Origin of the sequence: Vibrio sp. LB10LO1 (assembly GCF_010092875.1) — a bacterium.
In the GTDB taxonomy this organism is placed as follows: domain Bacteria; phylum Pseudomonadota; class Gammaproteobacteria; order Enterobacterales; family Vibrionaceae; genus Vibrio; species Vibrio campbellii.
The window spans coordinates 1-57,671 of sequence record NZ_JAADJW010000032.1 but is presented as its reverse complement, the minus strand read 5'-3'; the positions used below and the strand labels follow the sequence as shown (position 1 = coordinate 57,671).

Below are 57,671 nucleotides of genomic sequence, written 5' to 3'. Positions count from 1 at the left end.
GACTGGCCTTGCTCTACTGAACTTCGCAGTCGATGAAATTGCCAACCCGCAGCTTCGTTCTCACAAAGGCATGAAGCGCTGGAAGAAAATGGCAGCACAAGACAAGAAAGAACGTGAGCCAGAATTGGCACCACAAAATGCACTATGGAGCGGAGATAAATAATCATGACTGCACCACTAATTTCTATCCGTAACCTATGCGTGGACTACATTACAGATGCGGGCGATGTCCGCGCCTGTAACAACGTCAGCTTCGACATTGCACCAGGCGAAGTATTTGGCCTAGCTGGTGAATCTGGCTGTGGTAAATCAACCGTTGCATTCTCGCTAATGCGCCTTCATAAGCCGCCAGCGTTTATCACAGGTGGTGAGGTTATTTTCAACGGCGAAGATATCCTTCAATACAGCGATGAGCGTATGCAGTCGTTCCGCTGGAGCGAAATGTCGATGGTATTCCAGAGTGCGATGAACGCTTTGAACCCAGTACTAACGATGGAAGAGCAGTTCTGTGACGTAATCATGCGTCATACCAACATGACTCGCGCTCAAGCCAAAGTTCGTGCAGAAGGTCTATTGGAAATCGTTGATATCCACCCTAGCCGACTAAGCGATTACCCACACCAATTCTCTGGCGGTATGCGCCAGCGTCTGGTTATTGCTATCGCTTTGGCTCTGAACCCGAAAATGATCATCATGGATGAACCTACAACGGCACTAGACGTGGTAGTTCAACGTGAGATTCTGCAAAAAATCTATGCACTTAAAGAAGAATTTGGCTTCTCGATTCTGTTCATCACTCATGACTTGTCACTGATGGTCGAGTTCTCTGACCGCATCGGCATCATGTACTCGGGTGAACTGATTGAGGTAGCCCCTTCTAAACAAATTCTGGAAAGTCCTTACCACCCTTACACAAAAGGTTTGGGTAGCTCTTTCCCTCCACTAACTGGTCCTAAGACCAAATTGACTGGTATTCCAGGCAACCCTTTGAACCTATTAGAAGTTCCTCAAGGTTGTCGATTCCAAGCTCGTTGTGACCGTGTCCATGAAGCTTGTACGCGAGTACCAACTCAGCTGCGTCAAATTGAACCTGGTCGTCTCTCAAACTGCCACTTGTATGGCGACACGATTGCTCAAGCTAAGGTTTAACAACAAAAAATAACGCTAGCTAAGAAGAAAATTACACTGGAGAGAATTATGAGCAAACAATTCGGCGAATTGCTGATTGAAGGTAAAAATGTCGTTAAGGACTTCCCTTTAAACAGTAACTCAATCAAGCAATCTAAGATGCGTGCAATCAACGACGTATCTTTCAAAATGTACAAAAGCCGCGGTTTGTCAGTAGTAGGTGAATCTGGTTCAGGTAAATCTACTACCGCAAAAATGATTGCGAAAATGTACGCACCAACGGATGGCATCATCGAGTACAAAGGTCGTGATATCCAAGACATCACCTCTCGTCACGATTTGATGACTTACCGCGAAGGCGTGCAAATGGTATGGCAAGACCCGTTTGGCTCGCTAAACCCAACACACAATATCTTCCACCATATTGCTCGCCCACTGTTGATCCACAAGAAGGTTTCACCGGGCAACAAGAAGGAACTGGAAGAGCGAGTGTACGACCTACTAGAACAAGTTGGTCTGATTCCGCCAAAAGAGACCGCGCAAAAGTTCCCACACCAGCTTTCTGGTGGTCAGCGCCAACGTGTGAACTTGGCTCGTAACATTGCGGTCGGCGCAGAAGTGGTACTGGCTGACGAACCAACGTCAATGCTCGACGTTTCAATTCGTGCCGGTGTTCTTAACCTGATGGAAGAGATGAAGTTTGAGAAGCAAATGTCTCTGCTTTATATCACTCACGACATCGCAACAGCGCGCTACATCGCTGAAGATCTCGCAGTTATGTACGTGGGCCACATGGTTGAATGGGGTGATACAGAGGAAATCATTCATGATCCTCAACACCCGTACACGCAGCTACTGGTTTCAGCTGTGCCAGATCCATCGAAGTCAATCCACGAGAAACTGAAAGGCAACAAAGGTGAGATCCCACTGTGGACACCAGAATCCGTGGGCTGTCCATTCGCTGGGCGCTGTGTTCATGCCACAGAAAAATGTCGCGAGCGACTGCCTGGTGTGACGCAACTGTCCGATAACCACTTTGTTCGTTGTTACTTATTCGAAGATTAATCATAACGAGGGTCAGGCATCAACCTGACCCCTTTTTCCCTTTATATTTTATTGTTTCCCGGAGAAATTGAATGCTGCTACTGACTAACCATATTGGTTATGAGCGTCTGGGCCCTAAAAAAGCGATCATCCAGACGAGCCGATCACGCCTGTCTTCTTATACGGCTTTATTGGTTTGCGCCAATAGTCATCAGACGGTTGCCACCCTAACCGTAGAGAAGCAAGGCAAAGTAGCGAACTGGCATCAAGGTCATTTCTACCTGATCGACTTTTCTTCATTTAATACTCCAGGTCACTACTATCTTCGTTTCGATCATTTACGCTCATCTCACTTTGAGATCGGCGAACACATTCTTCTCGATCACACTCTATCCGATGTGATCCACTATTTTAAATCGCAACGCTGTGGCGGTATTTTCGATCAACAAGATCGTCAAGCACCACTACTTAACTCTAACGAGACGGCGGATGTTCATGGCGGTTGGTATGACGCATCAGGTGACGTCAGCAAATACCTAAGCCACTTGTCCTATGCCAATTACCTCAACCCTCAACAAACCCCTATGGTGGTTTGGAATATGTTGAAAGGTTTGTCTCTGCTCCAAGGCAACGAGAAACTGGCTAAATTCACAGCAACTCGCCTCATTGAAGAAGCACTATTCGGCGCTGATTTCCTTGTCCGTATGCAAAACGAAAAAGGCTTTTTCTACATGACGGTGTTCGACAAGTGGAGTAAGGACACAGCTCAACGTGAAATCTGCGCCTACGAAACTCAACTTGGTCATAAGTTTGATGACTACCAAGCTGGTTACCGACAAGGAGCCGGCGTTAGCATTGCGGCATTAGCCTCAGCAGCACGCCTAGACTTTCACGGTGAGTTCGACCAACAAAAATATCGCAATGCGGCAGAAAATGGCTATTGGCATCTAAAAGAACACAACACCCAATATCTAAACGATGATGAAGAGAACATCATCGATGAATACTGCGCACTGCTTGCCGCTGTCGAGCTATTCAAAACAACAAAAGAAGCACGCTACCTAGAAGAAAGCCGCTTATGGGCAAAACGTCTTTCAGCTCGTCAAACAAGTGATGAACACATTCAACACTTCTGGGCTGCGAACCAAGATGGCAGTCGACCGTACTTCCATGCAGCCGAAGCGGGGCTTCCTGTTATCGCACTATGTGAGTACTTGTCGATTGAAGACGACTCTGAGCGCGCATCATCAATAAAACAAACCATCAATAACGCTTGTGAGTTTGAAGTTTCTATCACCAACAAAGTGAAGAACCCATTTGGCTACCCTCGCCAATACGTAAAAGGTGTAGATGAAGCCAAACGTGACGCATTTTTCGTGGCGCACAACAACGAGTCCGGTTATTGGTGGCAAGGTGAGAATGCCCGCTTGGGTTCACTGGCAACCATGGCTTATGGGGCACTCCCTTTCATTGAGTCAAAAGCACTAAAACAGCAGCTTTCTAAACTCGCACAAGATTCTATTAACTGGATTGTGGGGCTGAACCCATACGACATGTGTATGTTGGATGGTCATGGTCGTAACAATCCGGACTATCTTCCTCAATACGGTTTCTTCAATGCAAAAGGTGGCGTGTGTAATGGCATTACCGGCGGTTTCGAAGATGAGGAAGACATTGCATTTAATCCACCAGCACAAAAAGACGACATGCTTCAAAACTGGCGCTGGGGAGAACAATGGATCCCACATGGTGCTTGGTACCTACTCGCCGTAATGAGTCAGGCTCAGCACATCTCAACTTTAGCAACTAATCAAGCATTGAAGGAGCAATAAACATGGGGATGTATTTTGTAGGTATTGATGGCGGCGGCACCTCATGTCGCGCTCGTATCAAAGACGCACAAGGCAACTTCATCGGCGAAGCAAAAAGTGGCAGTGCCAACATTATGTTGGGAGCAGAAGTCGCAATGGCATCGATTCTAGAATCTATTGCTTCAGCAGCACAGCAAGGCGGCCTAACTCAACAAGACTTTGCCTCAATGCACGTAGGTTTAGCGCTTGCGGGGGCTGAACATAAAACTTCTTGGCAAGCATTCATGGCTTTAGAACATCCTTTTGCCAGTATGACACTCAACACTGACGCATACGGTGCTTGTATCGGCGCACACAATGGTGAAGATGGCGCAATCATGATTGCAGGAACCGGTTCTTGCGGCATTTTCCTTAAAGGCCTTGAGCAACATGTCGTCGGTGGGCGTGAATTCCCAATCTCAGATCAAGGTGGCGGTGCAGTCATGGGGCTGCGTCTGATCCAACAAGTATTACTAGCAGAAGATGGCATCCGTGAAAAAACACCTCTAGCCGCACACGTCATGAATCATTTTGAAAATGACGTCGACAACGTAGTTGCGTGGTCTAAACAGGCTTTGCCTCGCGATTACGGTCAATTTTCTCCTGCTATTTTCCAACATGCAGAACAAGGTGACGTGTTGGCAATAGAAATGCTTAAACAAACCGCAGCGGATATTGAGATGTTTTTAGTGGCTTTGAATAAGCGCGGTGCAACTCGTATTTGTTTGATGGGCAGCATTGCCGAGCGAATCTTGCATTGGTTATCTCCACCAGTCCAACAATGGGTGGTAGAGCCTCAGTTTGATGCGATTGAAGGAGCCATTATGTTTGCTGGCAAACCAGAGCATAACCTTTACTCAGTGAGTGTCGAGTAGGAGTGAAGATGGAATACCGTGTTGATTTAGTGGTCCTTTCTGAGCAAAAACAAAACTGCCGCTTCGGACTCACCTTTCATAACTTGAGTGACCAAGACCTAAACAGCTGGAGCTTAACTTTTGCTTTTGATCGCTACATCCTTCCTGATAGCGTTTCAAATGGCCACCTGACTCAAGTTGGTAGCTTTTGTACGCTCAAGCCTGAGGGCATGGTACTGGCAGCCAACCACCATTATTACTGTGAATTTAGTATTGGCTCCAACCCATTCCGTTATTACTCGGATGGCTTTAACGAAGCGATGATCGACTTTGTGGTTGATGGAACTCCTCAACGTGCACAAGTGGACGTCACTCCTATCGTTCTCGCTTCACCGTATCGTGAACGCAGTGAGATTCCTGCAAGCTTGACACATGCTCAACCTTTACTGCCTAAGCCAAATCATATTGAAGTCAGCGATCACTCTTTTACCTTTGATGAGCAAGCTGGTGTCGCGATTTATACCGACTTAGCCACTTCTGCAAAGTCGTGGTTACAGGATGAGTTGAAGCGAATCTATCAATTTGAACTACCTTCTTCAAACAGTGGAAAAATCCTGTTCAAAAGTAATCCAACCTTGGATGAAGGCACCTACAAGCTAAAAGTCTCTGAAGAGTCGATCAAGATCGAAGCTGGCTCTTCGTCAGGTTTTACTCATGCTTGCGCGACCTTATTGCAACTACTAAAACGAGACGAGAATACCAACACCATGGAAGTGGTGTGCTGCTCTATCAAAGACAGCCCTCGTTTTCGATACCGCGGCATGATGCTGGATTGCGCTCGCCATTTCCATTCCGTAGAGCAAGTAAAACGCCTGATCAACTTATTGGCACACTACAAGTTCAACACGTTCCATTGGCACCTCACTGACGATGAAGGCTGGCGTGTCGAGATCAAGTCTCTTCCTCAGCTTACCGATATTGGGGCGTGGCGCGGAATTGATGAAACAATCGAGCCGCAATACACCCATTTGTCTCAACGCTACGGCGGTTTCTACACGCAAGAAGAAATCAAAGACGTTATCGAATTTGCAGCACAACGTGGCATAACCATCATTCCTGAAATTGATGTACCTGGTCATTGCCGCGCGGCAATCAAGTCTCTACCACATCTATTGGTTGAAGCAGAAGACACCACTGAGTATCGCAGTATTCAGCACTACAACGACAACGTCATCAACCCTGCTCTGCCGGGTAGCTACGAGTTTATAGACAAGGTACTTGAAGAAATCGCAGCGCTCTTCCCTGCCCCATATGTTCACATTGGTGCAGACGAAGTGCCTAATGGAGTCTGGTCGAAAAGTCCTGCTTGCCAAGCGTTTATGGAGAAGTTGGGTTACACCGATTACAAAGAACTGCAAGGCCACTTCCTACGTCATGCTGAAGACAAACTGCGCAAACTGGGTAAACGTATGCTGGGTTGGGAAGAAGCTCAACACGGCAACAAAGTCAGCAAAGATACGGTGATCTACTCATGGCTAAGCGAAGAAGCGGCATTGAACTGTGCTCGCCAAGGCTTCGATGTAGTGCTGCAACCCGCACAAACCACTTACCTAGATATGACCCAAGACTACGCACCTGAAGAACCGGGCGTGGACTGGGCAAATCCACTGCCATTAGAGAAGGCATACAACTATGAGCCGTTAGCGGAAGTTCCTGCTGACGACCCAATCAGAAAACGCATTTGGGGCATTCAAACCGCTCTATGGTGCGAAATCATCAACAACCCATCGCGCATGGACTACATGATTTTCCCTCGCCTGACTGCCATGGCAGAAGCATGTTGGACTGAAAAACAACACCGCGATTGGACCGACTATTTATCACGTTTGAAAGGTCACCTTCCTCTGCTCGACTTGCAGGGAGTGAATTACCGCAAACCGTGGAAGTAATACCAAGCCAGATGCCAACGCATCACGCTTAAAGAGTTTTTAAATTTTTGGCTGCAGGCGCAGCTTAGTAAAAAGGAAATACACAAATGAAATACGGCTATTTCGATAACGAGAATCGCGAATACGTCATCACTCGCCCTGACGTACCAGCACCATGGACAAACTACCTAGGTACTGAGAAGTTCTGTACGGTTATCTCGCACAACGCGGGTGGCTACTCGTTCTACAACTCTCCAGAATACAACCGTGTTACTAAATTCCGTCCAAATGCGACATTCGATCGCCCAGGACACTACGTTTACCTACGTGATGATGAGACAGGTGATTACTGGTCAATCTCTTGGCAACCAGTTGCGAAAAGCCTTGACGAAGCAAACTACGAAGTTCGCCACGGTTTGTCTTACTCTAAGTTCAAATGTGAATACAGCGGTATTACCGCAACAAAAACACTGTTCGTGCCAAAAGGCGAAGACGCTGAAATCTGGGATGTAGTGATTAAAAACACCTCAGATAAGCCACGTACGATCAGCGCATTCTCATTTGTTGAGTTCTCATTCAGCCACATTCAATCTGATAACCAAAACCATCAGATGTCTCTGTACTCTGCTGGTACGTCATACAACGAAGGTGTGATTGAGTACGACCTGTACTACAACACGAACGATTTTGAAGGTTTCTACTACCTAGCTTCAACATTTGACCCAGATTCGTACGACGGCCAACGTGACAGCTTCCTAGGTCTGTACCGTGACGAAGCGAACCCGCTAGCGGTAGAACAAGGTAAGTGTTTCAACACAGCGCAAACTTGTTACAACCACTGTGGCTCTCTACACAAGCAATTTACTATCCAACCGGGTGAAGAAGTTCGCTTTGCTTACATTCTAGGTATCGGTAAAGGCAACGGTGAGCGTCTACGTGCTAAGTACCAAGACCTTGCAGAAGTCGACAATGCATTTTCGGGTATCAAAGCACACTGGGATGAGCGTTGTGGCAAGTTCCAAGTGAAATCGCCAAACGAAGGTCTAGATACCATGATCAACGCTTGGACACTGTACCAAGCAGAAACTTGTGTGGTGTGGTCTCGCTTTGCTTCATTCATCGAAGTGGGTGGTCGTACTGGTCTTGGTTACCGCGATACAGCACAAGATGCAATCTCAGTTCCTCACGCTAACCCAGCAATGACGCGCAAACGTATCGTTGACCTGCTGCGCGGCCAAGTGAAAGCGGGTTACGGTCTACACCTATTCGATCCAGATTGGTTCGATCCAGAGAAAGCAGATGTTAAACCATCTAAATCTCCAACCGTAGTTCCAACACCTTCTGACGAAGATAAGATCCACGGCATCGAAGACACCTGTTCTGATGACCATCTATGGCTAGTTCCAACCATCTGTAAGTACGTGATGGAAACCGGTGAGCATAGCTTCTTCGACGAAGTGATCCCTTACGCAGATGGCGGTGATGCGAGCGTTTATGACCACATGAAAGCAGCGCTAGACTTCTCTGCGGAGTACGTGGGTCAAACCGGTATCTGTAAAGGTCTGCGTGCAGACTGGAACGACTGTTTAAACCTAGGTGGTGGTGAATCTTCAATGGTGTCTTTCCTACACTTCTGGGCACTGCAAGAGTTCATCGACCTAGCGAAATACCTAGGTAAAGAAGCCGACGTTGAAAAATACACGGAAATAGCAGCAAATGTGCGTGAAGCTTGTGAAACACACCTTTGGGACGACGAAGGCGGTTGGTACATCCGTGGTCTGACGAAAAATGGTGACAAGATCGGTACTGCGCAACAAGCGGAAGGCCGAGTACACCTAGAGTCAAACACGCTTGCGGTACTTTCTGGTGCGGTATCTCAAGAGCGCGGCGAAAAAGCGATGGACGCGGTCGACGAGAACCTGTTCTCTGAATACGGCCTTCACCTAAACTCACCATCTTTTGCAACACCAAATGATGACATCGGCTTCGTAACTCGTGTTTACCAAGGCGTAAAAGAGAACGGTGCAATCTTCTCGCATCCAAACCCATGGGCTTGGGTAGCAGAAGCGAAACTGGGTCGTGGTGACCGTGCAATGAAATTCTATGATGCACTCAACCCATACAACCAAAACGACATCATCGAAAAACGTATTGCAGAACCATACTCATACGTGCAGTTCATCATGGGTCGTGACCACCAAGACCACGGTCGTGCAAACCACCCATGGTTAACAGGTACATCTGGCTGGGCTTACTTCGCTGTTACCAACTTTATCCTTGGTGTGCGTACAGGCTTTGATGGTCTGACTATCGATCCATGTATCCCAACTAACTGGCCTGGTTTCGAAGTGACTCGTCAATGGCTAGGTGCAACGTACAACATCAAAGTGGTTAACCCAGACTCAGTAAGCAAAGGCGTTAAGTCGATTACCGTGAACGGTGAAGCAGTAAATGGTGCATCTGTACCAGTTCAAGCGGAAGGTTCAGTAAACGAAGTTATCGTTACTCTAGGTTAATCATCTTTTAGGGGAGTTCTTCTCCCCTTTTGATTTATCCGATGCACTTGAGTTTGATGAGTGCATCGGTTCGCTAGCAAAGATTTAAGAGGCGGTGGGATGCCGCTCTTATCGAGGATCGAATCATGATCAAATTTGGTACAGGCGGTTGGCGTGCATTTATTGGTGAGGAGTTCACTAAAGATAATGTACGCTTAGTGGCTCAAGCAGTAGCAAACATTACCAACAACGAATCCGCTGCTGATCGCGGCTTTGTCATCGGCTATGACCGTCGTTTTCTTTCTGATAAAGCAGGTCGCTGGTTTGCAGAAGTATTAGCAGCAAACGGTATTGTGGTTAGCTTTATCGACAAGTTTGTCCCAACACCTATCGTAATGTTTAAAGCGAAGGAAATGGGCTGCGCGTACTCTGCATGTATTACCGCATCGCACAACCCAGCCGATTACAACGGCATCAAAGTCTTCATCGAAGGCGGTCGTGACGCAGATGAAATCATCACCCAAAAAATTGAATCACAAATCGCTACGCTAACTGCGCAAGATGTTAAAAGCGTCGATTTTGAGCAAGCGGTTGAAGACAAGCTGATTCAAATCATTAACCCAATGAACGAGTTTGTTGACTCGATCATCGACTTTATCGACATCGAAGCGATCAAGAAAGCGAATCTACGCGTGTTGATTGACCCAATGTTTGGTGTTGCGAAAAACGCGCTACAAACCGTGCTGATCAACGGCCGTTGTGAAGTCGACGTGATCAACGACGGCAAAAACCCAGATTTCGGTGGCTTAATGCCATCACCAAGTGCTGCAACCCTTTACCGCTTGATGCACCTAGTGGAACAAGAAGGCTATGACATCGGTATCGGTACCGATGGCGACGCAGACCGTCTTGGTATTATCGACGAGAAAGGTAACTTCATTCATCCAAATGAAGTACTACTGCTGCTTTACTACTACCTACTTGAATACAAGGGCTGGACAGGCTCAGTGGTACGTAACATCGCAACCACTCACCTGTTGGATAAAGTTGCAGAAGATCACGGCGAGAAATGCTTTGAGGTTCCGGTAGGCTTTAAGCACATCAGTTCTCAAATGGAAGCTGACGATTCATTGATTGGTGGTGAAAGCTCTGGCGGTCTGACTATTCGCGGCCACATTAAAGGTAAAGACGGCGTATTCGCATCAAGCCTATTGGTAGAAATGATTTCAGTAACTGGCAAAAAGCTGTCTGAGTTGCTGGATGAGATCTACGGCAAGTACGGTTATGCCTACATGGCGGAAGGCGATTGCAAATTCAAACCGGCGCAAAAAGAAGTGCTGTTCAACAAGATTTATGTTGAGAAGCAGTTGCCTGAGTTTGAGTTTGAAATCGAAAAAGTCAGCTACGAAGATGGTGCGAAAGTCTACTTCAAGAACGGCGGTTGGATCATCGCTCGCTTCTCTGGCACCGAGCCATTACTACGAATTTTTGCAGAGATGCAAGATAAAGACACTGCAGAACGTGTTCTTCAACAGTTTAAAGACTTCTTGTCTCTATAACTGACACCTTGTGCCCGCTTTGAGCACATTACCTATAGGTGAAGAACACTTGCCCGGCATTAACGCCGGGCCTTTTTCTATTGGGGCAACCAAATTAGGCGAAAGCTAACACGCCTTGCGTTTCCACTTTAACCGTCACACTATCACCAACATTCAGAGCTTGAGTTGAAGTTGCTAACAGTCGGTCACCATTGACATCAATCACGTAGCGACAGTGGTCACCCATAAAGTGCTGCTCAAGTACTTTGACCGCACTCTCTTCATCCGCCGCAATTTGAACATGTTGAGGGCGAAGCAGTAACGCACATTCTTCATTCACTTGGATTTCTTGCTGAGCATTGGCTTCCACCACACCAAGATGAGTTTCAAATTCACTGTCAGAAATGCGCTTCGCTGCAAGGTAGCTACCACCGCCTAAGAAGTCTGCAACAAATTTGCTCGAAGGCTGGTAGTAAAGCTCAGAGGCTGTTCCGTATTGCTCGATTACACCATGATTCATGACTGCCATCTTATCGGCAAAAGCAAACGCTTCTTCACGACTGTGAGTAACGAAAATCGCGGTTACGCCTTGCTCTTTAAAGATCTTACGAATTTCACGGATCAGTTCATGACGAACTTGAGTGTCGATATTGGAAAATGGTTCATCCAACAACAGAAGATCCGGTTTGTAAGCCAGTGAACGGGCAATCGCCACGCGCTGCTGCTGACCACCAGAAAGCTGGTGAGGATAACGATCACCGTAACCTTTAAGGTGAACCAAGCCGAGCATTTCTTCTACTTTAAGGAGCTTTTGCTGTGCCGTTTCATTTTTCAGGCCAAAAGCAATGTTCTCAGCCACTGTCAGATGCGGGAATAAGGCGTAATCTTGGAAGATCATACCAATATTACGCTGCTCTGGTGGCAACCAGTTTTCGCCGTCATCAATAGTCAGGCAATTCAAGCTCATTTGACCTGAACTCAGAGGAAGCAGGCCTGCAATGGCTTTCAAAAGCGTTGTCTTACCGCAACCACTCGCGCCGAGCAAACAGACAATCTGTCCTTGTTCCACTTCTAAAGAAAGAGACTCCAGAACAGTCTGATCGTCATACTGACAAGTTAGGTTTTTAATCGATAGTGCGCAGCTCATCAGTGACTTTGCTCCAGTGAACGGTTAACAACAACAAGCGGGATTAACCCAACAAGGACCAGTAATACTGCCGGAAGTGCGGCAAGCTCTAAATGCTCATCCGAAGCGAAGTTGTACACATACGTCGCTAAGGTTTCAAAGTTAAATGGTCGCAATAGCAGTGCAGCATTAAGTTCTTTCATCGACTCAATAAACACCAACAAACCCGCAATTAGGGCACCACGCTTAACCAGAGGGAAGTGCACTCGCCAAAGCATGGTATTTGGCGTACAGCCCATGGTACGGGAAGCCATATCCAGCGACGGGGAAATCTTGTTTAGATTACTTTCCACACTACCAATCGCCACAGCGGAGAAACGCACCACCATCGCGAAAATCAGCGCAAACATAGAGCCAGAGAAAATAAGCCCAGGCCTGCCCCATTCCATCGCTTTAGCAATATCGTTAACACGGTGATCCATAAACAACACTGCCACCATTACACCAATCGCAAGTACAGTGCCTGGAACCGCATAACCCAACGAAGAAAGACGCATGAAAGCTAAGCTAGAACGGCCGCCGTTTACGCGTTGACTGAAGTTCACAGTCAATGCAATCGCAACACCTATGATGGCAGCAACGACTGACACCACCAAACTGTTCCATGCATATTCACGAAATTCCGGAGTCCAGCTTTGTGCAAAGTAAGTAATGGCGTAATCAATTAACTGTAGCAATGGGAAAATAAAGGCTACTGCAACGAGACCCCAACACCAAATCAGTGCACCCCACTTTCGCCAACCTTGAAGTTCATAGCGAAAATCTTCATGGCTATTAAACTGGCTTTGGAACAACTTCTGTTTGCGGCGGCTATAACGCTCTGCGCTCAGTAATAGCACCACGATCATCAACATCATTGCTGAGATCTTCGCGGCTGCATTTAGGTTCGAGTAGCCTAGCCAAGTATCGTAAACCGCCGTAGTAAGGGTGTTCACTGCAAAATAGCTGACGGTGCCGAAGTCACCAATGGTTTCCATTGCAACCAGAGACAAACCAACAGCGATAGAAGGCCTTACAAGGGGTAAAGAGATGCGCCAAAAACTTTCCCAAGGAGAACACTTCAATAAGCGTGCACTTTGTAGCAAAGAAACGTTCTGCTCCATAAATGCCGCTCGACAAAGCAAGTAAACATATGGGTAAAGAACAAGAGAAAGAACGAAAGTTGCACCGCTCAAAGTACGGATATCTGGGAACCAATATTCGCCCGGTCCCCATCCGGTTATATCACGCAAGAAGATTTGAATCGGCCCAGCAAAATCAAACCAATCCGTAAAAATGTAACCAATGATATAACCCGGCATCGCGAGCGGCAGAACTAATGCCCACTGCAGCCACTTCTCAGTTGGCAATTTACACATCGCCATAAACCAAGCACTTGGAATACCGAGAATCAAAGAAAGGAGCATCACACCAGCAGTCAGAACTACGGTGTTATAGATGTAGGTAGGCATGACCGTCGACATCAAGTGTGTGAACAGGTCATCCGTCTCGCCAATGGCGGTATAGAAGATCGCTAAGATCGGCAAAACCAGTAACAGGGTAATCACCCCACTACTGGTTTTCCATAGAGAATGTTTATTCTTCATTGCCTAAATACTGCAAGGCTGTATGAAATACAAATGCGGCTGCAAATACATCTCATATCCTTTAATCAAATGGGGGTATAGTTATACCCCCACATGGAATTAAAGGTCAAATTTCACTTCATCTAGTAGCTTAATTGCCGCTTCGTGGTGAGAAGCAATGTCATCTAGAGAAATCGTATCTGCTTTGTAGTCACCCCAAGATTCCACAAGTTCAGAACGCTTAACGCCTTCCTTCACTGGGTACTCGTAGTTTACTTCTGCGTACATTTGCTGCGCTTTGTCACCCGTTAGGAATTCCATTAGCTTCACAGCGTTGTCTTTGTTTGGAGAGAATTTCGCCATCGCCATACCAGAGATGTTTACGTGCGTACCTGTTGTCTCTTGGTTAGGGAAGTTGATGTATACCGCATCAGCCCAAGCTTTTTGCTCTTTGTCGTTGACCATCTTACCTAGGTAGTAGCTGTTACCTAGAGAAACGTCACATAGACCTTCTTTGATTGCTTTAACTTGAGCACGGTCGTTACCTTGAGGCTTACGAGCTAGGTTCGCTTTTACACCTTCTAGCCATTCTTTTGTCTCAGCTTCACCGTGGTGTGCGATCATAGAAGACACTAGAGATACGTTATAAGGGTGCTTACCGCTGCGAGTACAGATTTTGCCTTTGAATTCTGGCTTCGCTAGATCCGCGTAGTTGAAGTCGTTACCTAGTTTGCCAACACGGTCACGTGAAGAGTAAACGTTACGAGTACGTAGAGTCAGAGCAAACCACTCGTTTTCTTTGTCTTGGTACTGTGCTGGTACGTTTTCTTCGATGATTTTGCTATCTACCTTTTGAACTAGACCTTTGTTAGTCAGTTCAGCAAGACGGCTGATATCTGTAGTAAGGATTACGTCAGCTGGGCTGTATTCGCCTTCCTGAGCCAACTTCTCTGCTAGACCTTTTTTCGCAAACTTCACGTTTACTTTAATGCCAGTTTCTTTAGTGAACTCGTTGAACATTGGTTCAACTAGGAAAGGTTGACGGTAAGAGTAGACGTTCACTTCTTCAGCAGCCATTGCTGTTGGAGCCAGAGTAGCGCAAGTAATCGCTGAAAGAGTTAGCAGTTTTTTCATTGTTTAATCCTTTACCATGCTAATGATAACGTTTATCAGTTGCGTTATTATATGCATGTTCAATAAGAAAACAATGATGCTGCACAAAAAAACCTGCTCTTTCGAGCAGGTTATTGACTGTTTACTTTGTAACTAATTGTTTCGATATGTCGATTATTTCACAGTTACGAATTCTGGGTAAGCGCCGACACCACAGTCGTGCATATCCATCCCTTCTAGCTCTTCGTCTTCCGATACTCGAATGCCGATGGTTGCTTTCAAGATAGCCCATACCACTAGGCTTGCACCGAACACCCAAGCAAAGATAACAGCCGCACCTAGAAGCTGTGCACCAAACGTTGCATCACCGTTGCTTAGTGGTACAACCATAAGACCGAAGAAACCACACACACCGTGCACTGAAATTGCACCTACTGGATCATCAATCTTAATCTTATCCAAGCCAATGATGCTGAATACTACTAGCGCACCTGATACCGCACCAATCGCCACAGCATAAAGCGGAGATGGAGATAGAGGGTCAGCCGTGATAGCAACAAGACCAGCTAACGCACCGTTCAGAATCATAGTCAGGTCTGCTTTACCCCAAGTCGTTTTACATACTAGTAGTGCCGCGATTGCACCTGCTGCCGCTGCTGCGTTTGTATTAAGGAAGATTTGGCCTACCGCTGTTGCATTTTCAAAATCAGATACCATAAGTTGAGAACCGCCGTTGAAACCGAACCAGCCGAACCAAAGGATGAACGTACCTAATGTAGCGAGAGGCATGTTTGAACCTGGGATTGGGTAGATTTCGCCGTTTTTACCGTATTTACCTTTACGTGCACCCAGTAATAGTACGCCTGCTAATGCTGCTGAAGCACCGGCCATGTGTACGATACCTGAGCCCGCAAAGTCACTAAAGCCTGCTTCTGATAGGAAGCCACCACCCCAAGTCCAGTACCCTTCCATTGGGTAGATAAATGCCGTCAGTACCGCTGAGAAGATTAGGAAAGACCATAACTTCATGCGCTCTGCAACCGCGCCAGATACTACCGACATTGCTGTTGCTACGAATACGACTTGGAAGAAGAAATCCGACTCTAGAGAGTGGTCGGCTCCTTCAGCCTGTGTGCCGATTAGCGCACCAAATGATGGCAACCAGCCGCCCTCGCCGTTATCAACATACATGATGTTGTAACCGACCAATAGGAACATGGTACAAGCAATCGCGTACAGACAGATGTTTTTGGTTAGAATTTCTGTTGTGTTTTTCGAGCGAACTAAGCCCGCTTCCAGCATGGCAAAACCCGCTGCCATCCACATTACTAACGCACCGGAAATGAGGAAGAAAAAGGTGTCGAGTGCGTAACGTAATTCGGTTACCGTAGTTGTTAATTCCATGATAGTTCTCCAATCCCTTGAGTTCTTTAAAGTGCTTCTGCGTCCATTTCACCAGTACGGATACGTACCGCTTGGTTTAGGTCGTAGACAAAAATCTTACCGTCACCAATCTTGCCGGTTTGAGCGGCTTTAGTGATGGCTTCTACCACGCGCTCCACATTGTCTGCATGTGTTGCGATTTCTAGTTTTACTTTTGGTAGAAAGTCGACTTGATACTCGGCGCCACGGTATAGCTCCGTGTGGCCTTTCTGACGACCAAAACCTTTAACCTCTGATACTGTCATCCCTTCAATACCGACATCAGCCAATGCTTCACGTACATCGTCTAACTTAAAAGGTTTTATAATGGCATTAATGATTTTCATTGAATCTTCTCCGCAGCTTTCATCCTGAAACACTTTTAATAATCCAAGCGGCGTGCCAACTTTTTATCTCCTTGATTTATATGAACTTAGTAAAAATAACAATCTTATAAACAAAAAGGGCGCACCATATCGGTGCGCCCTTTTCACAAATATAAGGCAATCCCACTTCGACTACCCAAAACTGTGCATTAAATGTTCAAAAAGTCTTTCCATTGCTCTATCAGGGTACAAAAGTCCTCAATACCACAACTTGCTGTACTCTCTGCATCGTAGAAGTCAAACTCGCTTTCCATTTCCACTTCATACTCATGGCCCAGGGCGTTTTCTTGCACTAGCACCTCATCACCGTGGATCATCAAACTGATCTCTGCACCAGTTAATCTATGCTCTTGAGATGGCGAAGAAAATGCCTGATCAATTAAGGCTTCAACTTGCGCAATTTTCGCTGGGTCTTTACCAATTTCTTCTTGCAACCAACGACCTACAATTTCATGCCCCATGCTGCATTTGACATAGTATTCGCCCATCAATGTGTTGCGGATGAATTCAAACTCCATCGTGATCGCCTTTTCGTATCAATTTGGTGCGGAGTATACAGGGAGATTTGAGATGGGAGAAGCGGGACACGGAACACGGAACACGGAACACGGAACACGGAACACGGAACACGGTTTCATTTTTTCTTTTGAGGGGCAAATACTATCAACGTGTTTTGAGCCCTTACGTTTATCTTTAATATTCCAGCGCTTACCTCCCGATTCCTAGAGCGAAGCGCTCCCTCTTCTCGAAGCGCAGCGCTCCAAAAAAGAAAGCGCCCACCGAATGGTGGGCGCTTAATTAAGTATTAGCAAAGCTCGCTAAAATTATGCAGGCTCTTGGAAGATAACCTCTGCCGCTTTCTTGGTGTACTCATCCATCTTGTGGAAGTTCAAGTAACGGTAAGTATCTGCAGCTGTCGCATCGATTTGCTTCGCGTATTCCAAGTACTCTTCCTTCGTTGGAATCTTACCTAGAATTGCACCAACCGCCGCTAGCTCAGCTGAAGCAAGGTATACATTTGCACCTGTACCTAGACGGTTCGGGAAGTTACGCGTTGAAGTCGACATTACTGTTGCTTTGTCTGCTACACGTGCTTGGTTACCCATACATAGCGAACACCCAGGAGTTTCAATACGAACACCTGCGCGGCCGTAAATACCGTAGTAACCTTCTTCCGTCAGTTGATCGCGGTCCATCTTCGTTGGTGGCGCTACCCATAGACGAGTATCTAGTTGACCACCGAATTGCTCTAGCAGTTTACCTGCTGCACGGAAGTGACCAATGTTCGTCATACAAGAACCGATGAATACTTCATCAATCTGTGTGCCTTGCACTTCAGACAGGAGGCGCGCGTCATCTGGATCGTTTGGTGCACATAGGATTGGTTCGTGAATATCCGCTAGGTCGATTTCGATGATGTGCGCGTATTCCGCGTCTGCATCCGCTTCCATCAACTCTGGGTTAGCCAACCACTCTTCCATCGCAGTGATACGACGCTCAATAGTACGACGGTCGCCGTAACCTTCCGAGATCATCCACTTAAGCATGGTGATGTTTGAGTTTAGGTATTCCTCGATAGACTCTTGAGACAGCTTAACGGTACAACCTGCCGCTGAACGCTCTGCTGACGCATCTGATAATTCGAATGCCTGCTCAACCGTTAGATGCTCAACACCTTCGATTTCTAGTACGCGACCAGAGAACTCGTTGATCTTACCCGCTTTCTCAACCGTCAATAGACCTTGTTGAATTGCGTAGTAAGGAATCGCATGCACAAGGTCACGTAGTGTGATACCTGGCTGCATTTCGCCTTTAAAGCGCACCAAAATGGACTCTGGCATATCCAGTGGCATAACACCTGTCGCTGCAGCGAATGCAACAAGACCGGAGCCTGCTGGGAATGAAATACCTAGCGGGAAACGAGTATGCGAGTCACCACCTGTACCTACAGTATCAGGCAAAAGCATGCGGTTTAGCCATGAGTGAATGACACCATCACCCGGACGAAGTGATACACCGCCACGGTTCATGATGAAGTCAGGTAGAGTATGGTGCGTGTTTACATCAACTGGTTTTGGATACGCAGACGTGTGACAGAATGACTGCATCACAAGATCAGCTGAGAAGCCCAGACACGCAAGGTCTTTTAGCTCATCACGAGTCATAGGACCAGTTGTATCCTGAGAACCAACTGTCGTCATCTTAGGCTCACAGTATTGACCTGCACGTACACCTTCAACGCCACATGCCTTACCTACCATCTTCTGAGCTAGTGTGTAACCTTTGTCAGATTCTGAAGGGTCAACTGGCTTAGCAAACAGGTCTGTTTCTTCTAGGCCCAGTGATGCACGAGCACGGCTTGTTAGGCCACGACCAATGATAAGTGGAATACGACCACCAGCACGAACTTCATCAAGCAGTACTTTGCTCAGCTCAAAGCTAGAGATCTCTTCACCGTTTTTACGTACAACGCCTTCGTATGGGAAGATATCAATGACATCACCCATGTTCATGTTCTGTACGTCTAGTTCGATTGGGAGTGCGCCAGAGTCTTCCATTGTGTTGTAGAAGATAGGAGCAATCTTACCGCCTAAACAGATACCACCAGTGCGCTTGTTTGGTACGTATGGGATATCTTCGCCCATAAACCAAAGCACTGAGTTAGTCGCTGACTTACGAGAAGAGCCAGTACCAACAACATCGCCAACGTAGGCTAGTGGGATGCCATCTTTTTGTAGCTCTTCAATCTGATTAATAGGACCAACGCTGCCTGGTTGATCTGGCACGATGCCATCACGTTCCATCTTCAGCATCGCTTTTGCGTGTACTGGGATATCAGGACGAGACCAAGCATCTGGTGCTGGAGACAAGTCATCGGTGTTGGTTTCACCAGTAACTTTAAATACTTTAACAGTAATCTGTTCCGCGACTTTCTTCTTCGATGTGAACCATTCTGCGTCTGCCCATGATTGCAGGACTTGTTGCGCGAATGCGTTGCCAGCTTTGGCTTTCTCTTCCACATCATAGAAAGCATCAAACATCAGTAGGGTATGAGATAACGCTTTAACTGAGATTGGTGCCAGTAGATCATCGTCTAGGAATTCAACTAGAGGCGCGATGTTGTAACCGCCTTGCATCGTACCTAGTAGCTCAGCCGCTTTTTCACGGCTTACTAATGGTGATTCCACTTCACCTTTTGCTACCGCCGTTAGGAAACCCGCTTTTACATAAGCAGCTTCATCTACACCCGGTGGGATACGGTTCTCTAGTAGGTCAAGAATAAATGCTTCTTCACCTTGTGGGGGATTTTTCAGAAGTTCAACAAGTCCAGCAACTTGTTCAGCGTCTAGCGGTTTAGGAACAACTCCTTCGGCAGCACGCTCTTCGACGTGTTTACGGTAGGCTTCAAGCACGACTTTTTTCCTCTCATTGCGGTTCCTCCTTTTTAATTACTATTTTTCAAAGTAAAGGAGTGAACATCCTTGGAAACTTGGCTCTCCATTGCCCTTGTTTTCATTCAATTCTGATTGAGAAACAGCGCCGTAGAGGCCAAACTGTGGGCGAAAGGATAGCAAATTTAACCTTAAATTAAAATCTCATCATTTTGACCAACATAGCAACTTACGACTAAAGTCCGGTAAATTTTGGCTAAATATGCGGAGATCTTGCTGTCCTATTCCCGGTTATTTAAATGATGTTCCAACGATCAGGTACACAGCATCTAAATCTTGCTCTGTACGACCGTATGCCAACATGATCGGCCCAATTGGAGAGTCTACTCCAAAGAAAACCGACGCAGCATTATACAGTGGCGCCTCATGCAACTTGAGATCGTTGTCTGACCAAACACCACCGTGTTCAAGAGATGCACCTAAATACACTGGTGCTTCAAACAGCCCGAAGTCGTTATCCATCCATTTATAACGATACACCAGGCTGGTATAGAATAAGTTCTGTCCAATGAGGCTGTTACGTGGAATCCCTGACAAATTCAAGAAGCCGCCAAGCTCACGAGGGTCAAGAGGGATAGAAGAGTTTTTGCTCTCAACAAAGCTGTATTCTGCTTGTCCGACTAAAGTATGACGGGAGTATGTCGCCGCCCCTTTGAAACGCGCCGTAATTTCATACACGGTATCTTCAATTTCACCGCTTGGGCTGGTTTGACGGAAATCCTCTGGGCTCTTGTCGTGAGACACTAAGTAATCCAAATCAATCAGCATACCTCGCGTTGGGAATGCAAAATCATCTAGCGTATCCAAACGGTAGTTGGCAAACACCCCTAAACGCTGATAATCAAAAGTTCCTGCAGAACCAATGGTTGATGCTTCGATGCCCCCTTTGGTGTAGCGACCACCAATACGGAACTCTTGCCACAGTGTCGGTTGCACACCCGCAGAGAGCTCGGTAATGAATTCGGTATAAGAGACCGGAAGGAAGTCATACACTGAACCGATGTCTGGGTTTTCTATTTCAGTAAAAGGCCAGTTGCGGTTTTCATTGTTGTAATTGAGCTTACTGGAAACAAATAATTCTTGGCTCGAAAGGACCGGAGAGTAAAGCTCCGCTTCAATCAACTTATCCGTTCCCATATCAACGTTGAATGTCAGTTCTGCTCCATGAGAGTTCAAATTGGTAAAGTTGGCCGACATACCGATTCCGTACTGACTGTCCGTATCGAAGTCATCTTCCAAAAAGAAACGGAAGTTAAGGTAGTTTGGTCCCCAAGACTTTTCATTAACCTCAAAGACGAGCAGGTTTACCCCGTCAATTTCTTCAAAGTGGTAGGTGATCAATTCAAAACGATCTAAGGCATACAGATTTTCAACCGCCTTTTCGATCTCTGCGGTTTTCAATGGACGCCCAGTATCCAGCTCCAAACGGTTTGTCAGGAGTACATCGCTGTAGTGGGTGTTATTTACTAAGACGATCTGATCAACAACGCGCTGATCACCATATTTGAGTTCTTTTCGTATCTCTTGTTTGTGATCGATGTATTGCTGGTACTCAGCATTCGACACACTCAAGCTTTCAAGTTTAGATTGAAGACCTTTGGTAATGTCATAGCCCGCTTGAAAAGCACTTGGCATTTTTTCGAACTCTACCGTCTCCATTTGTCCCACATCAGGACGAATGTATACATCATCCCCACTTAAGGTTTCAGCTTGTTCTTGAGTGCTGCGACGGACAAGATAGTTGGAGAGTTGGTCGGCAACCGTGAATAAGCCAGTGAAGTCTTCTCTGCTTTTGTAGTCGGTGCTGATATCTACCGCAATCACAATATCGGCACCCATTGAACGAGCAATATCGACTGGCATGTTATTGACAACACCACCGTCCACTAGCATATGACCATTGAGCTCATAGGGAGGGAGCGCACCAGGAACCGACATACTCGCCATCATGGCATCAACCAGATAACCGTTATCGAGAACGACCTCTTCTAACTCGACAATGTCAGTCGCTACCGAACGGTATGGGATCGCAAGATTATCAAAAGAGCTGAATCGGCCCAAGTTACCCGTTGTTTCACGTAGAATGCGTAGCATGTTCTGCCCTTGTACTACGCCGGTTGGTGAACGGATTTCCCCGAATCTTAAGCCAAGGTCTGTGGTGATTTGATAACGGTCTTCGTATTCTTTGTCGCGGACACGACGTTGGCTGCGGTCAACACGGTCTCGGTAACCGCTGTTCCAATCGACGCTGTAGATAAAGCTTTCGATTTCATCGGCGCTCATGCCTGTGGCGTACAGGCCACCAACATAAGCCCCCATGCTCGTGCCCGTAATAATGTCGACCGGGATGTGCATTTCTTCGAGTGCTTTTAGTACACCGATATGAGCCGCACCTTTCGCCCCACCGCCAGCTAATACCACCGCGATTTTAGGGCGAGAGTGATCCTCATCAACGTGCTTTGCAAAGGAAGGTGTCGCGATCAAAAAGGAGCAGACCCATAGCGCAACATAACGCCCCCACAGGTTTGAAATCGACTTTTTGAACATTCACGTCTTCCTTTGCTGAATATTGAACAGTTACTTTTACTAAGATTTGAACAACTTCACAAGTCAGTGATGGTGTTTTTGGTAGCCCTACCAATCAAATAAGCTATTCAACCAGTTTGATTTTTTCTCACACTGCTGTTTGATTTGCCCAGACTTGTCCCACACTGGCAGCTTGTATTCACTGCGACAGTTCATTTCCAGCGCGCCATTAGCAGCTTTTTGGAAACCTAACGTGGTCACTTCTTTTGGCCAAGGCAACTCTAGTCGCTCTGGGATGCGTTGCTTTAGGTATTCCGCGTAAACACGTAATGCACCGCTTGAACCAGTCAGTTTGGTCGACTTGTTATCATCGCGACCAAGCCACACTGTGGTTACTTCACGGCCATCGACACCCACGAACCAACTGTCACGACTATCGTTACTGGTACCCGTTTTTCCGGCTAGCGCAGCCCATGCAAACTGGCTTTGTAGAAAGCGTCCAGTACCTTGAGCAACACCTTGCTTCATCGCGTAAGTCGTTAGCCACGCAGCTTGCTGATCAACCGCTTGAGATGAGCGCGGCAATGACTGGTAAAGTACATTACCATCCATATCGATCACCGAGCGTAATGCCGATAACTTAGCGCGCTTGCCTGAGTTAGTGACCGTTTGATACATCTGTGCCACTTCAAATGGTGTCAGTGAGAATGAACCAAGGAACATCGAAGGTACTGGGCGAATTTCGCTCTTATCAACCCCCAAGCGCTCTAACGTGTCCGAAACTTCTGGAATACCCAGCTCCATACCCAAACGCACGGTTGGCACATTGAGTGATTTCGCCAACGCTAAGTACAGCGGCACATCACCACGGAACTTACGGTCGAAGTTGCGCGGCGACCAAACGCTGCCTTTACTGCCTTTTAAGCTAAGCGGAGTATCGTGAAGCGTAGTTGCAAGGTTGTACTTCTCAGGTTGCTCTAACGCAGTTAAATAGATGGCAGGTTTAACCAAAGAGCCAATCGGACGACTCGCATTCAAGGCGCGGTTAAAGCCTTCATAACCAACGCGTTTACCACCGACCATGGCACGGATTTCACCACTATGACGATCTACCGCAACAGCAGCGGCTTCTAGATCTTTTCCGGCACGTTTAGCAAGTTCAGGGACTTTCTTCGCGATCGCTTGTTCTAACTTGCTTTGCGATACAGGGTCGAGAGAAGTAAACAAGCGTAAACCGGTTTCCGCTTTAAAGTTATCACCCACCTTCTCTTTCAACTCGATATTAAGTTGTTGGAAGTACGCAGGCTGACGACTTGCAATGCGAGGTTTGCTCTGGGTGTCGAGCGGGCGATTTACCGCTTGTTCGTACTGCTCTGCTGTCAACATGTCTTGTTGCATCAACAGACGCAATACCAAGTCACGACGGGTTTTAGTGCGCTCAGGGTAGCGAATTGGGTTGTAGTAAGACGGTCCTTTCACCATACCAACTAACATAGCGAGTTGGTCGATACGAAGCTCTTGAATCGGTTGACCGAAGTAGTAACGCGATGCCAAAGCAAAACCATGAATGGCATCCCCACCGCTCTGACCTAAGTAAACTTCGTTTAGGTAAGCTTCAAGAATACGGTCTTTGCTGTAGCGGTAGTCCAGAATCAGAGCAATGTATGCTTCACGGACTTTTCGCCATAAGGTTTTATCGCGTGTCAGGAATAAGTTTTTCGCTAGCTGCTGAGTCAAGGTACTGCCGCCCTGAACGGTGCGACCCGCTTTGATGTTAGCAACAAGTGCACGGCCAATCGCCAGCGGCGAAACGCCATCATGCTGATAAAAATCACGGTCTTCGGTTGCTAACAGCGCATCGACAAGCACTTCTGGGAATTGATCTCGACGTAAGAACAAGCGCTGTTCATTCTGATCTTTTTCCAACATTCCTAGCATCTTAGGTTCAATGCGCAGATAACCAAGATCGCCTTTAGATTCCAAAGATTGAATGCGTTGTAAACCACTGCTTGAGAAATGCAGCATGACGTGACGATCAGGCTCAGGGCCATCAGCAAACTCGAACGGACGACGAATAAGCTCAATACGCGTTGAAGAAGAAGAGTATTCACCAGGGTAACGAGGCTGACTCACCTTACGGTAGTTCAATACATCAAGCTCATTACGCATCTCTTTGATAGTAATGTTCTCACCCGGACTTAAATTGAGGATACGCGCATAAACGACAGTTGGTAGATCAAACAACTGACCATCAAAACGATCTTTAACCACACTATCGAGATAAATCCCAACAAACAACAATACCGCAGCTAACGCGACGCCCGCCTTCCAGCTAAATGACCAAATAGTTTTAAGCCAAGAGCGCTTGCCATTACTTGGCTTTTTCGATGGCGATTTTCTCGGTCGCTTCGCGCCGCTTTTCTTAGCGGTTGTCGTTTTACTTGACGTTGTTTTCTTCGCTGGTGCTCGTTTTGCACCGGGCTTTTTAGTATCAGTCATTATTCAATTGTCTTTTTGTCTTCGTTGTCGCTACATGAGTGGCAGGATCGTCAGGCCAAACGTGTTTTGGATATCGGCCTTTCATCTCTTTCTGCACTTCTTTGTAGCTTCCTGTCCAAAAGGCAGCTAAATCCGTTGTCACCTGAAGAGGACGTTGTGCTGGAGAAAGTAACTCTAACACCAATCGCTTACGACCTTGCGCCACAGTTGGAGAAGCACTTTCGCCAAACACTTCTTGCATACGCACTGATAGTACGGGCTCATGACCAAACTGGTAGCGAATGCGCTTTTTCGATCCCGTTGGTAGGCGATAATCTTCTGGCAACCACTCATCAATATTTTGATTCAAAGGCCAACCGAGTCGAGCATTCAGCGCTTCCACTAGGTTCACTTTTGCCAAATCTTTTACCGATGAGACTGTGCTCATGTAAGGCTCTAGCCACTCTTCTAAACTATCAAGCAAGTGAGCTTCATCGAAACTTGGCCAATCTTGCTCTGGTAACCATTCCACTGCGCAGCGAATACGCGCTAATAAATTTTCCGCTGCCGGTGTCCAGTTTAGACTCTGTAAGCCCTGACGGCGGACATACGTGAGTAAAGCTTGTGTCATTTTTTCTTTACCCGGACTCGGCAAGGCTTCGCGCTTAATCACCAGTTGACCGAGCTTGATTTGGCGTTCGGCAATCAAACGGCCTTTTTTCTCATCCCAATCAACCAGTTCAGTCACCGTGAAAAGGTGCTCGAACGTCTCTTGTAATGCGTTGATATCTAAGTCACAAGCTAGGTTAATTTGGCTTGAGTTAGAATGCGAACGCATTAAATCAATCGCGACTAAGTAATCACAGCCACCGAGCGTCTCTTCTGGTCGACACTCTGCACCATGCCCGTTCGACAAAGTAAAACGACCATACTGATTGACACGTTGCTGCGCAATGCGATCTGGGAAAGCCAAGCTCAATACTAACGCCAGTACTCGCTCATCAACATTAGCTAGGCTGAATGCCGTATCCAGTTTGTGCGCCAGTGTTTGAGAGCGCTTGTGTAATATGGCTTTCTTTGTGTGTGTTCCACTTACCCAGCGATGCAGGCTGTGCGCTACGTTAGTCGCATTGCGCTCCGGCTCTTCAATTAGGGCGACCGCAGCCAAGGCGGTATTTAGCATTTTTTCACTGTGCTGCTGCGTCTGAATCAGCATTGCTGCTGAGCGCGGTTCTACACCAAGGGCGTGAGCCGTCTTACCTGCAGAAGTAAGCTGACCTTGTTCGGTGAGTAACCCTAGAGAAATTAACAACTGTTTGGCCTGAGCAAGCGATGCAGAAGAAGGAATATTCAACCATTTAAGCTCAGAGATATCCCCAGCACCCCAGAATGCCAGCTCCATCACTAAGCTTGCTAAGTCTGAATGTAGGATTTCTGGTTGAGGTACTTGCGGTTGTTGCTTGAATTGGCTTTCAGAATACAATCGGACGCAAATCCCCTCTTCAATACGTCCTGCACGACCGGCACGTTGAATCGCAGAAGATTGCGCCACACGCACTTGCTCTAATCGCGTCAGGCCATTTTTCAAATCAAAGCGTGCCACACGCTCTAAGCCCGAATCCACCACCAAGCGAATGCCCTCAATGGTCAAAGAGGTTTCGGCAATATTGGTCGCCAATACGACTTTCCGTTTCCCAGAGGAAGCCGGTGAGATGGCTTTTTGCTGCTCGGCAAAGCTAAGTTGACCATACAGAGGACACACTTCGACGTTATCAGGTAAGTGCGACAAGCGCTCTTCGACCTGTTTGATCGCCGCAACACCGGGAAGGAAAGCCAGTAAAGAGCCGGATTCTTTTACCATCAAGTTCTCGATCGTTTTTGCCATGGATGTGGGCAGATGGTCATTCGCCCCAAGCGGTAAATAACGCGTTTCCACCTCAAAACTACGACCTTCCGACTCAATGTAATCCGCCTCTGGTAATAAAGATTGCAAAGCATCTTGGTCTAGCGTTGCCGACATGACCACCAGCTTTAAGTCGTCTCGCAGTGCTTCTTGCACTTCTAAGCTAAATGCCAAGGCCGTATCCGCATGAATGCTGCGCTCGTGGAATTCATCAAAGATCAGTAGCTCGATACCATCTAACTCTGGGTCCTTTTGGATCATGCGCGTCATGATCCCTTCGGTCACGATTTCCAACTGGGTATGATTACTCACCTTTGTCTCACCGCGCACACGGTAACCTACCCGCTCGCCAACTTGCTCCCCCAACTGCTGCGCTAAATAACGTGCAATGTTTCGTGCAGCAAGGCGACGAGGCTCTAGCATCACGATTTTACCCGTTACGGTTTGGCTTTTAAGAAGTTGCAGCGGAAAGTAAGTAGATTTACCTGCACCAGGGGCGGCTTTGAGGATCACTTGATGTTGATTTTTGACCGCCGTAAGTAATTGTGGCATCACGGCTTCAATCGGCAATTGTGACAAAGGAAATACCCTATGTTGTAATGTTGGGCACATTGTACATAAAAACACTCTTGGCTAAATAAGCAAATGCAATTCAAACCCGCTCTAGAGTCAGCGACTCTGCTCAAACGCTACAAACGCTTCCTTGCCGATATCGAACTAGATAGTGGTGAAATTCGTACCATCCACTGCGCAAACACCGGCGCAATGACAGGCTGCGCAACACCGGGCAATAAAGTTTGGTATTCCACTTCTGACAACCCTAAGCGTAAATACCCAAACAGTTGGGAACTTAGTGAGACCGCACAAGGACACAGAATTTGTATCAATACTGCTCGTGCTAACCAATTAGCGGTAGAAGCCATTGAAAATGATGTCATTTCAGAACTCGTTGGATATGACCAACTTCAAACTGAGGTGAAATACGGCAATGAAAATAGTCGAATTGATATCTTGCTCAGCGCAAGTGACAAACCAAAGTGCTATATAGAGGTGAAAAGCGTCACGCTGCTTGATGAAGAAAGCCCATCAGGACAAGGTTACTTCCCTGATGCCGTGACTACTCGGGGGCAAAAACACCTGCGAGAGCTCACAGAAATGGCACAAACTGGAAGTAGAGCCATACTTTTATTCACTGTTTTGCATTCAGGTATTGAAAAAGTATCTGCGGCGCACCATATAGACGCGAAATATTCAACGTTACTAAAACAAGCACAAGACGCTGGAGTAGAAGTTCTCTGCTACAAAGCCGAACTGAGCAATACTGAAGTCAAGTTAATCTCTGATATTGAATTTATCAATTAAGAGAAAAAATGATGTCGTCTTCACATTGACGATAAGTTTGCGATTCAGTAATTGCCTGCACCGCCTCTTTTTGCTATAGATACCCGCCTTAAATTGACTGCAATGCAGTTGACTAGGTGTAAGTAGGAGATGCTGTATGCCAGAATCAAAGAAGAAAACGATAGGCATCCTAGCCATTGCCGGTGTGGAGCCATATCAGGAAAAGCCTGGTGAAGAGTACATGTCACCAGAGCAGGTTGAACACTTTACAAAGATCTTAACAGCTTGGCGTAATCAGCTCAGGGAAGAAGTCGATCGCACTGTACACCACATGCAGGACGAAGCAGCAAACTTCCCAGATCCAGTTGACCGTGCTTCTCAAGAGGAAGAGTTCAGCTTAGAACTGCGTAACCGTGACCGTGAGCGTCGTCTGATCAAGAAGATCGAAAAAACTCTAGACAAAATTACTGAAGACGATTTCGGCTTCTGTGAATCTTGTGGCGTAGAGATTGGCGTTCGTCGCCTAGAAGCGCGTCCAACTGCTGATCTTTGTATTGACTGCAAAACGCTTGCAGAAATCAAAGAGAAACAGATGCAAGGTTAATTGACCTAGCATTATGATTATTGAAAGGGAGCTCAGGCTCCCTTTTTGTTTTGATTAGCTTTTTAACACTAAGCTTGTAGTTTTACCCGGATATTTCGAGATACACGCATGACACGCTATGTGGGTCGATTTGCCCCATCCCCTTCTGGTCCATTGCATTTTGGCTCCTTAGTGGCCGCTTTAGGCAGCTACTTTCAAGCAAAAGCCAATCAAGGCACTTGGCTGGTTCGTATTGAAGACCTTGATCCACCAAGAGAAATGCCAGGCGCTTCTGAAATGATTCTAGACGCGCTTAAGGCGTACCACTTGCATTGGGATGGAGAGGTGGTTTATCAAAGCGAGCGACATCACCTCTATCAAGCACAAATCGATGCTTGGTTAGAAAATGGGGATGCCTACTATTGCCAGTGCACGCGTAAGCAAATTAAAGAGCACGGTGGTTATTATCCCGGCACTTGCCGCAACAAAGGCTTGAAAGAAGGCGCGATTCGCCTAAAAATGACCAAGCCTATTGCCGACTTCCTCGATCAGAAGCACGGTTTGATGACCATTCCTGAAGCGTTAGTAAATGAAGATTTCATTATTAAACGCCGAGATGGATTATTTGCCTATAATCTTGCGGTAGTATTAGACGACATTGACCAAGGCGTGACTGAAGTTGTCCGTGGCGCTGACTTAATTGAGCCCACTGGCCGTCAAATCAGCTTGTACCAAATCCTTGGGCAGCCTGAAGTCAGCTATTTACATTTACCATTGGCAATGGACAGCAACGGCAATAAATTGTCGAAGCAAAATCATGCGACAGCCATTGATGTCGATAATCCGAAGCCTGCTCTGCTGCATGCTATGACGTTTTTAGGATTCAATATTCCTGAAGATATGAAAGCCGCTAACCTAGACGAAATCCTACGTTGGGGCTGCGAAAAATGGCGTTTAGAACAGCTTCCAGCAGAGATCGAGATCACACCGTGATTCTCAAACGGGACTGTGTAAGCTATTATTAGCCGCAAAATTGGCCCTAGTGGCGTAAAAAACTAACCAAAGCAAGATTGGATTAAACCCAGTTATTGCCAGATGCACATGAATACAAACGACTATACAACAAGCGAATCTGCCATGATCCCAGAACTCGCTCTCAATGTAATTACTCGTGAAGAGCACAACATTTCGCGTAAGCAGATCAGTGACAATGCACTGAAGGTGCTATACCGACTAAACGGTGCCGGTTTCGATGCTTTTCTTGTGGGTGGCGGGGTTCGAGACTTACTGCTTGGACAAAAACCAAAAGACTTTGATATCGCAACCAACGCGACACCAGAACAGATCAAACAGCTATTTAGAAACTGCCGTTTGATTGGCCGTCGCTTCCGTCTCGCACACATTATGTTTGGCCGAGACATCATCGAAGTTGCGACCTTCCGTGGTCACCACCAAGAGCAAAAAAACAAGAACGTTTCTCAGCAGTCAAAAGAAGGCATGCTGCTTCGTGACAATGTTTACGGCACTATTGATGAAGATGCAGAGCGCCGTGATTTCACGATTAACTCGATGTACTACAACATCGCAGACTACTCAATTCACGACTATGCACGTGGCATTGAGGATCTAGAAGACCGTCTTGTTCGCCTGATCGGTGATCCAGAAACCCGTTACCGCGAAGACCCAGTGCGCATGCTGCGTGCGATTCGCTTTGCTGTGAAGCTCGACTTCGACATCGAAGAAGACACCGCAGCACCGATTGAAGAGATGGCACCGCTGCTACGCGATATCCCATCGGCACGTCTATTCGAAGAATCGTTGAAGATGCTTCAATCTGGTCACGGTCTAGAAACTTATCACCTACTGCGTGAATACAACCTATTCCAGCAGCTTTTCCCTGCGATTGCTGAACACTTCACTGAAGATTACGAATCTCACACTGAGCAAATGCTTGATTTGGTGCTTGATTCGACCGATATGCGTATCGAAGAAGGCAAACGCATCAATCCAGCATTCATGTTTGCTGCCATGCTGTGGTACCCGCTATGCGCAATGGCTGACAAACTGATGGAACAGCATAACCTGTGCCATTACGACGCCATCATGGAAGCGAGCAACATCATTCTTGATGACCAAGTACGTACCATTGCGATTCCACGCCGTCATACCGCGACAATTCGTGAAATTTGGCAGCTACAATTACGTCTTCCACGACGCAATGGCAAACGCGCATTCCGCCTAATGGAGCTCAACAAATTTAGAGCTGGCTTTGATTTTCTTGAAATGCGCGGTGAAATTGAGGGTGGAGACACTCAGAAGCTTGCCAAGTGGTGGGAAACTTTCCAAAATGCGGGCCGAGAAATGCGCCAAGCCATGGCTGGCGATCTCGATGGCCAAGCGCCTAAAACTGGCCAACGCCGCCGTAAAACCTATCGCAAGAAAAAGAGTAAGCCGAAATCATGATCACAGCGTACATTGCGGTAGGCAGTAACTTGGCTGATCCCGTCAGCCAAGCGAAGCAAGCGATCGAGGCATTAAAAACGCTACCAAACTCCGAGTTTGTGCAAGCCTCTTCGCTCTACAGTAGCACGCCGATGGGACCACAAAACCAACCGGATTACATCAATGCGGTGGTGGCGATTAAAACCAATTTGACGCCTCTTGAACTGCTCGATTGCACCCAAGCGATTGAGCAGGAACAAGGGCGTGTCCGTAAAGAAGAACGCTGGGGCCCAAGAACCTTGGACCTCGACATGATTCTGTACGGCAATGAGGTGATTGATTCCGAAAGACTGACAGTTCCACACTATGGAATGAGAGAGCGCGAGTTCGTACTCTACCCTCTTGCGGAAATTGCACCAAGTTTACAACTCCCAGACGGGACCGAGGTGTCGTCACTACTTGAACAAGTATATCGCAACGGCCTCAATATTTGGCAGTCATAGCCAACTCCTAGTGAGGATAAAACAATGAAAAAAATGACCATTAACGACCTGATTAAGTGGAAGCAAGAAGGTCGTAAATTTGCTACTTCAACTGCATACGATGCAAGCTTTGCCCAACTTTTTGAAAGCCAAGAAATGCCAGTACTGCTGGTCGGCGACTCTCTAGGCATGGTACTGCAAGGTAAAACAGATACATTGCCAGTAACCGTTGAAGATATCGCTTATCACACTCGCTCTGTACGCGCTGGTAGCCCAAACTGTCTATTGATGGCTGATATGCCATTCATGAGCTACGCAACGCCAGAACAAGCATGTGAGAACGCAGCAACGCTAATGCGTGCTGGTGCAAATATGGTAAAAATCGAAGGCGGCGATTGGTTAGTTGATACCGTTAAGATGCTAACTGAACGCGCAGTTCCTGTTTGTGCTCACCTAGGCCTTACCCCACAATCTGTAAACATCTTTGGTGGTTACAAAGTACAAGGCCGCGATCAAGAAAAAGCCGATCGCATGGTGAAAGACGCATTGGCCCTGCAAGAAGCCGGCGCTCAAATTGTTTTGTTAGAATGTGTACCTGCTGAATTGGCAGCTCGTATTACTCAAGTTCTTGATGTGCCGGTGATCGGCATCGGTGCGGGTAATGTGACCGACGGTCAGATTCTTGTTATGCACGACATGTTTGGAATTTCGGCGAACTACATGCCAAAATTCTCGAAAAACTTCCTTGCTGAAACAGGCGATATGCGCAAAGCCGTGGCTCAATACATGGCTGAAGTTGAAAGCGGTGCATTCCCAGACGAAGCTCATACCATTGCCTAGAGGATAAATGCATGCAAACTTTTGCGGAAATCTCAGCGATTCGTGAACAGGTAAAAACCTTTAAGCGTGAAGGTCGCAAAGTAGCGTTTGTTCCAACAATGGGCAACCTACACGAAGGTCACCTTACGCTTGTTCGTAAAGCTCGCGAATACGCGGATGTCGTTGTCGTAAGCATCTTTGTAAACCCGATGCAGTTTGACCGTGCAGACGATTTAAATAACTACCCTCGCACCCTAGAAGAAGACCTAAGCAAACTAGGTGGTGAAGGCGTAGAAGTGGTGTTCACTCCAACACCAGAAATCATCTACCCAGAAGGCTTGGACAAACAAACGTTTGTTGATGTTCCTGGCTTATCTACCATTCTTGAAGGCGCGTCTCGCCCAGGTCACTTCCGTGGCGTGACAACCATCGTCAACAAGCTGTTCAACATCGTTCAACCTGATGTGGCTTGCTTTGGCGAGAAAGACTTCCAGCAACTTGCGGTGATTCGCAAAATGGTTGAAGACTTGGCGATGGACATCGAAATCATTGGCGTTCCAACCGTACGTGAAATGGATGGCCTTGCAATGAGCTCTCGTAATGGTCTTTTGACCATTGATGAACGTCAACGCGCACCAGTACTTGCTCGCACCATGCGTTGGATCAGCAGTGCGATGCGTGGTGGCCGTGATGATTACGCTTCAGTGATTGAAGATGCGAACGACCAACTGCGTGCAGCGGGTCTACAGCCTGATGAAATCTTCATTCGTGATGCTCGTACACTTCAAGCTATTACTGCTGAGACCACTCAAGCGGTGATCCTGATGTCTGCATTCTTGGGTAAAGCACGCCTAATCGACAACCAAACGGTTGATATGGTCGTAGAAACCAAAGAAGAAGAATCAAGCGAAGCGAACTCAGCAAGCGCTGAATAAGCGAAATACATAAACGAAAAGGTCGGCACTGAGCCGACCTTTTTTGTATCCGAGGAAAGGAGTTACGAATACACGCATTGAAGTCCTTCAGGGCGTGTCTTGAATCGCTTATGCAGCCACATCCATGCTGGAATATCTCTTCGGATCATATCTTCAATCTCTTGGTTTAAAATGCTCGCAGCTTTAACCGGGTTACGTCGTTCAAATTGTTCACTCAAGTCACCACCAACATATAAGGTGTATTGATTGTCGCTTACTACTGTTACACCAGACATCACCGCACACTTGGTTGCATCAACCAATACACTCGACCCCGCCGTACTTGCGGCCTGATTGACGGCGAAGAAAGGCGCAAAGACCGAGCTATCCGCACCATAATCGTGATCAGGCAAATACCATAATCGCTGGCCATTCTTTAGGACTTTGAGCATCGACTTTACGTCTTTGCGATCTATCATTTGATGCCCACAACGCGTACGGCCTCGATGTTGAATAAATTCATAAGCGGGGTTTGAGTTCGGACGATACACGCCATAGCCTTTCGCAAACTGGCTAAAGATTCTCGCCGTCATTTCCAAGTTAAGGTGATGGCTGCATACTACCAGCACACCTCGCCCATTCTTTTCTTGCTCAAGCAGGCGCTCTTTACCCACAACTTGAGTTAGACGCTGCACACGCCAATCAGGCCAAAACCACGCCATTCCGGTTTCTATCAACGCCATGCCAGTGTATTTAAAATTTGCCTTTACCAGCTGATCACATTTGGCATCGCTGTATTCAGGAAAACAGAGTTTAAGGTTTCGTTTTGCGATGCTTCTGCGGCGCTTCATCAACGACATAGCAAGTGAACCAATACCTCTGCCTAATGCACAGAGCACTGGATAAGGGAGCAGATTAACGATCAACGCTAATAAACCAAAAGCGAACCACACAGACCAGTATTTGGGACGCAGTAATTTTAAAAAGAAAGGGGGAGATGGGACGACATTCATGGCTTCACTCATTTACAGCAGATGTATTTACGAAAGATGAGTGAAACCTAGCATGTAAAAAGTCGAAAATTTGTATGGGAATGTATTAGTGTGCATAGAAAAAGAGCAGCTCTAATGGCTGCTCTTTCGATTGCTTTTTGTATTAGCTTCTTAGGCCTATCCCTTTGGTGACCAGATAGTGAGCCACAGCATAAAGCGCGACAACAAATACTGTCAGTACGCTAAACGAGGTGACAATACCCACGTCGGACACACCAAGGAAGCCATAACGGAATGCATTCACCATGTAGACTATAGGGTTCAGTTTAGACACCCCTTGCCAAAACTCAGGCAGTAGGCTGATTGAGTAAAACACACCGCCAAGGTAAGTCAGCGGCGTCAATACAAACGTCGGGATGATGGAGATATCATCGAACGTTCTCGCGTAAACGGCGTTAATCAAGCCACCGAGTGAGAACACAACCGAAGTCATAAATACCGTCGCGATAATGATACCCCAGTGGTCCACTTGCAAATCAACAAAGAACAGCGACACGAAAGTTACGATAGTCCCCACCAGCAAACCACGAACGACGCCTCCCATAACAAAACCAAGAATGATGACGTAGTTTGGTACTGGCGCAACCAACAACTCCTCAATATTGCGCTGGAATTTAGAACTAAAGAATGACGATGCCACGTTCGAATATGAGTTGGTGATCACCGACATCATGATCAAGCCCGGCACAATGTATTCCATATAACTAAAGCCGTTCATTTCACCAATACGAGAACCAATTAGGCTACCAAAGATGATGAAATACAGCGTCATCGTAATCGCTGGCGGCACAAGAGTTTGCACCCAAATTCGTGTGAAGCGATTAATCTCTTTCGTCAGTAGGCTGCAAAAAGCGGTCCAATATAACTTGTACATTATTGGTTACCTCCACGTACGATGCTGACAAACAGCTCTTCTAAACGGTTTGCTTTATTACGCATAGAGAGTACTTTCACCCCTCTCTCTGAAAGTTGACTAAATACTGAGTTCAGACCTTGGCTCTTGTCCAATTCAATCTCTAATGAACCATTGATCATCGTTTGGCTATTCACACCCGCAAGCTCTGGCATCTCACCATCAAACTCAACATCAAGAATGAAGGTTTCAACACGCAGTTTACCAAGCAGTGCTTTCATGGTCGTATTCTCGATCAGCTCACCTTTATTGATGATACCGATGTTACGACACAGCATTTCTGCCTCTTCAAGGTAGTGGGTTGTTAGGATGATAGTAATGCCCTGCTCTTGGTTAATCTCTTTTAAGAAATCCCACATAGAGCGGCGCAATTCGATATCAACACCCGCCGTTGGTTCATCAAGGATCAACAACTGTGGTTCATGCATTAAAGCGCGAGCAATCATAAGACGACGCTTCATACCACCGGACAAATTACGCGCGCGTTCTTTGCGTTTTTCCCACAAATCGAGCTTAGTTAGGTATTTTTCTGCGCGAACTTTAGCAAGCTCTTTGGATACGCCATAATAGCCCGCTTGCTGCATTACAATTTGCTCAACCGTTTCAAACTGGTTGAAATTAAATTCCTGCGGCACTAAGCCTAAGTTCTGCTTTGCTAATTCAAGATGCGTATCGATGTCGTAGCCAAAAACCTTCGTCGTACCCGAGGTTTTGTTTACTAAAGAAGAGATAATGCCAATTGTTGTGGATTTACCCGCACCATTTGGCCCTAGAAGTGCGTAGAAGTCGCCTTTTTCTACTGTTAGGCTGATGCCCTTCAACGCTTCAAATCCGCCCGCATAAGTCTTGCGAAGCTGTTCTATTTCTAATGCGTACATTGCGTAATCATTGCCATCTGTTGATGAATCGTGAATGCCAATACCGTTGGGGATCATTGATAGCGACTCAAGAGTCGAAAGCGATATTGCACTGAAGTTGAATTAGTTTATCGTTGAATAACGATGAATACAAATAAACCTTTCTATAAAATTAGAAATAACTATAAATCCTCCCAACGCCATATAGTAAAAAGCGCCATCAAATCTCTCTGATAGCGCTTTTAAATAAGTGACTTAGATTACATCGTTAGCATTTGGTGCTCATCGGTTTCTACATGTTTTACCGCTGCATTCAATGCTTCGTAACGGAACTTATAAGTGTTCTCATCAGGTACCAAGTCAATCACGTGGAATTTCTCTAACTGCTCACGCGTACGTTGGTTTGGACACAGCAAATAGACTTCACACTTCGCATCCAAAGCATCTTTGATGGCGTTCTCTAGCGCCAAGCCAACGGTCACATCAATCATAGGTACATCTGTTAGATCGAGGATCATCACTTCGTAATCCGAGATACTGGAGTGCTGACGCGAAATCGCCTTCGAAACGCTGAAGATCATTGGCCCAGAAAGATAGAAGAACAACACTTTACCATTCGCTCTGTCTAACAGCCCTCTCTCACTGTCAGTCAGCGGTACATCGTCTTCATCTGCATCACTGATCGCCTTAACTTGGCGTGCTTGTTCACGGCTCAAGCGCTCAATGATAATGATGTTAGAGATAAACACACCAAGACCAACGGCGACAATCAAATCTACGAACACCGTCAATAGCATCACGCCATACATGACCGCCATCCCCGGGAAGCTCACCTTATGAGCACGTTGGATAAAACTCCAATCAAGAATATTGAAACCGACATACACCGCAATGCCCGCCAGTACCGCCATTGGGATTGGCTCGGTTAATCCACTTGCAACCAGTACCACCAACGCCAGAATCAATGCGCGAATGACTCCGGATAATGGTGAACGAGCACCGACTTGGATGTTGGTTACGGTCCCCATTGTCGCGCCAGCACCTGGCAACGCACCAAACAGGCCAGAGATCATGTTTGCCAAACCTTGCCCGCGCAGCTCCTTGTCCGAATCGTGTTCTTTACGCGTCAAAGAGTCGCCAATCACTGCGGTTAATAAGGTATCAATACAACCTAGTGTACCCAGTACCAATGCATCAATAACCATCTCAGTGAACATAGCAGGATCGATATGTGGCACGACCAAAGAAGGCAAACCTGCTGGGATTTCACCAATTCGACGAATGTCTTCTGCATCAAACAGAATCACCGATAACAAAGTAACCGCCACCAGCGCGACAAGTTGAGCGGGAACGTATTTACGATACTGCTTCGGGAAGAAGAATAAGATACCTAACGTCAGCAAGCCCAAAAACAACTCACTAAACTTTAAGTTAGATATTGTGTCGGGCAATGCCGATAACGTCCCGATGACCCCACCAGACGGTGCTGCATGACCAAGCAAAGGCGACAGCTGCAAGATAATAAGAATCACACCAATCCCTGACATGAATCCTGATATCACACTGTAAGGCATTAACGTCACGTACTTACCCAACTTTAACGTACCAAGCACAATCTGGAAGGCACCTGCCATCATGACCACAGTGAACGTCATGGCCATACCCGTTTCTGGATACTTAGCCATCATGCTGGTCAGTACCGCGGTCATGATCACCGTCATTGGACCGGTTGGCTCTGAGATGAGGGTATTAGAGCCACCAAATAACGAAGCAAAAAGCCCCACCATGATCGCGCCCCATAAGCCAGCTTCCGCGCCCGCGCCAGATGCCACACCAAAGGCTAACGCAAGAGGAAGTGAAATGATGGCCGTCGTGACGCCACCAAACAGATCCCCTTTCAAGTTGATATCCTTAAAGCGACTACCGAACATTGAATTTGCTCCCTGCATTAAAAAGACAAAATGCCATCAATCTAACAAATATTTCGTCAAAGAAAAAAACACAATAAACCCGCGAATTAGCTAGGTTTATTCGCATACTGAATGATGCCTGCATATTTTATGATTTTAACTGCGAGAACTCGTCAGATGAGTCATCTTTGATGAATATTTAACGGGATCGAAATTGTAACATTGTGTATAGTTACAGCGCTGATCGCTTTATAAGCAATAGTGAGTGGTTGGTTTTTTTAATTTTTAGGGAAGTAGATGTCAGATGCCGGAAATTAAACAATTATTCGAAAATAACTCTAAGTGGTCAGAAGAAATTAAATCTGATCGTCCAGAATATTTCGCGAAGCTAGCGGAAGGTCAAAAGCCCGACTTTCTTTGGATTGGTTGTTCAGACAGTCGCGTTCCAGCAGAGCGATTAACTGGGCTTTTCTCGGGCGAGTTATTTGTTCACCGAAATGTTGCTAATCAGGTCATCCACACCGACCTAAACTGCCTCTCTGTAGTGCAATACGCGGTCGACGTATTGAAAGTGAAGCACATCATCGTTTGTGGTCACTACGGCTGTGGTGGTGTTAATGCTGCCATTGATAACCCTCAACTTGGTTTAATCAATAACTGGCTACTTCACATTCGTGACCTGTACTTTAAACATCGCACTTACCTTGACCAGATGCCCCTTGAAGACCGCGCTGATAAACTGGGTGAAATCAACGTTGCCGAGCAAGTTTACAACTTAGGTAACTCCACCATCATGCAAAACGCATGGGAACGTGGTCAGGATGTGGAAATTCATGGCGTGGTATACGGAATTGAAGATGGCCGCCTAGAGTACTTAGGCATCCGTTCTAACTCAAAAGAGACCGTGGAAGCTTCTTACCAAAAAGCACTCTCAACGATTCTGAATGCAGACAACAAATTACTTTGCCGCTAAGCAATAAGCTTAACCAGACTGAATAAAAGAAAACGCCCGTTAATTGCTTAACGGGCGTTTTTGTATTCTTTAAACAAAAGTAACGATTACTCTTGTGGTACCACTTTACCGATAAATGGTAGGTGACGGTATTTTTGAGCGTAGTCGATACCCACACCAACAACGAACTCGTCAGGAATCGCAAAACCAACGTAATCAACTGGCACTTCAACTTCACGACGTGATGGCTTATCTAGTAGTGTACAAATCGCAATAGACTTAGGCTCACGTAGAGATAGGATTTCACGGATCTTGTTTAGCGTGTTACCTGTGTCGATGATATCTTCAACGATCAGTACGTCTTTGCCTTTGATGTCATCATCAAGGTCTTTCAAGATACGTACGTCACGAGAGCTTTCCATCGTGTTACCGTAGCTAGAAGCGGTCATAAAGTCGACTTGGTGAGTCAGTTCGATTGCACGAGCCAAATCGGCCATAAATACAAATGAACCACGTAGCAAACCAACCATTACCAGATCTTCGCTGCCTTGGTAACGTTCTGTAATTTGCTTGCCTAATTCACGAATACGTTCCTGAACTTCTTGCTCAGAAATCATGACTTCTACTGTATGTTTCATACTGTGCTCAATTTTCTTTGTGGGTTGAGGTAGGTCGTACGCAAACGATCACCTTATCTTGCGGCGTGTAGTGTAACACCCCACACCATGGGTTAAAAGCCGCTTGCCATTGCTTTGATTTATTGAATGAAAGTCTTAATTTTAGAACTTATCTAGTTGAATGAAACATCAATAATGACATTACTGTCTATAAATTGTGCATCAGATGTTGACCTCGCACATATGCACCATTACACTCATCAATGCTTTAAGCAACTATTAAAATAATCAATTAGGGGATTATCCCCAAAACATCAACTCAAATGGCAAGGAAAAAGGAATATGGACTCAATTGCAAAGAGACCTCGTACTAGGCTTTCCCCTCTAAAACGTAAACAGCAACTGATGGAAATCGCTCTTGAAGTGTTTGCTCGTCGCGGCATTGGTCGTGGTGGTCACGCGGATATTGCAGAGATCGCTCAAGTTTCTGTTGCGACGGTATTTAACTACTTCCCTACTCGTGAAGATTTGGTGGATGAAGTTCTGAACCACGTTGTGCGTCAGTTCTCTAACTTCTTGTCGGATAACATCGACTTAGACATCCACGCGCGCGAAAACATCGCCAACATCACTAATGCAATGATTGAGCTAGTAAGCCAAGATTGCCATTGGCTGAAAGTTTGGTTTGAGTGGAGCGCATCGACACGTGATGAAGTATGGCCATTGTTCGTGACCACAAACCGCACTAACCAACTTCTAGTGCAAAACATGTTCATCAAAGCGATCGAGCGTGGTGAAGTTTGTGACCAACATGAACCGGAACACTTGGCGAATCTGTTCCACGGTATTTGCTACTCTATTTTCGTACAAGCAAACCGCTCTAAGAGCGAAGCTGAGTTAACGAACCTAGTAAGTGCATACTTAGATATGCTATGCATCTACAACCGTGACCATCACTAAAAAATAATTAGGCTTAAAAAATCAAAGGCTGATACTTAGGTATTGGCCTTTTTTGTTTTTGGGAAACGGGAAACGGGAAACGGGAAACCGCTTTATGGAATGACCCCTTAAAAGTAGACACAGGGGGTTAATTCATTAGCTCAAAGTCTATGGGGCTCACTCCACCTAGAGTCCCATGTCTTCTTACCGGATTGTAATATGTATCGATATAAAGTCGGCTTTGCATTGTCATTTCCTGACGAGATATCTCTCCTAAATTGCTAATCCACTCTTTTTTGTATTGAGCAAAGAAACTTTCTGAACAAGCGTTATCCCAACAGTTTCCTTTACGTGACATACTCACGGTAATCGCCTTTTTCCTGAGCCATCGTAAGGTTTCTATCGCTCGATATTGAACACCTTGATCCGAATGAAACATTAACTCCCTTCCATCCGGTAGACGACTCTTCCATGCTTTATTCAAGGCTTTTAGCACTAAATAAGCATTGTTTATGCGACTTATAGACCACCCCACCACCTTCCTCGAATACAAATCCAATATAACACAAAGGTAGTTCCAACCTTCCTTACATCGAACTTGAGTTATATCAGAAGCCCAAACTTGATTTGGTTTACTCACGTCAAATTGGCGATTAAGAAGATTGTACGCAGGCATCAGTGTTTTCTGTCTAGGAGCTCGACCATGGCGCTTTTTACTCGCTTTAGAACGATAACCTACTAACTGTAATAGCCGTTGAACTCGCTTCTTATTGCAAATAAAACCGAAAGCAACCGCAGCTTCCCACAACTTTCGATAGCCGGGGATACAATGCTGCCTATCACAAAAAGTCGAGCAAACTTTCGTTTCTTTGTTCACGTTCACTTGGCTTTCGATGGAGCCACTTATAGTAGCCAGCTGGAGAAACACCTAGCCATTGGCACAGCCTTACTACTGGTCGCCTGACACTCGTGTATTTTAGAATGTATTCAAATCTTATTCTTTTAGGCTGTTGAAGTAAGCTTTCGCTTCCTTTAAGAATTCGTTCTCCATCTCAGCCATTTCCAGACGCTTTTTCAACCTTCGAATTTCTTTTTCTAGTTGGAGTACGGATTTTTCTGGTCCCACGTTGGGAAGAGTAGGTGATGTATGTTTTTGAGAGGTCATTTCAGCCCTCCATTTCGACAGTAAACTCGGGGAAATACCTAACGACTTCGCCACTGATTTTACGGTATCAGGAGAATCTAAAGATTGCTGTACGGCTTGTTTCTTGAAACCTTCTGAATGTTTTCGGACAGTTTTTACTTTCATCGCACTCAAATTCCAATATTGAGTGTCTACTTTATTGGGGTCATATCATTATTTTGTCTTTCTAGGGACAAAACCCGTCAACTCCTTTTAGAGCAGAGCCTCTTTCAATAGCCTCCCAGCAATCACCTCTCGATTCCTAGGGCGAAGTGTTCCCGACTCTCCAAGCGCAGCATTCTTTTCTTCCAATAAAAAAACCGCTGACGAATCAGCGGTTTTTATCATTCAACGTTCAAGAAAAAATTACTTTTTCTTTTTCACTGCTTTTTTGTTTGGAAGGTCAGTGATTGAGCCTTCAAATACTTCAGCAGCTAGACCCACAGACTCGTGTAGAGTTGGGTGAGCGTGGATAGTTAGTGCGATGTCTTCTGCATCACAACCCATCTCGATAGCTAGACCGATTTCACCAAGCAGTTCACCACCGTTAGTACCAACGATAGCACCACCGATTACGCGGTGAGTCTCTTTATCAAAGATAAGCTTAGTCATACCGTCTGCACAGTCAGATGCGATTGCACGACCTGATGCTGCCCATGGGAATGTTGCCACTTCGTAGTTGATGCCTTCTGCTTTCGCTTCTTTCTCAGTCTTACCAACCCATGCCACTTCTGGCTCAGTGTAAGCGATTGAAGGAATAACTTTAGGATCGAAGTAGTGTTTCTTACCAGAGATAACTTCTGCCGCTACGTGGCCTTCATGCACACCTTTGTGAGCAAGCATTGGTTGGCCAACTACGTCGCCGATCGCGTGAATGTGAGGAACGTTAGTGCGCATCTGCTTATCAACATTGATAAAGCCACGCTCGTCTACTTCGATACCCGCTTTTTCAGCATCGATAAGTGCACCGTTTGGAACACGACCGATAGCAACAAGAACTGCATCATAACGCTCAGCTTCAGCAGGTGCTTTTTTGCCTTCCATTGAAACGTAGATACCGTCTTCTTTCGCTTCAACTGCTGTCACTTTAGTTTCAAGCATTAGCTTGAACTTGTCTTTGATACGCTTAGTGAAAACTTTAACGATGTCTTTATCCGCCGCAGGGATTACCTGGTCGAACATTTCAACTACTTCAACTTTAGAACCTAGAGAGTGGTAAACCGTACCCATTTCTAGACCGATGATACCACCGCCCATGATAAGCAGTTTTTCTGGTACTTCTTTTAGCTCTAGCGCATCCGTTGAATCCCAAATACGTGGGTCTTCGTGCGGGATGAATGGCAGTTTGATTGGGCGAGAACCCGCAGCAATGATAGCGTTGTCGAAGTTAACCGTTGTTGACTCGCCTTCGCCTTCTACAAGGATAGAGTTAGGGCTTGTGAACTTACCGTAGCCGTTTACTACAGTAACGTTACGCATCTTAGCCATACCGCTAAGGCCGCCAGTTAGTTGGTTTACAACTTTCTCTTTCCAGATACGGATTTTGCTGATGTCAGTTTGTGGTTCGCCAAACACAACACCGTGTTCAGCCATCGCTTTCGCTTCTTCGATAACTTTAGAAACGTGAAGAAGTGCTTTAGATGGAATACAACCAACGTTTAGACATACACCGCCAAGAGTGCTGTAACGTTCAACTAGTACTGTTTCTAGACCTAGATCCGCACAACGGAATGCAGCTGAGTAACCAGCAGGACCAGAACCAAGTACAACAACTTGGGCTTTAATTTCTTTGCTCATTGTGACCTCTTGTAGTCATTATCCCTAACAGGCTGAGTAGATGTTCTTAAATTATTAGGCTTTCAAACGGTCAATATTTTACAGAGATGTTAACAGTGTGAAAGCAGCTTTAAGTTAGCCTGTGAGCTAGACAACAATTCATCTTTCAGTTTCTGAACGATGGAAGAAATTGTCGTCTAAAAATAGTCTTTTATATAAAGAATTAAGGTGACCCGAAAGCCACCTTAACTATTACTTTCTCAATTACAGTACTAGGCGACGAATGTCTGATAGTGCACCGTTTAGGAAAGTAATGAAGCGTGCACCTTCTGCACCATCGATCACACGGTGGTCGTATGATAGAGACAGTGGAAGTTGTAGGCGTGGTTCGAATTCTTTACCGTTCCACACTGGCTTCATTTCAGATTTTGATACACCTAGGATACCAACTTCTGGCGCGTTTACGATTGGTGTAAACGCTGTACCGCCAATACCGCCAAGGCTAGAGATTGTGAAACAACCGCCTTGCATGTCAGCAGCTGTTAGCTTACCTGCACGTGCTTTCTTAGAAACTGCCATTAGCTCTTCAGATAGCTCGTAGATGCCTTTCTTGTTCACGTCTTTAAATACAGGAACAACAAGACCGTTTGGCGTATCTACTGCAATACCTACGTTCACGTACTTCTTAAGAATGATGCTTTCGCCATCTTCAGAAAGTGAAGAGTTGAACGCTGGGAACGCTTCAAGTGCTTTAGCAACAGCTTTCATGATGAACACAAGAGGAGTGATCTTCATGCCAGTGTCTTTCTTAGCTTCGATTGCGTTCTGCTCTTTACGGAATGCTTCTAGCTCAGTGATGTCAGCGTTGTCCCACTGTGTAACGTGAGGGATCATTACCCAGTTACGGTGTAGGTTTGCACCAGAGATCTTCTTGATCTTAGAAAGCTTCTGAACTTCAGTTTCGCCGAACTTGCTGAAGTCAACTTTTGGCCAAGGTAGTAGACCAAGCGCTGCGCCATCGTCTTTGCCAGATGCTGCTGCACCTGCGCCAGACTCAAGACGCTTAAGTGCATCTTTAACGTAAGCTTGAACGTCTTCTTTTAGGATACGGCTCTTACGACCTGTACCTTTAACCTTAGATAGGTTAACGCCGAATTCACGAGCAAGACGACGAACAACTGGAGATGCGTGTGCGTAGTCGTTGTTCTCTTGGAAATCGTTCGCTGCAGGTGCCGCTTCAACTTTTGCTGCTGGAGCAGGAGCCGCTGCAGGTGCTGGAGCTGCTGCTTGTGCAGGTGCTGCAACAGGAGCTGGAGCTGCGCCAGCTACTTCGAATACCATGATTAGAGAGCCAGTCGTTACTTTATCGCCCGCTGCAATCTTGATTTCTTTTACAGTACCAGCGAATGGTGCAGGAACTTCCATAGAAGCTTTATCGCCTTCAACAGTGATTAGAGATTGCTCTTCTTCTACTGTGTCGCCAACCGCTACCATTACTTCAGTAACTTCAACTTCGTCACCGCCGATATCTGGAACATTCACTTCTTTGTCAGCTGCTACCGCTGGAGCTGCTGGAGCTTCTACTCGGTCCGACGCCTCGGCTGCTGGAGCCGCTGCTGCGCCTGAACCTGCAGTTTCGCTACCACCTACAGAGAAAACCATGATTAGAGAACCAGTTGTTACTTTATCGCCAGCAGCAACTTTGATCTCTTTTAGCGTACCAGCGAATGGGGCTGGAACTTCCATTGATGCTTTGTCGCCTTCAACCGTTAGAAGAGATTGCTCTTCTTCGATGCTGTCGCCAACTGCAACCATGATTTCAGTAACTTCTACTTCGTCGCCACCGATATCAGGAACGTGAACTTCTTTTAGTTCTGCCGCTGCAGGCGCTGCAACTGGTGCTGCTTCAACTGCTGGAGCTGCCGCAGGAGCCGCTTCTGCAGCGGCACCTTCAGCTTCGAAAATCATGATAAGAGAACCAGTCGTAACAGAATCACCTTCTGCTACTTTGATTTCTTTAACGATACCTGCTTGAGACGCTGGAACTTCCATAGAAGCTTTGTCGCCTTCAACAGTGATCAGAGACTGCTCTTCTTCAACCTTGTCGCCAACGCTTACAAGAATTTCAGTAACTTCAACCTCATCCGCACCGATGTCAGGTACATTAATTTCGATTGCCATTGCTTATTTACCTTCTAGTTAAGCGCTGTATTAAGCGTATTGTGGGTTAGTTTTTTCAGTGTCGATGTTGAACTTAGCAATCGCTTCAACGACTACTGATTTCTCAACATCACCACGTTTCGCTAGCTCAGTAAGAGCGGCAACTACTACGTAGCCTGCGTTAACTTCGAAGTGACGACGTAGGTTCTCACGGCTGTCAGAACGGCCGTAACCATCAGTACCAAGTACTTTGTAAGACTCAGAAGGCATGAACGCACGAACTTGCTCAGAGTAGTTCTTCATGTAGTCAGTCGCTGCGATTGCTGGCTCAGTACCCATTACTTGTGCAATGTAAGGTACTTTCGCTTCTGCTTCTGGGTGAAGCATGTTGTAACGCTCTACGTCTTGACCGTCACGAGTTAGCTCGTTGAACGATGTTACAGAGAACACGTCAGATGCGATGCCGTACTCTTCGCTTAGGATAGTCGCTGCTTTACGTACTTCGTTCATGATAGTACCAGAGCCCATTAGCTGAACTTTAGACTTGTCACCAGCGTAAGACTCAAGCTTGTAGATACCCTTACGGATGCCTTCTTCAGCGCCTTCTGGCATTGCTGGCATTGCGTAGTTTTCGTTCATTACAGTTAGGTAGTAGAACACGTTCTCTTGGTTCTCACCGTACATGCGACGGATACCGTCTTGCATGATTACTGCAACTTCGTAAGCGAATGTTGGGTCGTAAGAGATACAGTTAGGAACTGTATTCGCCATGATGTGCGAGTGACCGTCTTCGTGCTGTAGACCTTCACCGTTTAGCGTTGTACGACCTGCAGTAGCACCTAGTAGGAAACCACGAGCTTGTTGGTCACCTGCCATCCACGCCATGTCGCCAACACGTTGGAAACCGAACATAGAGTAGTAGATGTAGAACGGGATCATTGGCAGATCGTTCGTGCTGTAAGAAGTCGCAGCTGCAACCCAAGAAGCCATTGAGCCTAGCTCGTTGATACCTTCTTGTAGAACCTGACCTGAAGTTGCTTCTTTGTAGTAAGAAACGATGTCGCGATCTTGAGGTGTGTAGTTCTGACCGTGCGGGTTGTAGATACCGATCTGACGGAACAGACCTTCCATACCGAACGTACGAGCTTCGTCACAGATGATAGGAACGATGTTCTTACCAATGTTCTTGTTCTTAAGCAGGATGTTAAGAGTACGAACGTAAGCCATTGTTGTAGAGATATCGCGCTTCTGCTCGCTTAGTAGCGGAGCGAACTCTTCTAGCTCAGGTGTTTTGAATTCTTGAGTGAACTTAGGTAGACGCTGTGGCGTGTAACCTTTTAGTTCTTTACGACGAGCGTGTAGGTATTCGTATTCCGCTGAACCTTCTTCAAGTTTCAGGTATGGAAGTTCTTTCACTGCTTCGTCAGTTAGGATGTCTTGAAGACCTAGGCGATCACGTAGGTGTAGTACGTGAGTCATGTCCATCTTCTTAACTTGGTGCGCGATGTTCTTACCTTCAGCCGCTTCACCCATGCCGTAACCTTTAACAGTCTTCGCTAGGATTACTGTTGGACGACCTTTAGTTTCTGCTGCGTTTTTGTAAGCTGCGTACAGCTTAGAAGACTCGTGACCACCACGCTTAAGTGCGAAGATTTCGTCGTCAGTCATGTCTGCAACTAGTGCAGCTGTCTCTGGGTACTTACCAAAGAAGTGTTCACGTACGTAAGCACCATCTTTAGATTTAAATGTTTGGTAGTCACCATCTACAGTTTCGTTCATCAGCTGTAGAAGCTTACCTGTTGTATCTTTAGCAAGTAGAGCATCCCAGTTGCTACCCCAGATAACTTTAACAACATTCCAGCCAGCGCCTTTAAATAGACCTTCTAGCTCTTGGATGATGCTACCGTTACCCATTACAGGGCCGTCTAGACGCTGTAGGTTACAGTTGATTAGGAATGTTAGGTTGTCCAGTTTCTCACGCGCAGCGAAAGATAGAGAACCACGTGATTCCGGCTCATCCATCTCACCGTCACCTAGGAACGCGTATACACGCTGTGCAGACGTGTCTTTTAGGCCACGACCGTCTAGGTACTTAAGGAAACGCGCTTGGTAGATCGCAGAAATTGGACCAAGACCCATAGATACTGTTGGGAACTGCCAGAACTCAGGCATCAGTTTAGGGTGCGGGTATGATGGGATACCTTTACCGTCTACTTCTTGACGGAAGTTATCTAGCTGCTCTTCAGTTAGACGACCTTCAACGAATGCACGAGAGTAGATACCCGGTGAGATGTGACCTTGGTAGTAAACTAGATCGCCACCGTCCGTCTCGTTTGGAGCACGGAAGAAGTGGTTGAAACAAACTTCGTAGAACGCTGCTGCTGACTGGTAAGAAGCCATGTGACCACCAAGGTCTAGGTCTTTCTTAGAAGCACGCAATACGATCATGATTGCGTTCCAGCGAATAATCGAACGAATACGACGCTCAAGAGTTACATCACCAGGGTAAGCTGGTTCTTGTGCTGCTGGAATAGTGTTGATGTAGTTTGTGTTGATGCCAGTTGGCATATCAACGCCGTCTAGACGTGCTTTTTCTAGAACGGTTTCTAGTAGAAACTGTGCACGTTCTACACCTTCTTCACGAACAACGGATTCAAGGGCTTGTAGCCAATCTTGAGTTTCCAGTGCATCTACGTCATGCTTCATGTCAGACATGGCGATCTATCCTTCTGTTGGTTGGATCTACTTATTTAAGTAAGCGGTTCTTGTATTAAGAATCGTTACCTTGCTGAATTCGACGCAGAGAACGCTCTCGTCGAGACTCTTCTCGAGTCAAATCCAACAATGTTTCTTCAATATAAGCTAAATGTGAGTGAGACATTTCACGTGCCTTTTCAGGCTGACCAGAAACAATCGCATCCACGATATTAGCTCTGTGTTTACTTACTTTATCGACCACTTCATCGCGGCGATGTAAGAGCTTTAGATTCTGTAGAACATTTTGCTCAAGCAAAGGGGCAAGGCTACGAACGATATGAAGTAACACAACATTGTGCGCTGCTTCTGTTAAAGCAATAAGGAACTGCATAACTGCCGCCGCTTCTGCTTCAACGTTGTCGCCTTTTTGCTCTTCACTGATTTGATTCAAGCATGCTTGAATACGAGCAAAATCTTCATCGGTACCACGCAATGCTGCAAAGTACGCGGAAATACCTTCCATCGCATGGCGCGACTCAAGCAGGTCTAACTGCGTTTCGGAGTGAGATGACAATAGGTTCAACAAAGGGTCTGAGAAACTCTTCCAGATGTTTTCGCTAACGAATGTGCCACCGCCTTGACGACGAGTAAGCAGACGTTTTGCTTCTAAACGCTGAATGGCTTCACGGACAGATGGACGAGACACATCGAACTGCTTAGCGAGTTCGCGCTCTGGTGGCAATTGTTGCCCCGGAGAGAGTGTTCCTTCCACAATCAACCTTTCTAGCTCTTGTTCAATAACATCAGAAAGCTTTGGCTGACGAATCCTTTGATAAGCCATAATTTATTGTTCTTCTACTCTTGCAGGTAATTGGTAATACCAATTTTAAGTTGGTGCAGAAATTAACATAATTAAAACGTCACTGTCCAGCCAAAAGTTGACCTAAATCATAGAACGGACTTACAACCAACACTTTGATAACAATCGACCATTAAAACAGCAATAAAATTGGTATGACCAATTACATAAACAAAACAGATGGGAAGTCTGCGTGCTAGTAAATTTGATCAACAAAAACAAAAAATGACAAAATTATCTGTACAGTTATTCACCACCAGCCGTTTTAAACCTTCAAAATGTAGTTAACTTTTAACAAGTGCTCATATTTCTTGTATCAAAAAAAGGCATAACTGAGTGTATGCCTTATTTATTTCTGTTTTTTGAATTTACACTTTCGCTACAAGTTAGCTTTGTAATTGCTGTCTGTATTTGACCCAGTCAAAGCTTAGACCAGGATCCGCTTTTCTCAAGGGAGCAATGTACTGATGCCCTGTAATTCGAGGTAAAGTGATTTTCGGGTAGGCCTGCATGACCGCATGGGTCAAAGCAGTAAGTGATTGATATTGTTCTTCTGTATAGGCAACAAACTCAGTCCCCTCGAGCTCAACACCAATGGAATAATCATTGCAACGTTCACGACCAGCAAAGCTAGACTGCCCTGCATGCCATGCCTTATCAAGAAAAGAAACAAACTGAACTATTTCACCATTACGCTTTATTAAGCAATGTGCCGAAACGCTCATTTTGTGAATTACCTCAAAAAACGGATGGGCGTTGGGATCCAGAGTACCTTTAAAGAATTCCTCGATATGAGGGCCACCAAATTGCCCCGGCGGTAAACTGATGTTGTGTACCACCAGCAGAGAGATGTCTTCTTTGTCTGAACGATCATCAAAAAACGGTGATGGGACGTGCTTTGCCTTCGTCAACCAACCATTCTCGATTTTTAGGCACATATCAACCTCTCTACTTTGCAAATTAACTGCTGAAATTATTGACACCGGAGAGTATCATTCGTTGCCATCTCCCTTTCAAGACAAGATTTGCGATGAAGAACACACACAACAGCCAAGAACGCCTAGAATACCTTAAGCAACAGCTTCCATTAGAAATCACTCGCGCCGTAGCCGATACCCTAAAAGAAGATCTAGGTGGAGTATTGGATGCCGACAAAGACATCACCGCATCGCTTATCCCTGTTGACGCTGTTAACACAGCAACCATCATCACCCGTGAACACGGTGTGTTTTGTGGTCAAGCATGGGCAGATGAAGTATTCAAACAACTAGGTGGCAAAGTGACCATCGAGTGGCATGTCAAAGACGGCGACAAAGTTGAGCCTAACCAAACGCTTTGCACCCTGACGGGCCCAGCTCGTGATTTGCTCACTGGCGAGCGCAACGCAATGAACTTTATTCAAACCCTTTCTGGTTGCGCGACCATCACTGCTGAATACGCAGAAAAAATTGCTCACACTGAGTGTCGTCTATTAGATACACGCAAGACCATTCCAGGTCTGCGTAGTGCCTTGAAATACGCCGTAGCATGCGGTGGTGGCTTTAACCATCGTATCGGTGTGTTCGATGCCTACCTTATTAAAGAAAACCACATCATCGCTTGTGGCGGTATCACTCAAGCGATTACCACCGCAAAACAGTTGAACCCAGGTAAGCCAGTTGAAGTAGAAACGGAAAGCTTAGACGAACTAAAAGCTGCGATCGAAGCGGGCGCCGACATCATTATGTTAGATAACTTCACCAAAGATATGATGCGTGAAGCAGTTGCCATCAATGCTGGCCGTGCTGCGCTAGAAAACTCTGGCAATATAACCCTAGAAACCATCGCTGAATACGCAGAAACGGGCGTAGATTACATCTCAGTAGGCGCTTTGACTAAGCACCTAAAAGCGATGGATCTTTCGATGCGCTTCAAGTAAACCAGTGTGAACAAACACAATTAACTCTCTTAATCTCATAGAGTTACACCTATCAAAAATCCAATAGAGAGCCGTAAGGCTCTTTATTTTTATCTGTTTAAAAAATAACACCACTCGCAAAACCTTGCACACAATATGCAACCAGAGCGCAAAGATCTTTATCTCACTCGAGAGCCCCTTCGTTTCCAGTTTCCACTTGTTTCTACTCTTTTTACTCTTCTGTCCCATGCATAAGCATTAACTAAATTTATCTTAAGGAAACAAGATGAAAACGAATAAACAGAAGAAGAAGCAGCAGGGTTTTACTCTTATTGAATTGATGATTGTGGTAGCGATTATTGGCGTGCTATCTGCTATAGCTATACCCGCTTATCAAAATTACGTAAAGAAATCGGAAGCGGCAACAGGGTTAGCGACAGCAAAGTCACTTATTACAAATATCGATATGTATATTCAAGAAAAAGGTAACTTCCCCCCAAATACTGCAACGGGTTTTAGTGACGTTGGAGCTACAACAGGGATGAACAAGCTTGGAACACTATCTTTTGAAAGTATCAGTGGTGCAAATGGAACTATCAAATTTTCGTTTGGCTCAACTTCTTCTATCAACACTGCGTATGTTGAAATTGCAAAATCTACCAGTGGGTGGGCATGTACATTTACGACAAACAGTAAATTAACAACAGAAGAAGTACCTAAAGCTTGTAGATAGAGTCTAATGCACACAAACCTCTCAACGGTTCTTCGCCAAGCAGGAATACTGACCTTTTCCCAAGAAGAATCGTTACTTGAGCAAGCTAAAGCTTCTGGCATTTCGATGCCGGAGGCTTTACTCAGTTCTGGCTTTTTCCAATCTCATGAATTGACAGAACACCTAAGCTCTGTCTTCGGGCTTTCTTGCACTTCTCTTAACCAATACGAATACGCTTCGCTATGCCAAACGCTTGGCTTACGCGATCTCATCACTCGCCATAACGCTTTGCCGCTTAACCGCACCTCTTCAACTTTGATTCTCGCGGTTGCCGACCCAACAAACCTTCAAGCCGAAGATGACTTTCGTTTTGCGACAGGCTTGCAAGTCGAGCTTGTCCTCGCTGACTTTCGTGAGCTAACAGCAGCCATTCGACGTTTATATGGCCGATCACTTGGGCAAGAAAAATCCGGTCTTAAAGAAATCAACCAAGATGAACTGGCGGGTTTGGTTGATATTGGTGAGGATGAAATTGAGAACATCGAAGATCTCAGCCAAGATGAATCGCCGGTCAGTCGCTATATAAACCAAATTTTACTCGATGCTGTCCGTAAAGGGGCTTCCGATATTCACTTCGAGCCTTACGAAAATATGTACCGCGTGCGCTTGCGTTGTGATGGCATTTTAATTGAAATTCAGCAGCCTCCGAGCCATTTAAGCCGTCGTCTCTCCGCTCGTATAAAAATCTTATCTAAGCTTGATATCGCCGAGCGCCGCTTACCACAGGATGGGCGAATCAAGCTCAAATTAAACCAAGACACTGCAATTGATATGCGTGTCTCCACACTACCAACTCTTTTTGGGGAAAAGATTGTTCTGCGCTTGCTCGACAGCAGTTCTGCAGCATTAGATATCAATAAGCTCGGTTATAGCGACTCACAGAAACAACTTTATTTGAATGCCCTGCGCCGTCCACAAGGTATGATCCTGATGACAGGCCCAACAGGTAGCGGTAAAACGGTCTCGCTCTACACTGGATTGAGCATTCTTAATAAACCAGAGATCAATATCTCAACCGCTGAAGATCCCGTTGAGATTAACCTGCCCGGCATTAACCAAGTTCAAGTTCAGCCAAAGATCGGCTTTGGTTTTGCAGAAGCGCTCCGCTCTTTCTTACGTCAAGATCCTGATGTGGTTATGGTGGGCGAGATCCGAGATCTCGACACAGCAGAAATCGCGATCAAAGCATCACAGACTGGCCACTTAGTTCTCTCCACTTTGCACACGAACTCGGCTGCCGAGACTGTCATTCGCTTGTCTAATATGGGCGTAGAAAGCTTTAACCTCGCCTCCTCTCTCAGTTTGATCATCGCCCAGCGTTTGGCTAGAAAACTGTGTCCATATTGTAGACAACCTCAAGAGCCAAACAGCCAACTTCAACATATTGGAATCACCAGCACCGAACAGATCTTTCAAGCTAATCCCGACGGTTGTAACGAGTGTACCCATGGTTATTCAGGGCGAACCGGCATTTACGAAGTGATGAAGTTTGATGAATCCCTTTCAGAAGCACTCATCAAAGGCGCTTCAGTACACGAATTAGAAAAACTCGCCATTGCCAATGGTATGCAAACCCTACAAATGTCTGGCATCGAAAAACTCAAACAAGGCATTACCAGCTTCAGCGAATTGCAGCGCGTTCTCTACTTTTAACATTTACAAGAATTATTAGGCAGTCACTCAGTTTATGAAAACCATCGCTCCTCAACTCAAGAACTACCGTTGGAAAGGCATTAATAGCTCGGGTAAAAAAACCTCTGGAAACGTACTGGCCATGACCGAAGTCGAGGTAAGAGAGCGCCTCGATGCTCAACACATCAAGATAAAGAAACTGAAGAAAGGCAGCATTTCTTTTATCACCAAGATCAGTCATCGCGTCAAAGGCAAAGACATCACGATATTTACTCGCCAAATTGCCACCATGCTAATGACGGGCGTACCGATTGTTCAGGCACTTAAGTTGGTTTCAGAGAACCACAAAAAAGCCGAGATGAAGTCGATTCTGATGAGTGTCACACGAGCGGTAGAGGCAGGGACACCGATGTCGAAAGCCATGCGCACTGCCAGTACACATTTTGATCCGCTTTATACAGACCTAATCGCGACTGGTGAGCAGTCCGGTAACCTATCTCAAGTCTTTGAGCGTTTGGCAACTTATCGAGAAAAGAGCGAGCAGTTGCGCGCAAAAGTGATTAAAGCGCTCATTTACCCAGCGATGGTGGTTTTAGTAGCGCTTGGGGTTTCCTATTTAATGCTGACTAGAGTTATCCCTGAGTTTGAAAAGATGTTTACAGGTTTTGGAGCCGACTTACCCGCCTTTACTCAGATGGTACTCAACCTCTCTGCTTGGACCCAAAACTGGGGGCCCTTTATTGGGCTGAGTTTTGTAAGCCTGCTCATTTCCGGCAAAATTATGTCGCAGCGATCCGATTCATTTCGCCTTTTAGCTGCGCGTTCGAGTTTAAGAGTCCCTATCTTGGGGCCAGTATTATCCAAAGCAGCCATTGCCAAGTTTAGCCGTACTTTAGCAACCAGCTTTAGTGCGGGTATTCCAATTCTCACCGCATTAAAAACCACCTCAAAAACCTCCGGTAACATGCACTATCAATTAGCAATTGAAGAGGTGTATCGAGACACTGCAGCTGGTATGCCGATGTATATTGCCATGCGTAACTGTCACGTTTTCCCTGAGCTAGTACTGCAAATGGTCATGATAGGTGAAGAGTCAGGTCGATTGGATGACATGCTCAACAAGATAGCCGCTATTTATGAGTTCGAAGTGGATAATACCGTTGATAATCTGAGTAAGATTTTAGAACCATTGATCATCGTCTTTCTTGGCGTGGTGGTTGGTGGTCTAGTCACAGCAATGTACTTACCAATCTTTAATTTGATGAGCGTATTAGGATAGAATGATCCTTTAGCAAATTAATACCATCAAAACAGCATCTTGCTTATTTGATTCATCGCTCAAGAGACAGATATGGAAGTATTCCAGTACTACCCATGGCTATTCGTTGTGTTTGCCACAATTTTCGGTTTGATTGTGGGTAGTTTCCTCAACGTGGTTATTTACCGTTTACCCAAGATCATGGAACTAGAATGGCGACGTGAGTGCGCTGAATCCTTCCCTGAATATAAGATTGAACCACCCAAAGAGACGCTGACGTTAAGCGTACCGCGCTCATCTTGTCAGCAATGCGGAACTCCCATTCGCATCCGAGACAACATTCCGGTGATTAGCTGGCTATTACTGAAAGGCAAGTGCCACAACTGCCACTCGTCCATCAGCGCTCGCTACCCTCTTATTGAACTGCTTACTGCGTTTTGTTCGGGTTTTATCGCTTTTCATTTCGGTTTTAGCTACTTCACTGTAGCGCTGGTTTTCTTTACCTTTGTATTGATTGCTGCCACGTTTATCGATCTCGATACCATGTTGTTGCCAGACCAACTGACTCTACCATTGATGTGGACAGGTATCGCACTTGCTCTTGCTGGTATCAGTCCTGTCAGCCTACAAGATTCTATCATTGGTGCAATGGCAGGCTATCTATGTCTTTGGAGTGTTTACTGGCTGTTTAAACTTCTAACAGGCAAAGAAGGCATGGGCTATGGTGACTTTAAACTCCTTGCGGCATTGGGCGCTTGGCTGGGTTGGCAATCTCTACCGATGATCATTTTGCTCTCTTCGGTGGTTGGCGTCATCTTTGGTCTTATCCAACTGCGCTTGCAAAAACAAGGTATCGAGAAAGCCTTTCCTTTCGGCCCTTACCTTGCGATTGCTGGTTGGGTGAGCCTAATTTGGGGCCATCAAATCCTCAACTGGTACTTTACGTCGATTCTAGGAGTGTAAATGGCTTTCGTTATTGGCCTTACTGGTGGTATTGCAAGTGGCAAAACTACGGTGGCAAACCTATTCAAACAGCAGTTCAAGATCGACATTGTCGATGCTGATATCGTGGCTCGCGAAGTCGTGGAGCCAGGAACTCCAGGGCTAAATGCCATCATTGAGCACTTTGGTGTCGATATCGTCCGCGATGATCAAATGCTGGATAGAGCCAAGCTAAGAGAGAGAATTTTCTCTAATCCAGAAGAAAAGACTTGGTTAAACGGCTTATTGCACCCAATGATTCGTGAAAAGATGATCGAAGACTTGGAGCAAGTCACATCGGACTACGCGCTTTTAGTTATACCTTTATTGATAGAGAATAAGCTTGATAGCTTATGTGATCGCGTTCTTGTCGTGGATGTTGACCCACAAACCCAGATCTCAAGAACCGTAAAACGCGACAACGTCAGCGAAGATCAAGCAAAAGCCATCTTGGCATCCCAAGCTTCTCGTGAGCAACGACTTGCTCTGGCCGATGATGTGGTGAAGAATAATCCAGATGACCCAGATCTTTTGCTTCAAATCACAGATTTACACGAAAAGTACCTAGCCATGTGTAAGAAAAATCTGCGAAAATAGGAATGAAACTCACCAAGGCTACTGTCGATGACCACGCACAAATTTGAACATCCGTTAAATGAAAAAACTCGCATCTACTTAAGAGTTGAGTCTTTGCTGCGTCAGGCTCACCTAGCCTCTGGTTTTGCTGATAACCACCAATATCAGCTTTTCTTCCGCGCGCTTTTCGATATGGTCGAAATCTTCGAGCAGATCCAGCTGAAAAGCGAATTGGCGAAAGATCTAGAGAAGCAGCGCTTAGCTTATCGCAATTGGCTAAATGTTGATGGTGTCGATCAACAGGCACTTGGCGAACTGCTTAATGAGATCGATGTCGTTCATAGCCAACTGATGACGGCTGAGCGTTTCGGTCAAGCGCTTAAGGAAGATCGTTTCTTAAGCTCAATCCGCCAGCGTTTTAACTTACCGGGTGGTTCATGTTGTTTCGACCTACCTGCTTTGCATTACTGGCTTCACTTACCGATTGAGCGTAAAAAGCACGATGCTGACCAGTGGCAAGCAAGCTTAAAGCCGCTCTCTGACGCCTTAGCTCTATGGCTGAAGCTGACTCGTGAAACGGGCCATTTTAAAGCCCAAATCGCTCGCGCAGGGTTCTTTCAAAGTGACGCGGATGAAGCCAATATCCTACGTTTACACATCCCAATGGAATACGGTGTTTACCCGATGATTTCGGGCCATAAGAACCGTTTTGCCATCAAATTCATGGCCTTTGAAAGTGGTCAAGCTTGCACGCAAGACGTCGAGTTTGAACTTGCGGTTTGTAGCTAAGCACAACACGCACTACTATTGCCTTAATACCTTTGAACACCGAATAAATAGGACGAATGACGATGTCTAAAATTACTGTCGTTCCATGCCCACAATGTGGCGCAGACGTTGAATGGGGCGAGCAAAGTCCTCACCGCCCTTTTTGTAGCAAGCAGTGCCAGATGATTGATTTTGGCGAATGGGCTGATGAAGAAAATACCATTGCTGGTGCTCCGGATATGTCGGACAGCGATGGTTGGTCTGAAGATCAGTACTAAAGAATTGAGAGGCTAGAGTCGAGATACGACAGCGCTACGCTTCGAGAATAAACAGAAGGGTTGATGTGAGAGCATCGGCCCTTTTTGTTTTTCGGGATTCGGGATTCGGGATTCGGGATTCGGGATTCGGGATTCGGGATTCGGG

The 57,671-nt window shown here is 46.0% G+C and carries 45 protein-coding genes and 1 pseudogene (1 of these 46 running past the window's edge); 25 read left to right on the top strand and 21 right to left on the bottom strand.

Annotated features, from left to right (window positions below):
• The 8 genes from GXP65_RS19485 to GXP65_RS19450 all read left to right on the top strand — a co-directional run.
• Positions 1 to 163: the end of an ABC transporter permease gene (locus GXP65_RS19485; protein WP_162093525.1), read on the top strand. It extends 863 nt beyond the left edge of the window; 163 of the gene's 1,026 nt are visible here — the last part of the coding sequence; the start codon falls outside the window, past its left edge; its stop codon occupies positions 161 to 163.
• Between the two features lie 2 nt (positions 164 to 165).
• Positions 166 to 1,149 (top strand): ABC transporter ATP-binding protein, encoded by a 984-nt coding sequence (locus GXP65_RS19480; protein WP_005439411.1) that lies wholly within the window; start codon positions 166 to 168, stop codon positions 1,147 to 1,149.
• A gap of 48 nt (positions 1,150 to 1,197) precedes the next feature.
• Positions 1,198 to 2,193 (top strand): ABC transporter ATP-binding protein, encoded by a 996-nt coding sequence (locus GXP65_RS19475; RefSeq protein ID WP_012128843.1) that lies wholly within the window; start codon positions 1,198 to 1,200, stop codon positions 2,191 to 2,193.
• Between the two features lie 71 nt (positions 2,194 to 2,264).
• Positions 2,265 to 4,004, top strand: a complete 1,740-nt coding sequence (locus GXP65_RS19470) for a glycoside hydrolase family 9 protein (RefSeq protein WP_162093524.1) — start codon at positions 2,265 to 2,267, stop codon at positions 4,002 to 4,004.
• A gap of 2 nt (positions 4,005 to 4,006) precedes the next feature.
• A complete protein-coding gene (locus GXP65_RS19465) occupies positions 4,007 to 4,897 on the top strand; it encodes an N-acetylglucosamine kinase (RefSeq protein ID WP_005531763.1) in 891 nt (296 codons plus the stop codon).
• Positions 4,898 to 4,905: 8 nt separating this feature from the next.
• On the top strand, positions 4,906 to 6,825 hold the full coding sequence (locus GXP65_RS19460; RefSeq protein WP_162093523.1) for a family 20 glycosylhydrolase: 1,920 nt from the start codon (positions 4,906 to 4,908) through the stop codon (positions 6,823 to 6,825).
• An 86-nt stretch (positions 6,826 to 6,911) separates the two neighbouring features.
• Positions 6,912 to 9,320, top strand: coding sequence for a N,N'-diacetylchitobiose phosphorylase (locus tag GXP65_RS19455; RefSeq protein WP_162093522.1), 2,409 nt, complete (start codon positions 6,912 to 6,914; stop codon positions 9,318 to 9,320).
• A gap of 125 nt (positions 9,321 to 9,445) precedes the next feature.
• Positions 9,446 to 10,858: a phosphoglucomutase/phosphomannomutase family protein gene (locus GXP65_RS19450; protein WP_005425291.1), complete on the top strand. Its 1,413-nt coding sequence runs from the start codon at positions 9,446 to 9,448 to the stop codon at positions 10,856 to 10,858.
• A gap of 94 nt (positions 10,859 to 10,952) precedes the next feature.
• Here GXP65_RS19450 and GXP65_RS19445 read toward each other — a convergent pair whose 3' ends face one another.
• The 10 genes from GXP65_RS19445 to hrpB all read right to left on the bottom strand — a co-directional run bounded on the left by GXP65_RS19445 (position 10,953) and on the right by hrpB (position 27,447).
• Entirely contained in the window at positions 10,953 to 11,984 is a 1,032-nt protein-coding gene (locus GXP65_RS19445; RefSeq protein WP_051116983.1) for an ABC transporter ATP-binding protein, read from the bottom strand.
• Positions 11,984 to 13,609 (bottom strand): iron ABC transporter permease, encoded by a 1,626-nt coding sequence (locus GXP65_RS19440; RefSeq protein ID WP_050910747.1) that lies wholly within the window; start codon positions 13,607 to 13,609, stop codon positions 11,984 to 11,986. Before GXP65_RS19440 ends, GXP65_RS19445 begins: the two co-directional genes overlap by 1 nt.
• A gap of 99 nt (positions 13,610 to 13,708) precedes the next feature.
• Positions 13,709 to 14,722 carry a Fe(3+) ABC transporter substrate-binding protein gene (locus GXP65_RS19435; RefSeq protein WP_038891970.1) on the bottom strand — a complete coding sequence of 338 codons (1,014 nt, stop codon included), beginning with the start codon at positions 14,720 to 14,722 and terminating at the stop codon, positions 13,709 to 13,711.
• A gap of 153 nt (positions 14,723 to 14,875) precedes the next feature.
• Positions 14,876 to 16,105 (bottom strand): ammonium transporter, encoded by a 1,230-nt coding sequence (locus GXP65_RS19430; protein WP_162093521.1) that lies wholly within the window; start codon positions 16,103 to 16,105, stop codon positions 14,876 to 14,878.
• Between the two features lie 26 nt (positions 16,106 to 16,131).
• Positions 16,132 to 16,470 (bottom strand): P-II family nitrogen regulator, encoded by a 339-nt coding sequence (locus GXP65_RS19425; protein WP_005439398.1) that lies wholly within the window; start codon positions 16,468 to 16,470, stop codon positions 16,132 to 16,134.
• A 188-nt stretch (positions 16,471 to 16,658) separates the two neighbouring features.
• Complete coding sequence (locus GXP65_RS19420) at positions 16,659 to 17,027, bottom strand: YacL family protein (RefSeq protein ID WP_012128853.1); 369 nt, start codon at positions 17,025 to 17,027, stop codon at positions 16,659 to 16,661.
• Positions 17,028 to 17,333: 306 nt separating this feature from the next.
• The gene (gene acnB / locus GXP65_RS19415; RefSeq protein ID WP_038885755.1) at positions 17,334 to 19,922 is read right to left on the bottom strand and encodes a bifunctional aconitate hydratase 2/2-methylisocitrate dehydratase; all 2,589 of its coding nucleotides are present in this window, start codon (positions 19,920 to 19,922) and stop codon (positions 17,334 to 17,336) included.
• 270 nt (positions 19,923 to 20,192) lie between these two features.
• Entirely contained in the window at positions 20,193 to 22,508 is a 2,316-nt protein-coding gene (locus GXP65_RS19410) for a patatin-like phospholipase family protein (RefSeq protein ID WP_162093520.1), read from the bottom strand.
• 87 nt (positions 22,509 to 22,595) lie between these two features.
• Complete coding sequence (gene mrcB / locus GXP65_RS19405) at positions 22,596 to 24,986, bottom strand: penicillin-binding protein 1B (RefSeq protein WP_045369795.1); 2,391 nt, start codon at positions 24,984 to 24,986, stop codon at positions 22,596 to 22,598.
• Positions 24,979 to 27,447: an ATP-dependent helicase HrpB gene (hrpB, locus tag GXP65_RS19400; RefSeq protein WP_162093519.1), complete on the bottom strand. Its 2,469-nt coding sequence runs from the start codon at positions 27,445 to 27,447 to the stop codon at positions 24,979 to 24,981. Before hrpB ends, mrcB begins: the two co-directional genes overlap by 8 nt.
• A 66-nt stretch (positions 27,448 to 27,513) precedes the next feature.
• Between hrpB and sfsA the strand changes: the two genes are divergently transcribed.
• From sfsA to panC, 7 genes are all read left to right on the top strand, one after another.
• Entirely contained in the window at positions 27,514 to 28,230 is a 717-nt protein-coding gene (gene sfsA / locus GXP65_RS19395) for a DNA/RNA nuclease SfsA (protein WP_045395335.1), read from the top strand.
• A gap of 136 nt (positions 28,231 to 28,366) precedes the next feature.
• Positions 28,367 to 28,813, top strand: a complete 447-nt coding sequence (gene dksA, locus GXP65_RS19390; protein ID WP_005439389.1) for an RNA polymerase-binding protein DksA — start codon at positions 28,367 to 28,369, stop codon at positions 28,811 to 28,813.
• Positions 28,814 to 28,921: 108 nt separating this feature from the next.
• Positions 28,922 to 29,785 (top strand): tRNA glutamyl-Q(34) synthetase GluQRS, encoded by an 864-nt coding sequence (gluQRS, locus tag GXP65_RS19385; RefSeq protein WP_162093518.1) that lies wholly within the window; start codon positions 28,922 to 28,924, stop codon positions 29,783 to 29,785.
• Between the two features lie 102 nt (positions 29,786 to 29,887).
• Entirely contained in the window at positions 29,888 to 31,255 is a 1,368-nt protein-coding gene (gene pcnB / locus GXP65_RS19380; protein WP_038891981.1) for a polynucleotide adenylyltransferase PcnB, read from the top strand.
• Positions 31,252 to 31,737, top strand: coding sequence for a 2-amino-4-hydroxy-6-hydroxymethyldihydropteridine diphosphokinase (gene folK, locus GXP65_RS19375; RefSeq protein ID WP_162093517.1), 486 nt, complete (start codon positions 31,252 to 31,254; stop codon positions 31,735 to 31,737). Before pcnB ends, folK begins: the two co-directional genes overlap by 4 nt.
• Positions 31,738 to 31,761: 24 nt before the next feature.
• A complete protein-coding gene (gene panB / locus GXP65_RS19370) occupies positions 31,762 to 32,556 on the top strand; it encodes a 3-methyl-2-oxobutanoate hydroxymethyltransferase (RefSeq protein ID WP_005531735.1) in 795 nt (264 codons plus the stop codon).
• 11 nt (positions 32,557 to 32,567) lie between these two features.
• Positions 32,568 to 33,470: a pantoate--beta-alanine ligase gene (panC, locus tag GXP65_RS19365; RefSeq protein ID WP_012128863.1), complete on the top strand. Its 903-nt coding sequence runs from the start codon at positions 32,568 to 32,570 to the stop codon at positions 33,468 to 33,470.
• A 62-nt stretch (positions 33,471 to 33,532) separates the two neighbouring features.
• Here panC and GXP65_RS19360 read toward each other — a convergent pair whose 3' ends face one another.
• The 4 genes from GXP65_RS19360 to GXP65_RS19345 form a co-directional block, all read right to left on the bottom strand.
• Entirely contained in the window at positions 33,533 to 34,462 is a 930-nt protein-coding gene (locus GXP65_RS19360; RefSeq protein ID WP_162093516.1) for a Kdo(2)-lipid IV(A) acyltransferase, read from the bottom strand.
• Between the two features lie 142 nt (positions 34,463 to 34,604).
• Positions 34,605 to 35,375: an ABC transporter permease gene (locus GXP65_RS19355; protein WP_038891984.1), complete on the bottom strand. Its 771-nt coding sequence runs from the start codon at positions 35,373 to 35,375 to the stop codon at positions 34,605 to 34,607.
• The gene (locus GXP65_RS19350; RefSeq protein WP_041853462.1) at positions 35,375 to 36,292 is read right to left on the bottom strand and encodes an ABC transporter ATP-binding protein; all 918 of its coding nucleotides are present in this window, start codon (positions 36,290 to 36,292) and stop codon (positions 35,375 to 35,377) included. Before GXP65_RS19350 ends, GXP65_RS19355 begins: the two co-directional genes overlap by 1 nt.
• 239 nt (positions 36,293 to 36,531) lie before the next feature.
• A complete protein-coding gene (locus tag GXP65_RS19345; RefSeq protein WP_038891985.1) occupies positions 36,532 to 38,202 on the bottom strand; it encodes a SulP family inorganic anion transporter in 1,671 nt (556 codons plus the stop codon).
• A gap of 283 nt (positions 38,203 to 38,485) precedes the next feature.
• Here GXP65_RS19345 and can point away from each other — a divergent pair, with 283 nt between their 5' ends.
• Positions 38,486 to 39,154, top strand: a complete 669-nt coding sequence (gene can / locus GXP65_RS19340) for a carbonate dehydratase (RefSeq protein WP_005531727.1) — start codon at positions 38,486 to 38,488, stop codon at positions 39,152 to 39,154.
• Between the two features lie 86 nt (positions 39,155 to 39,240).
• Here the strand turns inward: can and hpt are convergent, their stop codons facing one another.
• Positions 39,241 to 39,771 (bottom strand): hypoxanthine phosphoribosyltransferase, encoded by a 531-nt coding sequence (hpt, locus tag GXP65_RS19335; RefSeq protein WP_005428667.1) that lies wholly within the window; start codon positions 39,769 to 39,771, stop codon positions 39,241 to 39,243.
• A 321-nt stretch (positions 39,772 to 40,092) separates the two neighbouring features.
• Between hpt and opaR the strand changes: the two genes are divergently transcribed.
• Entirely contained in the window at positions 40,093 to 40,710 is a 618-nt protein-coding gene (gene opaR, locus GXP65_RS19330) for a transcriptional regulator OpaR (protein ID WP_045369814.1), read from the top strand.
• Positions 40,711 to 40,837: 127 nt separating this feature from the next.
• On the opposite strand, the pseudogene GXP65_RS19325 reads toward opaR, so the two are convergent.
• From GXP65_RS19325 to ampD, 6 genes and pseudogenes are all read right to left on the bottom strand, one after another.
• A pseudogene (locus tag GXP65_RS19325) lies at positions 40,838 to 41,998 on the bottom strand (IS3 family transposase).
• A gap of 240 nt (positions 41,999 to 42,238) precedes the next feature.
• Positions 42,239 to 43,669, bottom strand: coding sequence for a dihydrolipoyl dehydrogenase (gene lpdA / locus GXP65_RS19320; RefSeq protein ID WP_162093515.1), 1,431 nt, complete (start codon positions 43,667 to 43,669; stop codon positions 42,239 to 42,241).
• Positions 43,670 to 43,912: 243 nt separating this feature from the next.
• Positions 43,913 to 45,829: a pyruvate dehydrogenase complex dihydrolipoyllysine-residue acetyltransferase gene (gene aceF, locus GXP65_RS19315; RefSeq protein WP_162093514.1), complete on the bottom strand. Its 1,917-nt coding sequence runs from the start codon at positions 45,827 to 45,829 to the stop codon at positions 43,913 to 43,915.
• A gap of 30 nt (positions 45,830 to 45,859) precedes the next feature.
• A complete protein-coding gene (gene aceE, locus GXP65_RS19310; protein WP_038891989.1) occupies positions 45,860 to 48,523 on the bottom strand; it encodes a pyruvate dehydrogenase (acetyl-transferring), homodimeric type in 2,664 nt (887 codons plus the stop codon).
• 55 nt (positions 48,524 to 48,578) lie between these two features.
• Positions 48,579 to 49,346, bottom strand: coding sequence for a pyruvate dehydrogenase complex transcriptional repressor PdhR (gene pdhR, locus GXP65_RS19305; protein WP_005428674.1), 768 nt, complete (start codon positions 49,344 to 49,346; stop codon positions 48,579 to 48,581).
• Positions 49,347 to 49,750: 404 nt separating this feature from the next.
• Positions 49,751 to 50,302: a 1,6-anhydro-N-acetylmuramyl-L-alanine amidase AmpD gene (ampD, locus tag GXP65_RS19300; protein ID WP_162093513.1), complete on the bottom strand. Its 552-nt coding sequence runs from the start codon at positions 50,300 to 50,302 to the stop codon at positions 49,751 to 49,753.
• Between the two features lie 92 nt (positions 50,303 to 50,394).
• On the opposite strand from ampD, the gene nadC reads away from it, so the two are divergent.
• The 8 genes from nadC to yacG all read left to right on the top strand — a co-directional run bounded on the left by nadC (position 50,395) and on the right by yacG (position 57,526).
• Positions 50,395 to 51,282 (top strand): carboxylating nicotinate-nucleotide diphosphorylase, encoded by an 888-nt coding sequence (gene nadC / locus GXP65_RS19295; protein ID WP_010643264.1) that lies wholly within the window; start codon positions 50,395 to 50,397, stop codon positions 51,280 to 51,282.
• 265 nt (positions 51,283 to 51,547) lie between these two features.
• Complete coding sequence (locus tag GXP65_RS19290) at positions 51,548 to 51,994, top strand: prepilin-type N-terminal cleavage/methylation domain-containing protein (RefSeq protein ID WP_162093512.1); 447 nt, start codon at positions 51,548 to 51,550, stop codon at positions 51,992 to 51,994.
• Positions 51,995 to 52,000: 6 nt separating this feature from the next.
• Positions 52,001 to 53,686: a type IV-A pilus assembly ATPase PilB gene (gene pilB, locus GXP65_RS19285; protein WP_162093511.1), complete on the top strand. Its 1,686-nt coding sequence runs from the start codon at positions 52,001 to 52,003 to the stop codon at positions 53,684 to 53,686.
• Positions 53,687 to 53,720: 34 nt separating this feature from the next.
• Positions 53,721 to 54,944, top strand: a complete 1,224-nt coding sequence (locus GXP65_RS19280) for a type II secretion system F family protein (RefSeq protein ID WP_045395353.1) — start codon at positions 53,721 to 53,723, stop codon at positions 54,942 to 54,944.
• Between the two features lie 72 nt (positions 54,945 to 55,016).
• The gene (locus tag GXP65_RS19275) at positions 55,017 to 55,886 is read left to right on the top strand and encodes an A24 family peptidase (RefSeq protein WP_045421884.1); all 870 of its coding nucleotides are present in this window, start codon (positions 55,017 to 55,019) and stop codon (positions 55,884 to 55,886) included.
• Positions 55,887 to 56,501 carry a dephospho-CoA kinase gene (coaE, locus tag GXP65_RS19270; protein ID WP_162093510.1) on the top strand — a complete coding sequence of 205 codons (615 nt, stop codon included), beginning with the start codon at positions 55,887 to 55,889 and terminating at the stop codon, positions 56,499 to 56,501.
• A 27-nt stretch (positions 56,502 to 56,528) separates the two neighbouring features.
• A complete protein-coding gene (zapD, locus tag GXP65_RS19265) occupies positions 56,529 to 57,269 on the top strand; it encodes a cell division protein ZapD (protein ID WP_012128881.1) in 741 nt (246 codons plus the stop codon).
• 56 nt (positions 57,270 to 57,325) lie between these two features.
• Positions 57,326 to 57,526, top strand: a complete 201-nt coding sequence (gene yacG / locus GXP65_RS19260) for a DNA gyrase inhibitor YacG (protein ID WP_012128882.1) — start codon at positions 57,326 to 57,328, stop codon at positions 57,524 to 57,526.
• The last annotated feature ends 145 nt before the right edge of the window (positions 57,527 to 57,671 follow it).

Bases quoted from the DNA above. Each gene is read 5' to 3' on its own strand.
- GXP65_RS19480 (WP_005439411.1), top strand. From the start codon at position 166: ATGACTGCACCACTAATTTCTATCCGTAACCTATGCGTGGACTACATT.
- GXP65_RS19475 (WP_012128843.1), top strand. From the start codon at position 1,198: ATGAGCAAACAATTCGGCGAATTGCTGATTGAAGGTAAAAATGTCGTT.
- GXP65_RS19470 (WP_162093524.1), top strand. From the start codon at position 2,265: ATGCTGCTACTGACTAACCATATTGGTTATGAGCGTCTGGGCCCTAAA.
- GXP65_RS19465 (WP_005531763.1), top strand. From the start codon at position 4,007: ATGGGGATGTATTTTGTAGGTATTGATGGCGGCGGCACCTCATGTCGC.
- GXP65_RS19460 (WP_162093523.1), top strand. From the start codon at position 4,906: ATGGAATACCGTGTTGATTTAGTGGTCCTTTCTGAGCAAAAACAAAAC.
- GXP65_RS19455 (WP_162093522.1), top strand. From the start codon at position 6,912: ATGAAATACGGCTATTTCGATAACGAGAATCGCGAATACGTCATCACT.
- GXP65_RS19450 (WP_005425291.1), top strand. From the start codon at position 9,446: ATGATCAAATTTGGTACAGGCGGTTGGCGTGCATTTATTGGTGAGGAG.
- GXP65_RS19445 (WP_051116983.1), bottom strand. From the start codon at position 11,984: ATGAGCTGCGCACTATCGATTAAAAACCTAACTTGTCAGTATGACGAT.
- GXP65_RS19440 (WP_050910747.1), bottom strand. From the start codon at position 13,609: ATGAAGAATAAACATTCTCTATGGAAAACCAGTAGTGGGGTGATTACC.
- GXP65_RS19435 (WP_038891970.1), bottom strand. From the start codon at position 14,722: ATGAAAAAACTGCTAACTCTTTCAGCGATTACTTGCGCTACTCTGGCT.
- GXP65_RS19430 (WP_162093521.1), bottom strand. From the start codon at position 16,105: ATGGAATTAACAACTACGGTAACCGAATTACGTTACGCACTCGACACC.
- GXP65_RS19425 (WP_005439398.1), bottom strand. From the start codon at position 16,470: ATGAAAATCATTAATGCCATTATAAAACCTTTTAAGTTAGACGATGTA.
- GXP65_RS19420 (WP_012128853.1), bottom strand. From the start codon at position 17,027: ATGGAGTTTGAATTCATCCGCAACACATTGATGGGCGAATACTATGTC.
- GXP65_RS19410 (WP_162093520.1), bottom strand. From the start codon at position 22,508: ATGTTCAAAAAGTCGATTTCAAACCTGTGGGGGCGTTATGTTGCGCTA.
- mrcB (WP_045369795.1), bottom strand. From the start codon at position 24,986: ATGACTGATACTAAAAAGCCCGGTGCAAAACGAGCACCAGCGAAGAAA.
- sfsA (WP_045395335.1), top strand. From the start codon at position 27,514: ATGCAATTCAAACCCGCTCTAGAGTCAGCGACTCTGCTCAAACGCTAC.
- dksA (WP_005439389.1), top strand. From the start codon at position 28,367: ATGCCAGAATCAAAGAAGAAAACGATAGGCATCCTAGCCATTGCCGGT.
- gluQRS (WP_162093518.1), top strand. From the start codon at position 28,922: ATGACACGCTATGTGGGTCGATTTGCCCCATCCCCTTCTGGTCCATTG.
- pcnB (WP_038891981.1), top strand. From the start codon at position 29,888: ATGCACATGAATACAAACGACTATACAACAAGCGAATCTGCCATGATC.
- folK (WP_162093517.1), top strand. From the start codon at position 31,252: ATGATCACAGCGTACATTGCGGTAGGCAGTAACTTGGCTGATCCCGTC.
- panB (WP_005531735.1), top strand. From the start codon at position 31,762: ATGAAAAAAATGACCATTAACGACCTGATTAAGTGGAAGCAAGAAGGT.
- panC (WP_012128863.1), top strand. From the start codon at position 32,568: ATGCAAACTTTTGCGGAAATCTCAGCGATTCGTGAACAGGTAAAAACC.
- GXP65_RS19360 (WP_162093516.1), bottom strand. From the start codon at position 34,462: ATGAATGTCGTCCCATCTCCCCCTTTCTTTTTAAAATTACTGCGTCCC.
- GXP65_RS19355 (WP_038891984.1), bottom strand. From the start codon at position 35,375: ATGTACAAGTTATATTGGACCGCTTTTTGCAGCCTACTGACGAAAGAG.
- GXP65_RS19350 (WP_041853462.1), bottom strand. From the start codon at position 36,292: ATGTACGCATTAGAAATAGAACAGCTTCGCAAGACTTATGCGGGCGGA.
- GXP65_RS19345 (WP_038891985.1), bottom strand. From the start codon at position 38,202: ATGTTCGGTAGTCGCTTTAAGGATATCAACTTGAAAGGGGATCTGTTT.
- can (WP_005531727.1), top strand. From the start codon at position 38,486: ATGCCGGAAATTAAACAATTATTCGAAAATAACTCTAAGTGGTCAGAA.
- hpt (WP_005428667.1), bottom strand. From the start codon at position 39,771: ATGAAACATACAGTAGAAGTCATGATTTCTGAGCAAGAAGTTCAGGAA.
- opaR (WP_045369814.1), top strand. From the start codon at position 40,093: ATGGACTCAATTGCAAAGAGACCTCGTACTAGGCTTTCCCCTCTAAAA.
- lpdA (WP_162093515.1), bottom strand. From the start codon at position 43,669: ATGAGCAAAGAAATTAAAGCCCAAGTTGTTGTACTTGGTTCTGGTCCT.
- aceF (WP_162093514.1), bottom strand. From the start codon at position 45,829: ATGGCAATCGAAATTAATGTACCTGACATCGGTGCGGATGAGGTTGAA.
- aceE (WP_038891989.1), bottom strand. From the start codon at position 48,523: ATGTCTGACATGAAGCATGACGTAGATGCACTGGAAACTCAAGATTGG.
- pdhR (WP_005428674.1), bottom strand. From the start codon at position 49,346: ATGGCTTATCAAAGGATTCGTCAGCCAAAGCTTTCTGATGTTATTGAA.
- ampD (WP_162093513.1), bottom strand. From the start codon at position 50,302: ATGTGCCTAAAAATCGAGAATGGTTGGTTGACGAAGGCAAAGCACGTC.
- nadC (WP_010643264.1), top strand. From the start codon at position 50,395: ATGAAGAACACACACAACAGCCAAGAACGCCTAGAATACCTTAAGCAA.
- GXP65_RS19290 (WP_162093512.1), top strand. From the start codon at position 51,548: ATGAAAACGAATAAACAGAAGAAGAAGCAGCAGGGTTTTACTCTTATT.
- pilB (WP_162093511.1), top strand. From the start codon at position 52,001: ATGCACACAAACCTCTCAACGGTTCTTCGCCAAGCAGGAATACTGACC.
- GXP65_RS19280 (WP_045395353.1), top strand. From the start codon at position 53,721: ATGAAAACCATCGCTCCTCAACTCAAGAACTACCGTTGGAAAGGCATT.
- GXP65_RS19275 (WP_045421884.1), top strand. From the start codon at position 55,017: ATGGAAGTATTCCAGTACTACCCATGGCTATTCGTTGTGTTTGCCACA.
- coaE (WP_162093510.1), top strand. From the start codon at position 55,887: ATGGCTTTCGTTATTGGCCTTACTGGTGGTATTGCAAGTGGCAAAACT.
- zapD (WP_012128881.1), top strand. From the start codon at position 56,529: ATGACCACGCACAAATTTGAACATCCGTTAAATGAAAAAACTCGCATC.
- yacG (WP_012128882.1), top strand. From the start codon at position 57,326: ATGACGATGTCTAAAATTACTGTCGTTCCATGCCCACAATGTGGCGCA.